Origin of the sequence: Idiomarina fontislapidosi, assembly GCF_003226255.1 — a bacterium.
GTDB lineage: Bacteria > Pseudomonadota > Gammaproteobacteria > Enterobacterales > Alteromonadaceae > Idiomarina > Idiomarina fontislapidosi.
In genome coordinates, this window is sequence record NZ_QJST01000013.1 from 1 (window position 1) to 57,671 (window position 57,671).

General features: G+C 45.8%; 56 protein-coding genes (1 of these 56 running past the window's edge). 27 read left to right on the plus strand and 29 right to left on the minus strand.

The genetic code is table 11. The annotated features are described in order from the left end of the window. Window positions 1-1,405 precede the first annotated feature (1,405 nt). On the plus strand, window positions 1,406-2,161 hold the full coding sequence (locus DFP83_RS11440; RefSeq protein WP_126753158.1) for a hypothetical protein: 756 nt from the start codon (window positions 1,406-1,408) through the stop codon (window positions 2,159-2,161). 5 nt (window positions 2,162-2,166) lie between these two features. On the opposite strand, the gene DFP83_RS11445 is transcribed toward DFP83_RS11440, so the two are convergent. The 4 genes from DFP83_RS11445 to DFP83_RS13555 all read right to left on the minus strand — a co-directional run bounded on the left by DFP83_RS11445 (window position 2,167) and on the right by DFP83_RS13555 (window position 4,858). Continuing rightward, the gene (locus DFP83_RS11445) at window positions 2,167-3,876 is read right to left on the minus strand and encodes a hypothetical protein (protein WP_110575854.1); all 1,710 of its coding nucleotides are present in this window, start codon (window positions 3,874-3,876) and stop codon (window positions 2,167-2,169) included. Window positions 3,877-3,959: 83 nt separating this feature from the next. Continuing rightward, the gene (gene csrA / locus DFP83_RS11450; protein WP_110575856.1) at window positions 3,960-4,157 is read right to left on the minus strand and encodes a carbon storage regulator CsrA; all 198 of its coding nucleotides are present in this window, start codon (window positions 4,155-4,157) and stop codon (window positions 3,960-3,962) included. A 190-nt stretch (window positions 4,158-4,347) separates the two neighbouring features. Next, entirely contained in the window at window positions 4,348-4,686 is a 339-nt protein-coding gene (locus DFP83_RS11455) for a YegP family protein (protein ID WP_110575858.1), read from the minus strand. A 1-nt stretch (window position 4,687) separates the two neighbouring features. After that, window positions 4,688-4,858, minus strand: a complete 171-nt coding sequence (locus DFP83_RS13555) for a hypothetical protein (protein ID WP_006953910.1) — start codon at window positions 4,856-4,858, stop codon at window positions 4,688-4,690. Window positions 4,859-5,107: 249 nt separating this feature from the next. Here DFP83_RS13555 and DFP83_RS11460 point away from each other — a divergent pair, with 249 nt between their 5' ends. After that, entirely contained in the window at window positions 5,108-5,983 is an 876-nt protein-coding gene (locus DFP83_RS11460; RefSeq protein WP_110575860.1) for a WYL domain-containing protein, read from the plus strand. A 108-nt stretch (window positions 5,984-6,091) separates the two neighbouring features. Here the strand turns inward: DFP83_RS11460 and DFP83_RS11465 are convergent, their stop codons facing one another. Together DFP83_RS11465 and DFP83_RS11470 are read right to left on the minus strand one after the other, a co-directional pair. Next, the gene (locus DFP83_RS11465; RefSeq protein ID WP_157981552.1) at window positions 6,092-7,411 is read right to left on the minus strand and encodes a three-Cys-motif partner protein TcmP; all 1,320 of its coding nucleotides are present in this window, start codon (window positions 7,409-7,411) and stop codon (window positions 6,092-6,094) included. 31 nt (window positions 7,412-7,442) lie between these two features. Beyond that, entirely contained in the window at window positions 7,443-8,198 is a 756-nt protein-coding gene (locus DFP83_RS11470) for a DUF5131 family protein (protein ID WP_110575864.1), read from the minus strand. Between the two features lie 114 nt (window positions 8,199-8,312). Here DFP83_RS11470 and DFP83_RS11475 point away from each other — a divergent pair, with 114 nt between their 5' ends. Continuing rightward, on the plus strand, window positions 8,313-8,636 hold the full coding sequence (locus DFP83_RS11475; RefSeq protein ID WP_110575866.1) for a hypothetical protein: 324 nt from the start codon (window positions 8,313-8,315) through the stop codon (window positions 8,634-8,636). An 18-nt stretch (window positions 8,637-8,654) separates the two neighbouring features. On the opposite strand, the gene DFP83_RS11480 is transcribed toward DFP83_RS11475, so the two are convergent. Continuing rightward, window positions 8,655-9,797 (minus strand): three-Cys-motif partner protein TcmP, encoded by a 1,143-nt coding sequence (locus DFP83_RS11480; protein ID WP_157981554.1) that lies wholly within the window; start codon window positions 9,795-9,797, stop codon window positions 8,655-8,657. A gap of 93 nt (window positions 9,798-9,890) precedes the next feature. On the opposite strand from DFP83_RS11480, the gene DFP83_RS11485 reads away from it, so the two are divergent. From DFP83_RS11485 to DFP83_RS11505, 6 genes are all read left to right on the plus strand, one after another. Then, entirely contained in the window at window positions 9,891-11,444 is a 1,554-nt protein-coding gene (locus tag DFP83_RS11485; protein WP_110575870.1) for an anti-phage dCTP deaminase, read from the plus strand. Further along, complete coding sequence (locus tag DFP83_RS11490; RefSeq protein ID WP_110575872.1) at window positions 11,434-11,658, plus strand: hypothetical protein; 225 nt, start codon at window positions 11,434-11,436, stop codon at window positions 11,656-11,658. The genes DFP83_RS11485 and DFP83_RS11490 overlap by 11 nt, the downstream gene beginning before the upstream one ends. A 62-nt stretch (window positions 11,659-11,720) precedes the next feature. After that, window positions 11,721-12,074, plus strand: a complete 354-nt coding sequence (locus DFP83_RS11495) for a hypothetical protein (protein ID WP_110575874.1) — start codon at window positions 11,721-11,723, stop codon at window positions 12,072-12,074. Window positions 12,075-12,186: 112 nt separating this feature from the next. After that, the gene (locus DFP83_RS13510; RefSeq protein WP_126753159.1) at window positions 12,187-12,474 is read left to right on the plus strand and encodes a hypothetical protein; all 288 of its coding nucleotides are present in this window, start codon (window positions 12,187-12,189) and stop codon (window positions 12,472-12,474) included. A gap of 144 nt (window positions 12,475-12,618) precedes the next feature. Continuing rightward, entirely contained in the window at window positions 12,619-13,380 is a 762-nt protein-coding gene (locus DFP83_RS11500; RefSeq protein WP_110575876.1) for an HNH endonuclease family protein, read from the plus strand. 107 nt (window positions 13,381-13,487) lie between these two features. After that, on the plus strand, window positions 13,488-13,751 hold the full coding sequence (locus DFP83_RS11505; protein ID WP_110575878.1) for a hypothetical protein: 264 nt from the start codon (window positions 13,488-13,490) through the stop codon (window positions 13,749-13,751). Here DFP83_RS11505 and DFP83_RS11510 read toward each other — a convergent pair. The 5 genes from DFP83_RS11510 to DFP83_RS11530 all read right to left on the minus strand — a co-directional run bounded on the left by DFP83_RS11510 (window position 13,732) and on the right by DFP83_RS11530 (window position 17,533). Continuing rightward, a complete protein-coding gene (locus tag DFP83_RS11510; protein WP_110575880.1) occupies window positions 13,732-14,709 on the minus strand; it encodes an SH3 domain-containing protein in 978 nt (325 codons plus the stop codon). The genes DFP83_RS11505 and DFP83_RS11510 overlap by 20 nt on opposite strands. A 135-nt stretch (window positions 14,710-14,844) precedes the next feature. Further along, on the minus strand, window positions 14,845-15,435 hold the full coding sequence (locus DFP83_RS11515; protein ID WP_110575881.1) for a hypothetical protein: 591 nt from the start codon (window positions 15,433-15,435) through the stop codon (window positions 14,845-14,847). Between the two features lie 112 nt (window positions 15,436-15,547). Further along, window positions 15,548-16,441, minus strand: a complete 894-nt coding sequence (locus DFP83_RS11520; protein WP_110575883.1) for a magnesium chelatase domain-containing protein — start codon at window positions 16,439-16,441, stop codon at window positions 15,548-15,550. Between the two features lie 85 nt (window positions 16,442-16,526). Next, window positions 16,527-17,267 (minus strand): ferredoxin--NADP reductase, encoded by a 741-nt coding sequence (locus tag DFP83_RS11525; protein ID WP_110575885.1) that lies wholly within the window; start codon window positions 17,265-17,267, stop codon window positions 16,527-16,529. A gap of 14 nt (window positions 17,268-17,281) precedes the next feature. Then, entirely contained in the window at window positions 17,282-17,533 is a 252-nt protein-coding gene (locus DFP83_RS11530) for an accessory factor UbiK family protein (protein ID WP_110575887.1), read from the minus strand. Between the two features lie 95 nt (window positions 17,534-17,628). Here DFP83_RS11530 and rep point away from each other — a divergent pair, with 95 nt between their 5' ends. Continuing rightward, complete coding sequence (gene rep, locus DFP83_RS11535) at window positions 17,629-19,650, plus strand: DNA helicase Rep (RefSeq protein ID WP_181416414.1); 2,022 nt, start codon at window positions 17,629-17,631, stop codon at window positions 19,648-19,650. On the opposite strand, the gene DFP83_RS11540 is transcribed toward rep, so the two are convergent. Further along, window positions 19,647-22,247: a sensor domain-containing phosphodiesterase gene (locus DFP83_RS11540; protein ID WP_110575891.1), complete on the minus strand. Its 2,601-nt coding sequence runs from the start codon at window positions 22,245-22,247 to the stop codon at window positions 19,647-19,649. The genes rep and DFP83_RS11540 overlap by 4 nt on opposite strands. 194 nt (window positions 22,248-22,441) lie before the next feature. After that, window positions 22,442-22,867 (minus strand): c-type cytochrome, encoded by a 426-nt coding sequence (locus DFP83_RS11545; RefSeq protein WP_110575893.1) that lies wholly within the window; start codon window positions 22,865-22,867, stop codon window positions 22,442-22,444. Window positions 22,868-22,956: 89 nt separating this feature from the next. Here DFP83_RS11545 and dinB point away from each other — a divergent pair, with 89 nt between their 5' ends. Further along, window positions 22,957-24,018, plus strand: coding sequence for a DNA polymerase IV (gene dinB, locus DFP83_RS11550; protein ID WP_241971640.1), 1,062 nt, complete (start codon window positions 22,957-22,959; stop codon window positions 24,016-24,018). Here dinB and DFP83_RS11555 read toward each other — a convergent pair. From DFP83_RS11555 to DFP83_RS11580, 6 genes are read right to left on the minus strand one after another with little or no spacing between them, the layout of a single operon-like run. Further along, window positions 24,015-24,452: a DUF4399 domain-containing protein gene (locus DFP83_RS11555; protein ID WP_110575897.1), complete on the minus strand. Its 438-nt coding sequence runs from the start codon at window positions 24,450-24,452 to the stop codon at window positions 24,015-24,017. The genes dinB and DFP83_RS11555 overlap by 4 nt on opposite strands. A 21-nt stretch (window positions 24,453-24,473) precedes the next feature. After that, on the minus strand, window positions 24,474-26,366 hold the full coding sequence (locus DFP83_RS11560; protein ID WP_110575899.1) for a methyl-accepting chemotaxis protein: 1,893 nt from the start codon (window positions 26,364-26,366) through the stop codon (window positions 24,474-24,476). Window positions 26,367-26,394: 28 nt separating this feature from the next. Beyond that, a complete protein-coding gene (locus DFP83_RS11565) occupies window positions 26,395-27,765 on the minus strand; it encodes a TrkH family potassium uptake protein (protein ID WP_110575901.1) in 1,371 nt (456 codons plus the stop codon). A 1-nt stretch (window position 27,766) separates the two neighbouring features. Beyond that, window positions 27,767-28,420, minus strand: coding sequence for a potassium channel family protein (locus DFP83_RS11570; RefSeq protein WP_110575903.1), 654 nt, complete (start codon window positions 28,418-28,420; stop codon window positions 27,767-27,769). Next, a complete protein-coding gene (locus DFP83_RS11575) occupies window positions 28,420-29,451 on the minus strand; it encodes a GGDEF domain-containing protein (RefSeq protein ID WP_110575905.1) in 1,032 nt (343 codons plus the stop codon). The genes DFP83_RS11570 and DFP83_RS11575 overlap by 1 nt, the downstream gene beginning before the upstream one ends. A 17-nt stretch (window positions 29,452-29,468) precedes the next feature. Further along, complete coding sequence (locus tag DFP83_RS11580; RefSeq protein WP_181416412.1) at window positions 29,469-32,159, minus strand: M14 family zinc carboxypeptidase; 2,691 nt, start codon at window positions 32,157-32,159, stop codon at window positions 29,469-29,471. A 90-nt stretch (window positions 32,160-32,249) separates the two neighbouring features. On the opposite strand from DFP83_RS11580, the gene DFP83_RS11585 reads away from it, so the two are divergent. The 5 genes from DFP83_RS11585 to DFP83_RS11605 all read left to right on the plus strand — a co-directional run bounded on the left by DFP83_RS11585 (window position 32,250) and on the right by DFP83_RS11605 (window position 36,680). Continuing rightward, complete coding sequence (locus DFP83_RS11585; protein ID WP_110575984.1) at window positions 32,250-32,732, plus strand: magnetosome magnetite crystal formation protein family; 483 nt, start codon at window positions 32,250-32,252, stop codon at window positions 32,730-32,732. 65 nt (window positions 32,733-32,797) lie between these two features. After that, window positions 32,798-33,184 carry a YbaN family protein gene (locus tag DFP83_RS11590; RefSeq protein WP_110575907.1) on the plus strand — a complete coding sequence of 129 codons (387 nt, stop codon included), beginning with the start codon at window positions 32,798-32,800 and terminating at the stop codon, window positions 33,182-33,184. Window positions 33,185-33,283: 99 nt separating this feature from the next. Beyond that, entirely contained in the window at window positions 33,284-34,639 is a 1,356-nt protein-coding gene (gene hemN / locus DFP83_RS11595; RefSeq protein WP_110575909.1) for an oxygen-independent coproporphyrinogen III oxidase, read from the plus strand. A gap of 161 nt (window positions 34,640-34,800) precedes the next feature. After that, window positions 34,801-35,490, plus strand: coding sequence for a helix-turn-helix domain-containing protein (locus DFP83_RS11600; protein WP_241971638.1), 690 nt, complete (start codon window positions 34,801-34,803; stop codon window positions 35,488-35,490). A 17-nt stretch (window positions 35,491-35,507) separates the two neighbouring features. After that, window positions 35,508-36,680, plus strand: a complete 1,173-nt coding sequence (locus DFP83_RS11605) for an acyl-CoA dehydrogenase (RefSeq protein ID WP_110575911.1) — start codon at window positions 35,508-35,510, stop codon at window positions 36,678-36,680. Window positions 36,681-36,704: 24 nt separating this feature from the next. Here the strand turns inward: DFP83_RS11605 and DFP83_RS11610 are convergent, their stop codons facing one another. The 5 genes from DFP83_RS11610 to DFP83_RS11630 all read right to left on the minus strand — a co-directional run bounded on the left by DFP83_RS11610 (window position 36,705) and on the right by DFP83_RS11630 (window position 43,697). Further along, window positions 36,705-38,405 (minus strand): bacteriohemerythrin, encoded by a 1,701-nt coding sequence (locus tag DFP83_RS11610; protein ID WP_110575913.1) that lies wholly within the window; start codon window positions 38,403-38,405, stop codon window positions 36,705-36,707. 140 nt (window positions 38,406-38,545) lie between these two features. Continuing rightward, window positions 38,546-40,060, minus strand: coding sequence for a Ppx/GppA phosphatase family protein (locus DFP83_RS11615; protein WP_157981556.1), 1,515 nt, complete (start codon window positions 40,058-40,060; stop codon window positions 38,546-38,548). Then, window positions 40,044-42,119, minus strand: a complete 2,076-nt coding sequence (gene ppk1, locus DFP83_RS11620; RefSeq protein WP_110575918.1) for a polyphosphate kinase 1 — start codon at window positions 42,117-42,119, stop codon at window positions 40,044-40,046. The genes DFP83_RS11615 and ppk1 overlap by 17 nt, the downstream gene beginning before the upstream one ends. An 81-nt stretch (window positions 42,120-42,200) precedes the next feature. Further along, the gene (locus DFP83_RS11625) at window positions 42,201-42,899 is read right to left on the minus strand and encodes an OmpW/AlkL family protein (RefSeq protein ID WP_110575920.1); all 699 of its coding nucleotides are present in this window, start codon (window positions 42,897-42,899) and stop codon (window positions 42,201-42,203) included. Between the two features lie 81 nt (window positions 42,900-42,980). Then, window positions 42,981-43,697: a YebC/PmpR family DNA-binding transcriptional regulator gene (locus tag DFP83_RS11630; protein ID WP_110575922.1), complete on the minus strand. Its 717-nt coding sequence runs from the start codon at window positions 43,695-43,697 to the stop codon at window positions 42,981-42,983. A 160-nt stretch (window positions 43,698-43,857) separates the two neighbouring features. Here DFP83_RS11630 and DFP83_RS11635 point away from each other — a divergent pair, with 160 nt between their 5' ends. After that, window positions 43,858-44,667, plus strand: coding sequence for a UDP-2,3-diacylglucosamine diphosphatase (locus DFP83_RS11635; RefSeq protein ID WP_110575924.1), 810 nt, complete (start codon window positions 43,858-43,860; stop codon window positions 44,665-44,667). Here the strand turns inward: DFP83_RS11635 and DFP83_RS11640 are convergent. Next, a complete protein-coding gene (locus DFP83_RS11640; RefSeq protein ID WP_110575926.1) occupies window positions 44,664-46,310 on the minus strand; it encodes a sensor domain-containing diguanylate cyclase in 1,647 nt (548 codons plus the stop codon). The two genes, DFP83_RS11635 and DFP83_RS11640, sit on opposite strands and share 4 nt — an antisense overlap. A gap of 164 nt (window positions 46,311-46,474) precedes the next feature. Here DFP83_RS11640 and DFP83_RS11645 point away from each other — a divergent pair, with 164 nt between their 5' ends. The 9 genes from DFP83_RS11645 to DFP83_RS11685 all read left to right on the plus strand — a co-directional run bounded on the left by DFP83_RS11645 (window position 46,475) and on the right by DFP83_RS11685 (window position 54,405). After that, window positions 46,475-47,524 (plus strand): isopenicillin N synthase family dioxygenase, encoded by a 1,050-nt coding sequence (locus tag DFP83_RS11645; RefSeq protein WP_110575928.1) that lies wholly within the window; start codon window positions 46,475-46,477, stop codon window positions 47,522-47,524. 17 nt (window positions 47,525-47,541) lie between these two features. Then, window positions 47,542-48,174, plus strand: a complete 633-nt coding sequence (locus DFP83_RS11650) for a peroxiredoxin (protein ID WP_006953974.1) — start codon at window positions 47,542-47,544, stop codon at window positions 48,172-48,174. 212 nt (window positions 48,175-48,386) lie between these two features. Next, window positions 48,387-49,823, plus strand: coding sequence for a Fe-S cluster assembly protein SufB (gene sufB / locus DFP83_RS11655; protein WP_110575930.1), 1,437 nt, complete (start codon window positions 48,387-48,389; stop codon window positions 49,821-49,823). Window positions 49,824-49,826: 3 nt separating this feature from the next. Further along, complete coding sequence (sufC, locus tag DFP83_RS11660; RefSeq protein WP_110575932.1) at window positions 49,827-50,588, plus strand: Fe-S cluster assembly ATPase SufC; 762 nt, start codon at window positions 49,827-49,829, stop codon at window positions 50,586-50,588. After that, window positions 50,585-51,832 carry a Fe-S cluster assembly protein SufD gene (gene sufD, locus DFP83_RS11665; protein WP_110575934.1) on the plus strand — a complete coding sequence of 416 codons (1,248 nt, stop codon included), beginning with the start codon at window positions 50,585-50,587 and terminating at the stop codon, window positions 51,830-51,832. Before sufC ends, sufD begins: the two co-directional genes overlap by 4 nt. Beyond that, entirely contained in the window at window positions 51,829-53,046 is a 1,218-nt protein-coding gene (locus tag DFP83_RS11670) for an aminotransferase class V-fold PLP-dependent enzyme (protein ID WP_110575936.1), read from the plus strand. The genes sufD and DFP83_RS11670 overlap by 4 nt, the downstream gene beginning before the upstream one ends. Window positions 53,047-53,062: 16 nt before the next feature. Beyond that, window positions 53,063-53,422 carry a HesB/IscA family protein gene (locus DFP83_RS11675; RefSeq protein WP_110575938.1) on the plus strand — a complete coding sequence of 120 codons (360 nt, stop codon included), beginning with the start codon at window positions 53,063-53,065 and terminating at the stop codon, window positions 53,420-53,422. Window positions 53,423-53,432: 10 nt separating this feature from the next. Continuing rightward, window positions 53,433-53,966 (plus strand): putative Fe-S cluster assembly protein SufT, encoded by a 534-nt coding sequence (gene sufT, locus DFP83_RS11680; RefSeq protein ID WP_110575940.1) that lies wholly within the window; start codon window positions 53,433-53,435, stop codon window positions 53,964-53,966. Window positions 53,967-53,997: 31 nt separating this feature from the next. After that, window positions 53,998-54,405, plus strand: a complete 408-nt coding sequence (locus DFP83_RS11685) for a SufE family protein (protein ID WP_110575942.1) — start codon at window positions 53,998-54,000, stop codon at window positions 54,403-54,405. Here the strand turns inward: DFP83_RS11685 and DFP83_RS11690 are convergent. The 3 genes from DFP83_RS11690 to DFP83_RS11700 are packed head-to-tail and all read right to left on the minus strand — an operon-like array spanning window position 54,402 to window position 57,398. Then, window positions 54,402-54,908 (minus strand): cytochrome b/b6 domain-containing protein, encoded by a 507-nt coding sequence (locus tag DFP83_RS11690; protein ID WP_110575944.1) that lies wholly within the window; start codon window positions 54,906-54,908, stop codon window positions 54,402-54,404. The genes DFP83_RS11685 and DFP83_RS11690 overlap by 4 nt on opposite strands. A 15-nt stretch (window positions 54,909-54,923) precedes the next feature. After that, entirely contained in the window at window positions 54,924-55,211 is a 288-nt protein-coding gene (locus tag DFP83_RS11695; protein WP_110575946.1) for a PepSY domain-containing protein, read from the minus strand. A gap of 9 nt (window positions 55,212-55,220) precedes the next feature. After that, on the minus strand, window positions 55,221-57,398 hold the full coding sequence (locus DFP83_RS11700; RefSeq protein WP_110575948.1) for a prolyl oligopeptidase family serine peptidase: 2,178 nt from the start codon (window positions 57,396-57,398) through the stop codon (window positions 55,221-55,223). Between the two features lie 115 nt (window positions 57,399-57,513). Between DFP83_RS11700 and DFP83_RS11705 the strand changes: the two genes are divergently transcribed. After that, window positions 57,514-57,671, plus strand: partial view of a metallophosphoesterase family protein gene (locus tag DFP83_RS11705; RefSeq protein WP_110575950.1) — the 5' portion only. The gene runs 1,744 nt beyond the window's last position; 158 of the gene's 1,902 nt are visible here — the first part of the coding sequence; it begins with the start codon at window positions 57,514-57,516; its stop codon lies off the right edge, out of view.

Consider the following 57,671-nt stretch of genomic DNA (forward strand, 5'->3'; position numbering starts at 1 on the left):
CCGCACGACTCACTCAATGATATGACACCGTTTGAGTACCGAACTGCGGCATAAATATTCTATGAGATGACTGTGTTATAAATGGGATATTTACAGAGGCTTTCTTTTGTAACGGTTTGCACTCTACATTTCTGCCAACTGCTGGATTGCTGTCCACACTGCAAACAATCAATAGAGCCTCATAGACTCAAAAAGAAAACTTTAACGGAGTGTATGTATTGTCATCAGGACCTTACTACCGCACCATCAAAAAAAGCTAGCAGCAGGCTCCTAAATACAACCAATGAGCTAATTCAATCGATAGCCGCCCCTAATACAAATGCCCGGGATATTTTTCATCAGCTCGAGTTTTGGATAGCAGCCTTGCGGAAGTTATCGATTTCTAAGTCGACAACACACAAAGCGATTTTCTCAGGACTTGTTGACGCCAAAGATCGCAAATTGATCTCATCCTGCCGAGGGGTAAACTTTAATTTTTTAACAGTCGAGAGCCGTTCAGTTATCCTAAAGTACTGTAACATTGGCAATAGCGATTTATTGACTCAAGAGCTCTCCAGGCTCTCGTCACAAGGCCTAAGCTCGTCTTTTATGACCTCGCTGTTAACGATTCCACCATTAACAGTATTGAACTTCTTGGGGTTAACATGGCCTCCTGAGTCGAATACCAAACGAGCCTGTCCACAAAACCCAATAACTATTAAAAAAGCACCTCGTCCGCGCCCCTTGGTAGAAAAAAGCTGGGAGCTCCTACTCAGGAAGCATAGCCTTGGAAAACTCTAACGAAAAACACTGCGATCAATGCGGCCGATTTGTGGACCGTATTACTCGGCATTATCGAGAAGAAAGTTACTGCCTCAACTGCTACTTGCGATGCTTCCCACATTCGGTATGCAGTGAATGCAACAAACAGAAGAGAATTCATTACAGTGATAAAAAGCGTATATGCTGTAACTGCTACACGAAGGTAACACCCTGTGTGCGATGCAGGCGAACCGGGCGCCCGATCGGCAAAGTCGCATCAAGCGGGCCATTCTGCAATAGTTGCTATCGTTACCTACAAGAGCAGAAAAAATGCTCTCTTTGTGGAAAGATGGACGTCGTTTCACAAGGTTTATCTGTTGGGGTGGGCTCACTAATTTGTGACTCGTGTCGTGCAAGACTGCGCCCCAAGTGCCCTAAGTGCGGCATTCGCAGAAAGCTTTATGAAATCGATAGTGGAGCACTCATGTGCTACCGGTGTCGAGATAACATAAAATATTACTGTACCGGTTGTGACGTAGAGTTAACCGGTAAAGAAAAAACGCTCTGTCATCTATGCAGCGCAAAACGCCTTAATAAGATTAGAAAGCATCAAAATGCTTTAAGCCTTAACACGCCGGGTTCAAGGAAACTGTTTATAGAGTTTGTGAACTGGTTAGAAAAAACTCGCAATTCTTTCGATGCTGCCCATAAGCAGAATCGCTACATCCTGTTTTTTCAAACAATTGAACCATTTCCTAATGACTGGTACCTGACGCCCGGTTTCCTTACAAAAGTCGATGGCGGATATTTAAGACGTTCCGCCATGCCGCGACAATTCCTAGAAAGTAAAGGGGTCGTATTTGACGAGAGGTTACTCGTCACCGCGATGGATTTACGAACAATTGATATGAATACGGCAATACTTGGGGAAACACGGCCATCTGTCCTTCAGGACGCTATCCTTGAGTATATTTGCCTTAGAAAAAGTCAGCTTGAGGAAGGAAACATTAAAGCACGGACACTGCGTTTTGAAACATCAGCAATGAAAAACCTGATCGATCACAACCGGTGGGCGAAAAGCCCACAGAAAGCGCTGGAAAGCCTATTAAGGGAAGCACCTGGGCTGCGTGCGTCAATATTTAAATTTGTCAGCTTCGCCCGAACAAACACCAACCTCGGAATGTTCATGCCTAAACTAAACACTGAAAGCGGAGTTGTTGCCGCTCTAAAGCGTTGCTTAAATAAGCCAAGCTCAAAAGCTTTCCGTGTATACACTTTCTTCGCACTTGACTACTTTCATGATTGTTATCTTCCAAGAAATGCAAAAATTCACATAAGGGAGGTGGGCGACGGCCTGGAAGTCACATTTAAAAGTCATACATTCTGGGTGCCATCCCCAACTCGTATTTTAAAAAAGTGATGCGACTAGCTTGTGGTAATCCGTTTCAGTTTTCGATAAATCTGATTTGCAATACCAGTCTCATCGCCTCTATGGGTTATCAAAGAAACACTACTACCAGCGATGCCAGTTGCTCTTTTCCAAACACCCTTAACGTCAACGATGCCAGTTAATACTTGAGGTAACGCATCTAAAAAATCACTTGTCGAGGAAGCTTGGAAGATAGCAGTTCTAAACTTCTCATTATTAAACCTTTCAATACAAACAAAAAAGAAATTAATGTCTCTGAATGAGATCTGGAACACACCAAATCGCCTTTTGGGAAGACCAGTATAGATCTCTTTGTTTAAGCGCCGATGTTCTTTTCTGAAGAGCCAGTCATCATATAGTTCAGGCTCTACTAAAATGAGCTGCCCGGAGGTCAGTACACCGCTATAGAGCCCATTTAACGATGCAGGCTTAGACACTTTTGCGGATTTTTCGGCAGGCAATTGATTTAACGCCGACCATAATAAGTTCAGTGTATTCGGTAACTCTTTTTTCGGCTCATCATCCTCATGGATGAGGTTCAGCTTACCAACGTTCGGATTACCGCCTCTTTGATTACTTGGTAACACCTTACTTTCTGGAGTTGGTACTGGTTTGACTTGAGTGTTCTTTGTTTTATTTTCTTTTGGTACAGCTTTTTGAAGACCTGTTTCGCCCCAGTGCTCCATTTCACCTAATCGGAGATCCTCCCCCATAGAGCTTGATGAAGGTCTCGACTTTGAGGTTCCAATTAGCTTCTTACTCTTAGTCTTAGTCCGTTTTTTGCGCTTCTTTTCAGATTTATTCCCGTTTTCATCAGTGATATTACTATTCTCGCGAATAAGAAAGAAATCAGGACACTCCGGAAGCTTATACCTATGGATCTTTAAGGCCAGGAACCGTTCCCCTTTTACTAGCCAAATGCCAGACACAAGCCATTTGTGAGTTCCAGCGAACCAAGGGCGAACATTCAGATAAGTTGGTTTGTCGCGCTCTCGGTTCAATTGCGTGGATATATAATTTACCGTTCGTTGTGTGTATCGTTGTGACTTTAGACCCCAAACAAGGTAACGATCATCGTCATACACTTCTTTTGAGAGCCCTAGTTTGTATTCACCCTTTTGAGGAGTATTGCTGAAGTCAGTGGTATCAAACTTTTTGAATTCCAACTTTTCCAGCGCCACGTTTGCAAAGCTACCAAGGACCGTTTGCTGAAGAAACTGGGATGCCCCGTACGTATCATCAAAGACAGTTATAGAGTTCGCTAAAAGCTCGATGCCACATTTGGTGGTTACAGTAAAAAATTTTGTCCCTTTAAAGCTACCTGGGATCTGATATATATCCGGATGTAATATATAACGCTTGTGCTGACTTGCCTCAGGGCTACTGCTTTTGTCTTCCAGCTCCCAGGCGCTGACAAAGTTCCCTTTGCCTTGCGGATCAATTGTAAATTCAAATATGGTTTCAATTAAATCCGTGCGTTCACTATAGTACTCGCCATTTTTCCAAATACTGCCCTTTTCCAGCAACTTCGTATAGCTTTTAGCCACCTGAGCAAACTTGTATTCACCGCTTTCCGTGTTTTCCAGCAAAATATCAACCAAGGGTTCGTCAGAAGCTGCCTCATTCCAGGTTAATGCCCCATATTCCTTTACAAGCCACTCCTTGTCATCAACCGGGAGTCCTTCAATCTGTATGCTATCGGCCACAGCCTTACCTTCCACTGCATCGAAAAATAAATGAAAGGCTTGATTGTCTAGGTGTTAAGTACTGAAAACTGTTCGCCTGGTACCTACTTAACCGTAATTACCTTTTTCTTTGAGTCACTTTCAGACTTAATGCGTATAAAAATTTCTTCTCGGTGAACGTCAACATGTTTAGGGGCGTCAACACCAATACGTACTTGGTTCCCTTTAACCTCGAGAACGGTAACGCTGATATCGTCGCCTATTTTTAACGTTTCACCATTGCGGCGAGTAAGAATTAACATATCGACTATCCCTGTTGAAAAATTAAAGCTTAACGAAAGCCTTAAAAAATAAAAAGGCAGGTGCAGAGCTTTAAATAAAAGCCTACAAATCCAAAAGCTATTATCTCACAACAGAGGTTCACCACATTGAGAAAATGAGACAAGCAAGCCGGTTAGATGAAAGGGCTGGACTAAACCAGCCCTCCGGTCCTTACTCTCCAGTTAAATCGTGAGTCGGAGCGTCCGGCCCATTCGCTTTAACCGAAGCAATTCCCGTTTCTCTGGAGTCTCTAGTGGTATACATCTGACTCACACCGATAATTTCCCAGTTACCGCCTTTAAGTACGAAGTAATACTGGTCATTAGTAGAGATTTTTCTCTCGTACTGCTCATCCAGTGGGCTGTTAACTCTTACTGAGCTTATCCCGTTTTGAGCCCCTTGCTTAGAAGCATACCCCTCACTGCGAAGGATTTGTTCACCATTTGCGGCTATAAGACGAAAGTAAAACTGCTTATCGATGCCTTTAAATAATTCATACCGTGCTGCCATGTTACTTCTCCTTTCTCACGCCTTTGAAAGGCGTTCCGTCAGACTTAACATCCATGAAGCGACCGGTAACGGCATCTCGCTTAACCCAATGACCGCTTGGGGTTTCTGTTTGAGAACGTTGGCGCACTGCGCCGCGACGTTGATTATCACCAACAGGGGGATTGGTAGCCATAGCAGGCCTCCTCAATTAGTTCAAAATATAAAAAATTTGACACTAACCGGGAGTTGATAGAAACTTATGTCGTCGAACAGTAGTTCCATTAACTCCGGTTAATGAACTCAGAAAAGAAGCTGCTCTAAAAAGAGTGGCTTTTTTTCTGTATCTACGATAATACTAATCAATCTGAGCACGTCAAGCATTTTGATCTGTTTTTTAGATCTTTTTTGATCGTACTGATCGAGTAATTAGATTGAGGCAGCCATGACTAGCGAACTTTCAGGTTATCAGAAAGAATTATTAGCTCATATTGAGTTTATAGGTCGATTCTACGGAGTGGTATCTCGAGCTGACCTTGTAAAAAGATTCGATATAAGTGAGGCAAGCGCTACCCGTACATTCCAGCTTTACCATTCGATAGCTCCTGATAACCTAATTTACAGACCTAATATCAGACGCTATGAATGGCAAGACAATGCATCACCTGTTATCGAAGTTTCTATCAATAAATGCCTTAGCACGTTAACTGATGGTTTCGGTGATAGCTTCGCACATGCCACGGATAACCCATTTGCAGTTAAAAATAGCTTATTCCATGTTAACTTGGACATCTTGGCCGGCATTACTAGAGCTATAAAACGAAAGTACCCAATAACCATTAACTATCTATCCAAGTCATCCCCGCAAGGCGCTACAAGACAAATTGTACCTCATTCGATTGCAGATAGCGGACTTCGCTGGCACGTCAGGGCATTTGACCGCAAGCGCAATGAGTTTCGTGATTTCGTAATTAACCGAGTTAGCGCATTATCTCCATGTAAGTCTCATGAGATTTTACCTCATGAAGAAAGAGCAGTTGATGACGCATGGAACACAATAGTAGAGCTCGAACTACAACCTCATCCTAGATTGGGGAAGGTCGCAACGATGATTGAGTTCGAATACCAGATGGTGTCTGGCATTCTAAAGAAGCGGATTAGACAAGCGTTAGCTGGGTATTTACTTGATAGCTGGAATATTGACTCATCACCAGATGCATCACTCACAGGACAGCATATATTGCTACACCTAAAGAACAGCCAACAGCTAAACTTTTCTAGTAAACGTTTAGCTCCTGGTATACATGGCTACGGCGTTTAGTGACATCTTTCTAACGTTGGTAACCTTAACTATTTGTTCTTATCTGTAATGATTTTTTCATACCGAAGTCTCTGCTTAACTCACTTCCCAATGGATTTATCATCGACGTCATGTCTCTCTTTTAGGCGGAGAGGTCATTATTTTTAAATCGTCGAACGAAAAAAGGGACTGTTGTTGATAACTTAATATATCATTTGCTTTTACTTGTTTGGCTGTACGTCTTGGAACTTTAGTTTCGTTATTTATTATTTTCACTTCTTTAAAGTTCATAAGGTTTTGCAAAGCCTCTTTTATCGAACCTTCTGTAGCTGCTGTTAAGTCTCCAATTTTAGCGAGAAGAGATTGGTAAGTTAATGGCTGATTGTTGTAGATGAACCTTGATAAGTCTTTGGTTAATGCGTTAACACATCTAAGTTGACCATCCTTATCAAACTCCATTACATCATCAAACTCAAATGTAGCTTGTTTTGGCACCTTTGAAGCCTTAAAGCCTAGTCCGAACAGGCCATCACCTATCACATGGCTAAACTTCCCATTAAACTTATTAGCAGAGTCCCAATGAATGTCCATCATTACCGAGCGAGCCTTATATTGCTTCGATAGGTGCACAAGCCAGTACGACCAACCTTTCTTAGGTTCAATAAAAAATAGTGTCATATGATTAGCGCCAGACGCAGTTTTAATGGCAAGCGATAACTGTTCCTGTATAAGATGGTGCCAGAAGCCATTCCTCTTGAGCTCTTCCAACCTATTCCAGTCAATATAGGGCTCTAAACCAATACGCTTCATAGCGCTCCGGCTTTTTATATTATCAGATAAAAAACTCTGTAAAGATTCAAAACCAAATGTTAACAATACCTCACTATTGTTTAGCTGAGTCATTACTTTTTTAATATACTGAAAAGGTACGTCTTTATACGCGAATTGATCGAGTACAAATAAGCAGCGTTGTGCTTTATTGCGCTCAGATATTTTTTTAATGATTTCATCAGCTACAGCATGGAATGAACTGTTATATAAAAATAAATTTCTATTAAGTTTTTCTATATGTTGAGACTTGGCTATCTCACTAGTGAGAAACTGGAAGTATTCAGTGTTTTTTTCGACAAAGTAGTATTCTGCTTGGACTTCTTTCGAACGCTCAAACTTAGTTTCAAGGTAAGCTTGAGCCTCTTGTACTGAGTTTAATATAAGAAATGGAGAGCCGCTTTCTATACTATCATTCAAAATATTAGTGTATTTTCCACCGCCCGCAAAACCATCTACAATTGATATTTTTAACTTATCCCAAGCATAACCTGCCAGTAGCGTACAAATGTATCGATGGATATATTCAGAAATAATAGAGTGCTTTACAATACTGTGCTCTTCTAATGGCGGAGGCGGGGCACCCTCAAGCCATGCGTACTTATCCTTTTTAGCTACCACTATCTGAACTCTCCCTAGCCTTATAAAAGTGTCAAGAATATGATACCGCTGCGTCTATTCTTGGCATATCGTCCCATGTTTTTCCATTTAAAAGTCTGCCGTTGGCTTTTTTCGAACGTTTTTTACCATCAGCTCCCCAACCACCCCATTGCTTAAAGAAAAAAGCTATATTTTGTTCGTCGCACTGAATTCTTATATTTTCCGCCCATTCCGGCTTCATTTCTCTTGCATTTGGGCCTGACTCACCACCTACGATTACCCAGTGGATATCGCTAAAGTCTACTTCACCTAAATCTTCTAAAAGCGGCTCTACTGATAAGAACCTAATGTTAGCATCAACCGAGCGAAGCTTTGCAATTCTCCGTAACCCCTGCTTTCGATTTTCAACTGTCACACCAAGCCATGCGTTCCGTGGAGCAGACTTATTGAAAAAATATTCAGCCATCCTATCAGCGCGTTTTGTGAGAATTTGATAGATATGCTGGGGAGTCCTCTCCATCACATCGAAGACTTTGTCGATATAAGAAAAAGGAACCTCTTCGTGAAATAGATCACTCATAGAGTTAACAAAATATTTTGTGGGTTTCTTCCTTTTTAAAGGCTGCTCTAATCTTTCTGGCAGTAAATTAAGTTTAAATCCATTTTCATAACCAGGAGTTCCCATAGCCTGTAGTCTTTGAGCCATAACTTCGGCATAACAATATTTGCACCCGGAGGATACTTTTGAACATCCAACCATCGGGTTCCAAGTTTGTTCGGTCCATTCAATTTTGCTTTTAGTACTCATGGGCTCTCCAAAAACATTCCAAGTGTAATTTATCAGCCTAAGTCAATACTTGCACAACTAGATTAAAAAACGATAACATATTATCTCATATTCCACATAAAAATAAAATATGAAATGAAAACTGTAAAAGAACAGTTAAGTAAATTAGTCAAACGAGACTTAGAAGAGGCAGGAAGCTACGATGAGTTATCTCAAAAAACCGGAATTAGCAGGTCTACTTTATTTAGAATAGCCAACCAAGAATGGCAAAGACCGGGAAGAGCTATAGAGGAGGCGGCCAAAAAGTATGATGTGCAACTTAGAAGTCAAAATGACGCAACGCAATGTGAACCGGTCTTAAAAGTGATATCTGAAATATGGGATGGTACAGATAAGCATGCCAAAGCTTTAGCTGACACGTTGAAAAAAGTACATACTTTAGCCCTTTATTCCAGATAGTATCGAGAACCAGTAGCATTAGATCAGAGACATATTTTCAGTTAGAGCTTCGGGGGAAGACGGTTCCTTTTTAGGAAGTATCCTAAACTGAAAATTGTCGGGATATGTGAACTTTTTCTTTCGTTTATCGTTGATAGGCTCGATAAGGTTGTTTTTTTCCATGGGTTTTAAGACGTTCTTTTTTACTCCTCCAGTGGGAAAGCCTGTTCTATCTGAACCTATGTATTCCAAAATATCCGAGACCGTATAAATTAAGCCGTGTAATCTTTCTTGGATTTGATTTATCAGAAGGCTGTAGTCTTTATCATAGCTATTGTTGAGCAACCCCCCATCATCCCCAACATACCTAAAAGAACCGTCTGGTATAGCTTTCCAAATCGCGGCTTTCATTTTGTCCGATCCCTTCCAGTGGTTACTCGCAAAAAATATGGTATAGATCAGTTTATTACCACGATACAGATCAAAGTGAATCACTTGTGATGCACCACTTTTCTTTAATTGTTCCTTATACAATTCCACTAACTTTCTGTGTCTTACAGAGGAATCGTCAATATCTATAATCTCTTGCCAATTGTCGGTGCCAAAAAGAGCGTTTAGGTGGGGCTGAAACTCATTTTGTTTTTTAAAACGATTTAGATGCTCATACATTATCGAAATAAATATTTCGACTTTTGGTCGTCTTATTAAATTTTTAACAAGCTCCATAGGAGTATCAGAGACACCAAAGGGGTCAATCATAATAAAACATGATTTTTTGCCTGAACATGAATCGTAAGTTTGAAGCAGGTTAGTACATAAGTCTTGGTTGAATGACTCATTATGCACTTCGTATTTCAAACGTTTTTGACTACTTTTGTATTTACAGCTAACCAGCTGCTCTAAATGCATAAATCGTTCAGGGTGCTTCTCAACGAAGTGGTATGTGACATTTCCGCGTATAAGGTTTTTATAGCTATGCTCTTGAAATGCATCCAGCATTATCTGTGGAGATCCAGGTTCCCCTTGAGCATATTCCCCTGGTCCGGAAAAGCCATCTATGATGACTAGTTCATCACTCACTGTACCCACAATCGGTAACCATGCATCTAAATATTCTTTTAATACGAGATGCTTACCTTTTGTATGTGGATCTAGAGCCCATAATTTTTTGCTATGTGCCACTAAATTACCTTGAATGAAAAATCAATCAATGCAATAACATATATCCAATCTTATCTTATATCAACCAAATTTAAGTTTATAAAAGAGGCTCATATGCAGCAGCAGCTAGATGTGACTGGTCCAGAAGAGTATGAAAATGCGTTCCCGAGAAATGTCCCGAAATATGAAGATCGGCTATCTGATGAGTTAGTAATAGCTCTTGTGGGGCCAATCGCATCCGGTGTTACAGCTACAGCTAAGCTCCTGGAAGATCTACTTAGCTCAGAGTTTGATTACAAAGTTTTTAAGTATAAGCCAAGTGATATCATTAAAGATGATAGTAAAAATGTAGGTGATGAAATTGGCAAACCGGCAGACTTTGCAACTCGTATAGAGACCTATCAGACTGTTGGAGACAAGTTGAGGCAAAAATACGGAAACGGTTACCTTGCCAGTAAAATAGTATCTAAGATAGCTAAAAATAGAGATAATAATGACGGCTTCCAGGAGCCCGGGGATGGTAGCGAAAAACCAATTCCCAAGCAGAAGCGATGGGTTCATATTATTGATTCAATTAAACATCCTGAAGAGTTAAAAATACTGAAAAGGACTTACGGAGATATTCTTTGGTTATTCGGTGTATTTGCTCCTCTGCAGGTTAGAAAGGAAAGGCTGAAAGATCTGCAAGTATCTGATGTTAGTGCTACGAGCATTATAGATCGCGATTATTCGGAAAGTCAGCGCCATGGACAGAAGGTAAAGGACGTATTTCATCAGTCTGACTTTTTCATTCGTAATGATACTCAAAGTAAAAACAATCTAGAATTAGATGTCCAACGTTTTCTCGAAGTAATGTTTGGCTCTCCAAAAAGAACACCTACAAAGGATGAGTCGTCGATGTACTCAGCATATGCTGAGGCTTGTCGTTCTGCCTGTCTATCTCGACAAGTTGGTGCTGCAGTAGTTGATGAAGTTGGAAATTTAATAGGTTTAGGAAGAAATGATGTTCCAAAAGCAAATGGAGGTCTATATGAATCAGTCGAAACAAAAGCCTCTATTCGCGATTCAAGATGTTATGCGTGGAAAAACGGTGAGTGCCATAATGACGCAAGAAAGAATAAGCTGTATCGAGATATTTACGTGGAATTAGAAAAGCGAAAGGTTTTGCAGAAAGAGACTACTGAAGATGATGTGATCGACGCCGTGAAATCTACAGATGTTAAGTCTCTTATTGAATACTCAAGGGCTGTCCATGCTGAGATGGACGCTATCATTTCGATTGCAAGAACTAACAAGCCAGGGTTAATAGGAGCTACCCTTTACTGCACAACGTATCCATGCCACTCCTGTGCCAGGCACATTGTCGCAAGTGGCATAAAAAAGGTATTTTTTATCGAGCCATACCCAAAAAGTTTAGCTCAAGACTTACATTCAGATGCTATCGATTCGACAGAGTCCTCTGACAAAGTTAACTTTCTTCAATACATGGGAGTAGCTCCCAAGAACATACTCAAATTATTTCGAATTGAGAAAGGTCGTAAAAAGGATGGAAAGGTTGAGCCGTTTGATAAGAAAACTGCAAAACCAGTTGTTAGAGTATCACTCGATGACTATACTATGCATGAACGGTTAGAAGTTGCTCGACTGAGGCAAGGTAATGATGGATAAGAAAGTACAAAAAGAGTCATATTGTCAGCTGACGTTGCCTTTGGAACAGTGTCCAGATCAGACCCTAAAGTGCACTGTTATCGAAAAAAATGAAGCTAGCTCTTCCTCCAATGTGGTGGACTTATTTGCTGCTGTATCTAGTAAGCAGAAGAATGATATGGCAGCTTTTCAAGAGCGAGTTTTTAGAAGCGTTACCGCTTACTTCGATCTTTAGTCTTTGGGTAAACTATTCCTACAACCATTCACAAATAGCCCCATATCAGAATAATATACCCAATGGATAAAAGTTTAGTTGAGAAGCTAGTCACTCAAGAAGCGCATGCAAATCTAGCTGAAACTTGGTTTAAATTTATTGGGTATGTTGGAGCAACTGCTCTTTTTGAAGCTGCAGCGGAGAAGGCCGATTCAACTACTCTAGAAATATTGAAATGGGTGTGTTTTGCGTTACTGTTCAACTGGATTAATTACAAAGTTAACAAATTGACTTGGGCGTTGTTTCCTTCTACTTCTGCTACCAATACCGATCCAAGTGTAAAAGCAGTCTCTATTTCAGTTTTTTCTGTCTCGTTGATAATGTTTGGTGTTTATCATTTAGTCCAGTATTTGGTTTCTGTATTTCTTACCTACTAAAGTTAAAAATTTTCGACTCTATAGCCTTACATGGAGCTGAGGCGTCTCTAAAACTTGCCAAAAACCAAAAGCCCACCAATACTGCTTAAGTTAATAACAAACGAGGCATCTCATGAGAAATTTACTTTTACTGTTAACCCTTTTAATGGCTTTTGGTTTGGCACAGGCGGATAGCAGTAGTGATAAACATGGCGTAGCTCCCAGTATAGAAGCTTCGGCAGCAATTGATAACCAAACAAACTGCGCCTCGCCCGAGGGAATCTCATCTTCTGATAGTTTGCTAGCTGATTCCAAAAAATGCTGCAAAGTTTGCAAGAAAGGCAAAGCTTGCGGCGACTCCTGCATAGCTAAGAGCAAAACTTGCACCAAAGGCCCCGGCTGCGCCTGCAACGGCTATTAAACCATCAAACCTGCCCGTCATAGTGCTGACTGCTGCATTTTCATCGGTAAGCTTGTACCTATCATCAGTTCGTCATCACAAAATAGTCTGAACTGGGCAGTGCTGATATAGCTGCTGTAAAATAATTCAAAGGGATATGAAAAAGTGCAACGCATCACACACTTGATAACAAGAGCCTACAAATCTCTCATTACTGCCGTTATCGTATCGGCTGCCTTACTTCTTTCTATTACACCGGTAACGGCTGACGCTCAAACCCCGGCGGTTAAAATGAGTAGCAGCAAGATATGTCACGACACCTCTAGTCCTTATTATAAACGGACAAAGAACTTCAAAGCGTACGATTCAATTACCGCATGTCTTGATGCCGGAGGCCGGCTTCCTAAAGGACGGAAAGCACCAAGCGCAAGAAGCTCACCTGAGTTAAGCTCATCCAGCGAGTATTCCAGGAGTGCTTTTGCCGGCTGGCTGGATGAAGACGGCGATTGCCTCAATACACGCCACGAACTTTTGTTGGAGCTTTCAACGGGACCAACAACAAAGTCTAGTGACGGTTGTCGCGTTATAAGAGGCAGATGGAACGACCCATATTCAGGTACTGTCTTTTTTGATTCTTCTAAAATGGACATCGACCACCTGGTACCTTTAGCCTGGGCCTGGCGACATGGTGCTTCCTCATGGTCTGACTCAGAAAGAGACAGATTCGCCAATGATCCAATCAACCTTTTTGCGGTAAGCGCAAGTTTAAACCGCAGTAAAGGAGCCCAAGGTCCCGATAGCTGGCTGCCCCCTAATGAAAAATTCCACTGCCAGTACGGGACAAGATTTTACCGTGTGCTATTGAAGTACGAGTTTCCTGAAGCTGTCCGTAGCCGTGTTAAGGTGATTGTTAACTCAAAATGCTAATTAGGTGCCGTAGTTTGTCTTAGCTTAAGGAAGGCTACTATCCATGAAAGCCTGTATCCAATTGATAGGCTATATTGGGTTTGAACACTGTTATTGAGGGATCTGCGATGAAAAAAACAGCAAATCAGTCAGTAGAGGTTGTTACTGATATTCTTTGTGATGCCTGCGGTACTAGCGTTGTTCCTGACTCCCAAAAAAAGCATCGCGACAACCTTAACGATTTTAGTGACTATGGAATGCTGAATGCGTCATATGGCTATGGCTCAAATCAGGACGGTGATTCATTCCACTTTGACTTGTGCGAAGTGTGTTTCAAAGAGTTAGTAAATAAGGTAAAAAGCATTCAGGCCTCTAGCGCTCCAAGCGCTTAAGGTACTTCTTATAAACCCACCCGGTGCGAGGGATGCCCTCGATGTTATCTCTGTACCCCACATATATCCATTTTTTGTTTGGGTGTTCCGCCTGCTTTAGCAGTTCAACTTTTTGGTTAGGCATTAAAGTGGTTATAACATGGGAGCCTTTTCCGGTGTGATATTCAGTTCTCAAGTTTACTGCTCTTACGACGACATATTCTGTCATGTCACTTTGCGCTTCCGGTTCTGCAGGCAGGGCTAACGCAATATGGCTACTTAGCTCATACATTTGTCCAAGAATTTCTGTTTGAGAGCTTAACAGCTGCTCTTGGAACTTCTTGTTACCATAATGATCTGTCATGTCATAATAAAGAGCAATAATTGATATCAAAAGGCTTAATGCCGCAATAGCATGGACTAGGCTAAAGTTCTCGGAACTGGACTTTGGGTATACCAACTCTAAAGCTTCCGCGGCCCCCTTAATATCTCCAGCTTCTACTGGATAATCTGATTCTATATCACAGTAGAAATTCTTTATTAGATTTGAGACCCGCTCTGAAATAAAGTGAGCTTGAGGGAGCTCTATTTCTGATAAATATTGCGTATCAAACTGTGACGTCAAAGCTGCCGCACGAAGCGCTATAACAGAATCGTTTTTTGATATTCGAGTAGCCTGGCTAACCATCGTAATATGTTCAAGCAGCTCAGCTGGATACGCAAGGTTCAGTTTTTCAGTAAGCGAGCTTTGTATGCCTAAAAAAGCCCCAACCCCACTACGAATAGTTCTTAAATTTTCTGACTGCGGCACAAGCTGTGCTGATGCTCTCGCTAACGCAGTGCTTTCTCCAAGGGCCCCATCAATAAGCGCATTAGCCTTTAAGAGCTGCTTACTGGAAGCTGTGATTGCTTGAGCCTGTCTAATTTGCTTTTCAAGCCTTAAAATATACTCATTGTTTTTACCGGAAGCTGTTGTCATAGGCGATGACTCCGCTAAATAAAGAATAGAGTTAGCTTACCAAACTTGAATGCCTTTAGTGGCTTGTTTTGGAAGGCCCTCAACAGCCTTCTCCTATAATAATTCGGTATTTGGACAAAGCACAGTTTAAACAAACTATCTGAACTTATCTTTTATGCGTTCTAGTCTGGTAAAAACAGGCGTGAAAGCGACTTCAACATGTTTAAATCTTCTACTGCTCCCCGGAGCCCAATCCATTCCATCAAAAGAGCGATGGATTTGATTAGCGGTCAAAAGGGCTTCTTCGCTAGGCGCATAGAACAATAGCTGCTTTCTTAGTTTTTCATATTCATCTTCACGTTGCAGGGCTACTTTCACTAATGCTTGATGCTCAATATCCTTTCGCTTCTTTGCCTCGCCGGTAGGCTCGGTCTCTTTGATTCCTCGAATCAAGTGAAATTCTAAATTCTCCAAAGCATTTTTAAAGTTGTCAGCTGCATTCTCAAATACAAGAATTGACTCTACCGCTCCCTTATGAAGGTTTCCTTGTTTCCAATTATCAACCGCCCGCAAACCGACATAAGCAGCAAAACCGGTTGCCGCTGCCGCAATTGCAGTAGCTACGGCACTAATAGCCTGCCAATTAATTTGAGAAGATAAATCCCAACGAAAAAAAGTGGCTATTGCCACCCCTAAAACAAGTCCTGTTAAAATAGATATTAAGCTTAGTTTCCATTGCTCTTTCATAAGTACTCTTATATTGCCTTTATTATTAAGCATAAGCCGCATGCAAAAAACACTATACGTCCTAATCTTAAGGCATTCTATAACTCATTCATTCGAATAAATTGAGTAGCGTCTATTTTGCGAATTTAGAATTTATTGTGCGAATTGACAAACCACCACCGACCAATGCCGCCGCCGAGCAGGTATGGTGCGGCATGCGCAAATTGCGTTGCGTGAGTTGTTGCGGCGTAAGGTGTGTCTCGACCAATGACTTAATACATGCGATCTGCATGCCCTCATTATGAGTCGGGGTGGGGAGAATAGTTAGAAAGCGTTGCGCGAGCATTGTTTTACCGGTCCCAGGCGGCCCGACAAAGAGCAGGTGGTGACGACCTGCCGCGGCAATAAGTAGCGCCCGTTTCGCCTGTGTTTGTCCGATAATATCCGCGAGATCACCCACATCGTTGTCTTGCGACGAATGCGGCTTATCGTTTTCTGCGCCGCTGAGTTGATTGTGTCCCTGTAAATGCTCGAACAGTGCAGCCAAATCGGGCACTAAAAAGTGGTTCCCCTGCGCTGCATACCCTGCCTCGGCGGCATTAGTAGAGGGCACAAAAGCAGCACGGCCGGCACGCTTGCCGGCAATTAATGCGGGTATAAGACCAGACACCGCCTGCGTATTTCCGGCTAAAGCGAGCTCTCCGTAAAACTCGAATTGCGCCAGTTGACTCGCATCAAGCTGATCGGAAGCGGCAAGAATACCTACTGCAATAGCCAAGTCGAAACGAGCGCCCTGCTTGGGTATTTCAGCCGGAGCCAAGTTGACGATAATGCGCGTTGCCGCGGGAAACTCGAGACCGACATTCAGAATCGCTGATTTTACACGATCTCTCGCTTCTCTCACCGATGTCGCGGGCATTCCTACAATAGTGAAGGTCGGTAATCCGCGGGCGAGGTCAACTTCCACACGTACTTCGGGGGCTTCAATACCAATACTGGCGCGGGTAAAAACAGTTGCAGTAGCCATGCTCTCTCTCGCAAATAAGGAGAGCATAGCGATACACGGATAACTTTGATGTCAGCTCAAGCAGACTTCGTTGTCGACAGAGCGATTACCAATAGTTTTCTGAGGTCACTTGGCCGGGCTTACGACGCGTATTCTTTTCCAAGCCGCGCGCTTTGAGTTGCTCACGCGATGATTGAATCATGTCGGGATTACCGCATAGCATGACCTGACTACGCTCGGTAAAGTTGATGCCACAGGCATCTTGTAATTCGCTACTCGCGATTAAATCGGGAATCCGACCTGAAAGCGCTTCGGGCAGCGACTCGCGGGATACGATCGGCTGATAAACTAACTGTCCTGGATAACGTTGCTGGCACTCGTTGATAAACTCGCGATAGGTCAGGTCTTGTGCTTCACGGACGCCGTGCACGAGCACAATGCGTTTGAACCGACGCCATGGCTGTTCGGTGCGCAGCATAGAAATAAAAGGACCAATGCCCGTGCCAGTTGAGAGCATCCAAAGGTCATCGCCATCGGGTACCTCATCCAGCGTAAAAAAGCCGCCTGCCGGCTGAGTGATATTGACTTCATCGCCCGGCTTTAGCTCCGCTAGTAAAGGACTCAGCAATCCACCCTCGACTTTTGCAATCACAAAATCGAGAATAGACTCATTCGGTGCACTGGCGACCGAATAAGCCCGCAAAACCTGCTCGCCGCCTACATTTAATCCTAATCGCACAAACTGCCCGGCCTTAAAGTCAAATGATTCAGTGATTACGCGTAGGCTAAAAACACTGTCACTCCATTGAAAATTCTCAACGACTTTACCGCTAATCCATTGAATCATCGTACTCGCTACCCTTACTCTTGCGTATCGTCTTGCTTATTCTGCTCAGCAACCTGCTGCTCTAATAGTTCGACGCGTTCGCGCAAACGCAGTAACAACTGTTGTTGCACGTCCATCTCTTCGCGTGTAACCAAGTCCAGCTTAGATAACTGCGACTGCAAGGTTTGTTTCACACGTTGTTCGACATTGCCGGCTAATTCTTTTACGCCCGCTGGCATGCTCTCGCTAATTTGTTTAGCAATGTTTTCAATGGTCTTGTTGTCCATAAGGGATCCTTAATCAATTTAACCGTTTGGGCTCAGACAAAAGTACGCTAAAATCGCCGCTCTTGATTTATTGTACCACTCCTAACCGAGCCTTAATAATGTTAAACGATCGTCAGCGACAAGCCGTTCACTATGTGCAGGGTCCTTTACTCGTTTTAGCGGGCGCAGGAAGTGGGAAAACCCGCGTAATTACTGAGAAAATTGCCTATCTCATACGCGAGAATATTTACACAGCTCGACAAATTGCTGCGGTGACGTTCACCAACAAAGCCGCACGCGAAATGCGCGAACGGGTAAACCAAACCATGGGACCCGGCGGCGCACGCGGTTTAACAGTGTCGACCTTTCATACACTCGGTCTTAATATCATTCGACGAGAGCTCAGCGCGTTAGGACTCAAACCCGGCTTTTCACTGTTTGACGATCAGGACACTTACGCGCTGCTCAATGGCTTAACCGAGGACGCCTGGGCAGGCGATAAAGCAGTCATTCAGAAGTGCCAACATCGCATTGGCCAATGGAAAAATGCCATGACCTCGCCCGAGCAAGCATTACAAGAGGCAGCAACCGAAGATGATCGTCAGTTTGCTACGGTATTTGCACAATACGAAAAGCACCTGCTCGCCTGTAACGCAGTCGATTTTGATGATTTAATTCGCTTACCGAGCCAATTATTAAAACGCAACGAACATGTTCGTGCGCGTTGGCAAAAGAAATTTCGTTACCTGCTCGTCGATGAGTATCAAGACACAAATACCAGCCAGTATCTGTTGGTCAAACTCCTTGTCGGCGAACGCGCACGCTTTACCGTCGTTGGCGATGACGATCAATCAATTTACTCATGGCGCGGCGCACAACCACAAAACCTCGCGCTTTTGCAGCAAGACTTCCCAGCTTTGAAAGTGGTGAAGTTGGAGCAGAACTACCGCTCTCATGGCCGTATCCTAAAAGCAGCTAATATTCTTATAGAAAATAATCCCCACGTGTTTGAAAAGAAGCTGTTCTCGGACAAGCAGTACGGCGAATCGCTGCGCGTTATCTTTGGTCGTAATGAAGAGCACGAGGCAGAGCGTGTTGTCGCCGAAATCGTAAAGCAGCGATTTTTAAGCAAGACGCCTTACCATCACTTTGCGATTTTATATCGCGGCAATCATCAGTCTCGGTTGTTTGAAAAAGCGTTGATGAGCAACCGGATTCCCTACAAAATCACGGGTGGGCAGTCGTTTTTTGCACGCGCGGAAGTAAAAGACATTATGGCGTACCTGCGCCTGTTGGTTAACCCTGCTGATGATACAGCGTTCCTACGTATTATAAACGTGCCACGCCGCGGTATCGGTCCACAAACCGTGCAACGCATCGGTGAGCTGTCTAAACAGCTCGGTTGTAGCCTTTTAGAAGCGTGCGACTCGATTCACTTAAAAACCTTATTGAATACGCAGACCTTTAACGCAGTTGATACCTTTGCTCAGATGATTAAAAACGCTGCGCGAGAAGCCGACCATAACGACAGTGCTGCCGTGGCTGTACGCACTTTGCTGGCAGACATTGGTTATGACGACTGGCTATTTGAAACAAGTCCGAGTGCTAAAGCTGCCGAAATGCGTGTAAAAAACGTCTATGAGCTCCATAAATGGGTCTCTGATATGCTCGCGGGTAATGAAGAGTACGAACCCATCACGCTGGAGCAGGCCGTCGCTAAGCTGTGTCTGCGCGATATGATGTCGCGCAACGAGGATGACGAACAGTTTGATCAAGTGCAGCTTATGACTCTGCACGCATCAAAGGGGCTCGAGTTTCCTTTTGTTTTTCTGGTAGGCATGGAAGAAGGTTTACTGCCTCATCAAAGCAGTATTGATGGCAATGACATTGAAGAGGAACGCCGCCTTGCCTACGTTGGTATCACTCGTGCTCAGGAGCGTTTAGTGTTTACGTTGGCAAAAGAACGCCGTCAATTTGGTGAAGTATTTCAACCGCAGCCGAGCCGCTTCTTGCTTGAACTCCCACAAGACGATATCGCGTGGGAGCACGACAAACGTAAACCGAGTGAAGAAGAACGTGAGACATCTCGCCAACGAGGCTTAGAGATGTTGAAAAACGCACTGAATAAGCCGTCTTAATTTAACGTGCCGTCCGCCGTTGTTTTAGTGCGAACCTGACTAGATTTGAGACGTTGGGTTATGTGGGTCCCCTGCCCGAACTCAACGCCTAGCTCACTTAAAATATTCGCCAAGGACTCATTATTAACGCCCGCAGCATAGAGTTCTATTTCTAACTCGTCACATAAGGTAGCGACATGGCGGAGCATTGCACGGGCACGCCCACTCGTTTCTAATCGCTGAACATAATCCTGATCTAACTTAAGTTTAGAGAACGGGTAGTTATATAAAAATTGCAATGGACCAGCACCTCGCCCAAAGTGATCAATCACTAGCTTAAAGCCCGCTTGTGATAACCGCCTTAAACTGGCTACCGAGCGCTTATCATTTTGCGTCAACGCGGTTTCAGAAAACTCCAACACCAACCGTGAAGGATTCACTCTGTAACGCTCGACAATATTCAGTAGCTGGCGAATATAACCTGACTTGAGTAAGTGACGAACCGAGAGATTAAGGTGAATACACTCGTGTTCTTGACCTGAAGTCAATAAGTGCTCACAACAACGTTTGAGTAAGTATTGATCGAGTTTAACGATTAAACCGGTTTTCTCGGCGAGCGCGAGATAATCAGACGTTTTCACTCGATTACTCTCGATATTCCACTGCAAGAATGCTTCTGATGCATGTTTTTTACGGCCGGCAATATCGGCGATGACTTCAAACTCGACAAAGAAGTCTTGATCGATTCGCGCGTGACGCAACGCACGTTCGCGCTTAACCGACTCCACTAAAGTACGATGCATCGTGTTGTCGAACACAACATAACGCCCACGACCTTGAGACTTTGCCTCATACATCGCTGCATCGGCGTCACGCAGTAAACGTTCAACTGAGTCTTGGGCATCGTCGCACATCGCGATACCAATACTCGCTCCCGAATAGTGCTCGTGTCCATTTAATAAAAACGGCTCATTTAAACTAGAAATAATCCGTTTGGCGATCTCGCGCGCATCATCCACCGAGGACATCGTATCTAATAAAATAACAAACTCATCGCCGCCTAGTCGCGCGACTAAGTCGTTCTCGCGCACGCAGAGTTGAATACGTTTGCTTACATCGAGCAGAAACTCATCTCCTGCCGAGTGGCCCAACGTATCGTTGATGGTTTTAAAGCGATCCAAATCCAGAAAGAGCACTGCAAAAAAGTGTTCCGGATGACGGCGTTGATGAGCCAACGCCTGTTGCAAGCTTTCGGTAAATAAAGCGCGGTTCGGCAACCCAGTTAAGCTATCATGATGCGCATCATGGAATAATCGGGCTTCAATTTTTTTACGTCGCTCGATCTCAGACACCAATTCTTCAGTGCGCTCTTCGACCTTTTTCTCCAAGAATTGGTTTACCCGCTGGATCTCTTCATTTGCACGTCGGCGCTCAATCGCGACCGCAACATGCTGAGAAACAAAGTTCAGCAATTCTAAGTCTTCATGCTTATATAAAAACTCGTCATCATATGTTTGTACGGCAATCACACCAAACGCTTTGCCATCCAATACCAGTGGGCTACCAAGCCATTGCTTGGCGACAATACCCGTGTCTTCGGTGAGATTGATTTCTTTTTCTTGAGTCAGTTGGGCGCGTTTTTCAGCATCAATAAAGGCAGGTTCTGCTTTGCGCATGACATATTCGGTAAGTCCTTTACCTATCCGTCGTCGTTCGGCTTTATTATCGCGTTCATCTTTATGGTAAGGAAAGCGGATATATTTTTTATCCGATGAGACCAAGGCAACATAAAAGTTATCGGCGTGGATGAGTGTGCCGATTTGCTTATGCAATGCTTCGTAAAAGGTCCCCATGTCTTCTGATGTATTCGTCAGTTCAGAAATCGCAAAAAGCACAGAGGTTTGCTGTTCGACTTTCTCTCGAACCGTGATTTCCTTCATCAAACTCTCATTCGCATGGCGCAGTTCAGCGGTTTGATGAGCAATTTCATTTTGTAAGATTTCTTTTTGTTTTAACCGCTCTAACGCATTAACCACATGCTGAGATACGAAAGTCAGTAGATCTTTGTCATTATCTTCATAACGATGGTTTTGATGGTAACTTTGCACCACCATGGCACCGATAACGTTGTTACCGGAAACTAACGGTACGCCAAGCCAATCGATAGGTGCCGAACCCATCTCTTCGATTTCACCCTGCTTTAATAATTGCTGGAATGTCTCGGGCGGACATAGCAACGACTGTCCCGTGCGCATGACGTAGCCCGTAAGCCCACGCGCTAGAGAAGTCATCGGCATTTGTTCAATCGCATGTTTCTCATCACGCTCATCAACAAAATAGGCAAAGTTAACGACTTTCTTTTCAGGCTCATAAAGACATACGTAGAAGTTGCGAGCATACATCAACTCGCCGATGATGGCGTGCACTGATTGGTAAAAGTTATCCATGCTGCGCGCAGAAGCTGCAAGCTCTGAAATACGAAACAGTGCCTTCTGCACAACTTCCGCTGATCGATAACTGTATGTAAGCCGTTTTAGGCGTTCAATAACCTTAGTGAGCTTTTTGTTTTCTCGAACAAGCGCAGTTTGATTATTGTCCGGCCCACTAGATGCCGCCATGATGCGGGGACTCCCTAACCATCACTTTTAATTATAGTTATTTATTGTTTTACTTATTGGGTTGTTACAATTATTAACAAACGTAAAGTATAAACTATAACCAGTGGGTTGCAAGAAATTGCCGCTTATATAAACAAAAAAGCCACCGCAAATTGCGATGGCTCATATTATTCGCTTACTGATGAAGCAGTTAGTTAGATTTCTGCAGTCATGTAATCAATTGCTGCTTGAATCTCTTCGTCAGAACAATCAGAGCAGGTGCCTTTCGGTGGCATTGCATTGAAGCCATTGATCGCATGCTTCAACACAGTCTCCATGCCTTGTGCAAGGCGCGGTTCCCAGTCTTCTGCATTATTGATCTTTGGTGCGCCCATGACGCCCGAAGTGTGACACGCAGTACAGTATTGGCCGTAGACTGCCTCACCCGAGCGAGGACCACTGGCGGCAGCTTCATTGCCTGCACTTTCGCCTGCAACATAAACCTTGCCAATCGGTTCAATACGTTTTGCAATAGCGTCCTTTGACATGTCATCTTGAACAGCAGCAGAGGCACCAAAACTAATTAAGGCGGCCAAGCCGAATGAAAGGCTTTTAAGTGCAAGTGTCGTCAATCGTTTCACGAGTGTCTCCTAAGAATCTGGCTGGTACACTATACCCAGTACCCAGTGATTATACCCACAAAAGCTCAAAGGATAAACACTTGAACGACGTGACTCGCAAAATAGCGTTATTGGATCTTGACGCTTTCTTCGCAGCAGTTGAAGTACTGCGCGATCCGAGCCTTAAGAATAAGCCGTTTGCAGTTGGCGGCGGCGGTGAGCGCGGCGTAGTGGCGACGGCTAATTACATGGCCCGTCGCTTTGGCATTCATAGTGCGATGTCTGGACATCGGGCTCGCCAGCTGTGCCCGCAACTTATTTTCGTCAAACCCAACTTTGCCGAATACAAAGCAATTTCTTATCAGGTTCGCGAGATCCTCAGTCGTTATACGCCATCGGTTGAACCCGCATCGATCGATGAGTTTTATCTCGATTTAACTGAAAATGATGCATTCAAAGGCAGTGCAAGCTTGACCGTTGAGGCGATCAGAAAAGAGATCAGCCAGCTCGGTATCACGGGATCAGCCGGCATATCCAATCAAAAAATGGTCGCTAAAATCGCCAGTGATGACAATAAACCGAATGGTCAAAAAGTGGTGCCACCTGAACAGGTATTTGAGTATCTCGCCGCACTCCCACTCAAGCGAATTCCCGGTGTGGGTCCGAAAAGTCAACAAACACTGGGACGCTATGGCTTCACGCACGGTCATCATATTCAAGCAGCGAGCACTGAGCAGCTACAACATGTGCTGGGCGAAAAAGCCGGATGGTTGCTATACCAGCGTTGCCAGGGCATCGACCCACGTCCGGTGACCATTGACCGAATCCGCAAAAGCGTAGGCGTTGAGCAGACGCTTCCTGCTGATATACAGCAACTCAATACGGTGCAGGATTACATTCAGCAGCAGCTGCTGCCACAGTTAAAAAAGCGACTGCAGGTCGATCACTGGCGGGAAAGAACGATAAAGACACAAACGTTAAAACTTAAATTTTCTGACTTTAACCAGACAACTGTCTCTAAAGCCAACACATTTGTGTCGCCGAGCTTATTCTATCAGCTTGCCGAGGAGGCTTGGCAAAGAGGTGCTGGTAAACATGTCAGATTGGTGGGGATCAGTGTGATGCTACCTGATCCCAACCAACAAACTCAGCTCGAGCTGGAGCTGGATTAATCACCTTTAACAGTGATGGTAATTTTCTCAGACACGACCGCAGGGTTGTGAGGTACGTGGTTTTTGTCACCCAGAATGATTTGCAAGGTGTGTTCACCCGGCTCCAATGTTAAGGTCGTCTCAGTTTGACCGCCACCAAAGTGGATAATGTCGCCACCCATCGGCTGATCCATCGGTGGTAGTGATTCCATATCAACAAGCAGGTGGTGGTGACCGGTATTTTTTACATCAACACCAGCAGGCGCTACACCCATGCCTGACAAGCCAAACTTCACTTTAAAAGTTGAACTCACCACTTCACCATCCTGCGGTGAAATAATATAGGCTTGTGCATCTTGTGGAGCTTCACTCTGGGCCATTTCTTGTGCTTGAGCAGTAGCCACGACTGAGCCACCGAACATAGCAAGGGCGCCAATTAACCATGCGCGCTTCATAATTTTTCTCCTAAAATTGAGTTACGACAATTTAAACTTACTCACCAAGGACTCTAAACGATCAAACTCACCCTGTAATGCTTGGCAAGCCTGATGTGTCTTTTTCAAATTGTGTTGACTGCGTTCATTCATTTCGTTGATGTCTGTCACGTCGCGGTCGAGGGTACGAATCACTTGGCTTTGCTGCTGTGTCGCAGAAGCAACAGAATGATTCATATCATCAATTTGTGCAATCACTTCGTCAATTTCTGTCATATGACGTGTCGACTCATCCGCACTCGCGACACAGGCTTCGCTGGTTTCCTGACTGTCATTGATAATTTCTACCACTGTGCGTGTCCCTTCTCGCACTTGGGAAATCATCGTTTCAATCTCACCCGCCGATTGCGAGGTACGTTGCGCTAAACTGCGTACTTCATCTGCAACAACCGCAAAGCCTCTGCCCGCCTCGCCGGCACGTGCAGCTTCTATCGCCGCATTCAGCGCCAGCAAGTTGGTCTGCTCGGTAATTCCCATAATCACTTCAACAATCTTACCAATGTTTTGGGTGTTCTCATCTAAGCTATGAATGGCCTCTACAGAGTCCTTCATGCGCTTTGAAAGATCGGTAATTTGTTGCATATTAAATTTAAGCGCCTCGCGCGCGGAAACGGAAATTTCCGTTGCACGGGTTGCCTGCTCGGAGGCATTACCGGCACTCGATGAAATTTCACTCGAGCTGGCTCCCAATTCATTAATAGCTGTAACAACGGTACTGGTCCGAGAGGCTTGCTCATCGCCCAAGGAAACTGATTCATTGTTTGCAGCAACCATTTCGGTTACATTCACTTCGAGTTGCTTAGACGCTTTACGTACATCAAGAATGGCTGCCTGAATTTTTTCAATAAATTCATTCATGCGTGAAGCGACCACGCCAAACTCATCTTCACTTTTGACCTTGATGCGCTGGGTTAAATCTCCCTCACCATGTGCCAGGTCTGTAACCGCGTAGTTGAGCTGACGTAACGGCTTGAGTAGCACAGATAGTAATGCATTCAGAAGCAGGATCACGGCTGCAATACCGACAACTAAATAAATCGCCGCCGACCATGCGAATGAAGAGACATCCGCATAGGCCTTTTCGGTATCGATCGCCACCGCTAAGTACCAGTTCACACCATCAATGCCCTCAACAGGCTGAAACGTCAACATGAACTCACGGTCGTTAATCGGGTAATCTGTAAATTGTTTTACGATTCGTGCCTCGTTGCCAAGGTACTGGGATATCGTCTTATCGACGTTGTCAGTTTCCGGGTGACTTAGGATTTTACCGTCCTCGTTAACCAAAAATGCAAAGCCTAACCCCATAAAATCGGTGTTATTCACGATAGCTGAGACGGTATCAAGCATCATGTCGCCACCCGCAACCCCGAGTAACCGACCATTTTCTTTCATAGGTACCACAGCCGAAATAGTCAGTTCGTTGGTGGTCACATCGATGTAGGGCTGTGTATATGTCGGCTGCTGCTGTTCGATAGCCAACTGATACCAAGGGCGCTGGCGCGCATCGTAGTCGTCTGGTAAGTTGATGCTGGTATCATCAAGAATGAATTGACCATCCGTAAGACCATAATAAACATTTTTAAAGTCGCCCGAACGTTTAGCTTGCTGAACTTTGCGCAGGGCTTCTGGGGTACTATCAGACGCATTGTAAGACTCAGCAGTTGCTTGCACGATACGCATACGATCATTGAGCCATTGCGAAATATTATTCGACACCGAATCCGACATCGCATTAATTTGAGCACGTAAGTCGGTGCGAATTTGATCAGACATTTGCCAAAAGTTAGTCGCCGTGAAAATACCTAAAACCAGCACCAATATTGTTGATGCTGCAATAATCACTTTTTGAGTGAACTTTAATGATTTCAACATGTTTATGATCTCTTAGTACAACGGACAGTCAGCCAACCTGTATGTTGGTCTGGGGATAGCGTATCCTACGTTTATTAGGCGTCGTTAAGAAATAAACCAAAGTGAGCGGTCCCACACGCCCAGCAAACATTAACAACATAACGATGCATTGACTGAGAGGCGTAAGATCTTCCGTAATCCCCCTCGACAATCCGACCGTTGCCGAAGCTGATAAAACTTCGAACGCTATATCTATAAACGGCAGATTATTGAGAATCATTAGAACAAATATCCCAATAAATAACATGGCGATCGTAATCATCGTGATCGATAGCGCTTTCATAACAGCATCCTGGGACACAGAGCGTTCCATTAGCGTTACGTGTTCGCGGCGACGGATGAAGGTATAAGTCGCCAACATCAAGATGATGAACGTACCGAGTTTAATACCGCCTGCCGTACTCATCGAACCACCACCGATAAACATGAGCAGCAACATATATACAGCACTGGCGTCCGTCAGCGCACCAATATCAACGCTATTGAAACCTGCGGTACGTGGTGTCACTGCCTGAAACCATGCCGCTGTCCACTGACCTACATCCGACAGCCCGCCCAGTGTTCTTGGGTTATTATGCTCTAAGCCATAAATAACAAACATCGACACCAGATTAATCACCAACGTAGTAATAAGAATGCTCTTTGTATAAACAGAAAAGTTACGCCAGCGGCGTCCTTCGTACATGTTGGTGATCACAGAGAAGCCGAGCCCGCCGATAATGAACAAAAACGAAATAATTAAATTAACGGGTACGTTGCTCGCATAGGCGCTCAAGCTGTCTGGCGAGAGACCAAATCCCGCATTGTTAAATGCCGATATCGCGTAGAATATGCCGTGTCCGAAGGCTTTGATAAGTGGCATTTCGGGCCACCACAATAACGTCAGCGCTAATGCTGCGACCAGTTCGCAGATAACGGCAAGGATAAGCACTGCCTTGGCGGTTTTAACGATATTCATTAGGCTGGTTTGATTCATCGCCTCCTTTGCCAGCAAACGTTGTTGAATCGAGATTTTACCGCCCAGTGACGACACTGCGAGAATCGCAAAGGTCATAAAACCAATGCCACCTAGCTGTATAAGGACCGCTATCACGCTGATACCGAATAGGGTGAAGTCGCCGCCCGTATCGGCGACCACCAAACCAGTGACTGTTACCGCAGATGTCGCGGTGAACACGGCTTGAAGCCAAGTAATGGGTTCGAGTGTCGCAAAGGGTAACTTAAGTGCGAGCGTACCCAATATAATCAGCACCGCAAAGCCCGAAGCCAAGACAATAGGCGGACTTGCTTTAAATGCCTTACTTTGCGTTCGGGCAGAAGTTTTGTATAAGAATGCGAGGGACGGCTTCCACAGTTTCATATTATTTCAACTTTGGAGCCATTGATTTCAGCGCCTTTAAACTGCCCGCAATAACCATGGTCTCATTGCCTTGCAACTCACTTGAAAAACTTGGGCTTGCAACGACTTCATCCCTGCGCTTTAACAGCAACACATGAAAGTTATCGACATCATCGGGTAAGATATCGTTAATCGTTTTACCCTCTAAGTTCTCACTCACAGCAATTTCAACACAGAACCAATTATGTCCTAGCGACATATATTCATTGACCATGGGATAGTTCAGTGACTGCGCGACACGAATACCCATTTCTTCTTCGGGGTGAACAATGCGAGAGACGCCCAGCTTTGAAAGTATCTGATGATGCTCTTTTGATGTGGCTTTTGCCCAAATGGTCTCGACGCCAATACTTTTTAGGTGTAATACGGTCAAAAGGCTTGCCTGCAAGTCCTCGCCAATCGCGACCAGTACAGTGTCACAACTTTCTAAATTTAACTCACGCAGTGCTTGTTCATCCGTCACATCAGCAATCGCAGCATGGGTCAGCTGATCCGCCAATGCATCAACACGTTTCTCATCTGAGTCAACACCGATGACCTCGTGTCCTAAATTCAGTAACTCGAGCGAAGTTCTCGCACCAAACCGACCTAAGCCGACTACACCAAACTGTGCCATTACGCTATCTCCTGCACTGTATTACGGACTTGGTTTCGTCCCATATCTTTTGCGTGGTAAAGCAACTTGTCAGCACGCTCTAACCACTCGAGCCAACTCTCATCACTGCCTAGTTCACTTACACCGATGGAAATGGTCATATTGACCGGTTCTTGCTTGAGTTCAAAATCGTTCTCGGCAAAAGCTTCACGTAGTTTTTCTGCAGCTTTCGTTGCACCTTCGAGGTTGGTATCTGGCATTAGAATAACAAATTCCTCTCCCCCTACCCTAAATACCTTATCAGATGTTCTAAAACTCGCCTTGATTAACTGCGCCGCCTGAATAAGCAGCCGGTCACCATCAAAATGACCGTATCGATCATTTACATCTTTAAAGTAATCAATGTCACACAGCGCAGCTGAAATTGAACGCCCGTGTCGCGCTTTGAGTGCGACCAGTTGCTCGAGATCAGTCTGCAATTGTTTGCGATTGTAAACACCCGTCAAGGTATCTGTAGTCGCGAGTTCCGTAAAATGCAGTTGCATACGTGTCAACAATCGAACCAGTGTTAAGGTCAATATCATGATAACTAGCAAGGACACTAGCGAACGCCAGGCAACATCCGGCTCAATCGTATAGAGGCTAACGACCGCAAGCACAGTGACAAAGGTCACAGTAACAATAATAGCCAGCCGCCAAGAGAGTAAAAAAGCAATAGACGCCATAACAGGATACGCCCACAGCAGGCCATGTATGCCATTAACCAATGTCGAATACATAACTGCTGCGCACAACAAGGTGACAAAAATAAGATGACGCCCTCTGCGCCGACTGAGTCGTTTTACGCGTAACGCTGTGACCGATGTGTAGCAAATAAACGCGCACAGCCAAGCGAGCATCAGCCACTGATGCTCAAATGCCTGAATAAAAGCCAGCGGCAATGTCACAAGTACCGCACCCCAATATATTCGGTGCGCTACCTTCCCTGTAAACTGACTCACAACATCTTCAGCTGAGTCGTTAGGCGTATCACTGACCTTTCTCAAATCCATGCTAGTCGATGTCCCCGTTATTTCGTTTTTGCAGGTGCTAAAAACAAACTATTCGCCAGTAAAGGAAGCCAACCATCCATGTAAGCGCGATAGGTCGGTGACTGGGTATAAGCAATCAGCATACCCTCACCTAAAGGTTCAACCATTAATTGTGGCTTAAACGGTAGTTGTTGCTTAATCTCTGGCCACAAAAGCCCACTGGCTAACACCTCGTCGCCAGCGGCAAACCAAGCCAGATTACGCCCTTTATCAATACTCAGTGGTGCGAATACCTGATTACCCGTAAATGTAGCAACGAGTTCGCTCTGTATGCCCGCAGTAAGCCAATGATTCTGATCTACATTCACGTTGACCAACGCGCCAGGCACATAGTCTGGCATTTTTTCAGACGCCTTAATGTGTTCCTTAAGTGCGTCTTCCGATTCGATCTGCTGCGCCGGCTTCAGCACCGTCTCACTCGCATCATCCGCCACACCCGAGTGAGTCGCATACTCCATATGAGTCGATAGTAAACCAGCCTCAACCGCCCAGCCTGTGGCATTACCGAGAGTGATTAGTACGCCGCCACGCTCAACCCAGTCACGTAAATTCTTCAGGCTCGAAGCCGAAAAATACGTCGTATAACTTGCCTGACTCTCCGGCATAAGCAACACATCAATGCCTTCCAAGCTTGAGCTTACCAACTGTGTGGTGCGAATAGCCGTCACCGGATACCCCAGTTGTCGCTCAATCACAAAGCGCGTGTGACCTGCACTGAGTGAAGACACCGGCTCGTCCCACGCCACTGCAATCCTTGGTGCAGTGAGTGACTGAACGTTTTCCGAGCCAAAGTTAGGTCCATCAAGCACCCAACTACTGTCCACTCCTACCACATCGGCGCCTGTATCATAAGCTAAACGTTCTAATGTCTTAGCGAGATCGCTATCGTTATTCTCTGCTCGCGTAAGAATCAGAGTTCCGGCGGGGAAAGTTCCTGCTTTTTCGTGAGTAAAAGGTAATTCACTTTGCTTCACAGCTAAACCCGCGCGTAAAGCGGCAGCAATAAATCGACTTCCGTTCGCATCGTCTGCCTGAACGATAAAGCCAACCTGGGCTGCTGGGTTAATCACACGACCTGGCGCTATCGGCTCAATGGTCCCGTCAACGATTGGCAAAGTCACAGTGTCATCACAGTAAGTCACGTCCACATCAAACATGAGTGGTAATGACCAGCCCGTTACATCGTAAATTTGGTCATTCAACAAGTTCGCTTTACGCTGTTTTTGTTGCTCAACAAAATCAGTCGCCATATCAATTTGTTCATCTAGCAACACGCGGATAAGCCGATAATTGGGCTGCGCCAGATCAACGAAATAACTGCCTTTAGGATAACGTGTATCGCACACTTCAACTGCGCTCGAGTTACTCATGACCTCAATGCCGTGTTCCTGCATGAGCGAAGCCAGCCGCTGTTGTCCTGCCTTATTGTTTGCGTCGGCAAGGATTACGGTGCGTTTGTCACTATCACGCCCTTGTTCAACGGCGCTAACGCGATACTCACGGTAACGAGAAAGTAGTTCCTCACGTCGAATACTAGCCGTCTCAATGGTTGCTAAGCTACTGGTAAAATGCCGTTCAACGCCATCAAGGTAGGTCAGCGTTGAGCCGTCCTTACGCTCAAATTGATGACCGCGCGCTGATGCCATTTCGTAAGTCATTGCTACCGAACCGGAATACAATGGCCAGCTGGCACCATAGCCAGGGTAAAACGCATCAAATATCTCGCGAGTATAATAGTCATAACCCGCACCATCGAACCACTCCGCGTTATTGCGCCCCACCCAATGCAGAATCTCGCGCTGCGACTCAGTGATATAAGGGTTGTAGGGCCGTGCTTCGGGCGTAAAGTAATAGCTTGAGTCACCGCCCATTTCATGCAAATCAACAAACAATAACGGTGGAAAATCCCTAAGTGCTGCCACATGACCCTTGATCTCTGGTTGCGTAAGCGCAATCCAATCGCGATTTAAATCAAAAAGGTAATGATTAGAGCGCCCCTGCGGCCATGGCTCATTATGCTCAGCACTGCGTCGGTCAGCATCATGCATCAAACCGACCGTCGCATAATAACGGCTTACAAAACGGGCCCGTCCATCGGGGTTTTGCAACGGATCAATAAACACTACCGTATTATCCAGCCAGCTTTTCGTATCTTCAGAGGTATCTGCTAACAGATGATACAGCGTCATCATGGCTGCTTCAGGCGATGAAATCTCGTTTCCATGTACGCCATAAGATAACCACACGCTGCTTGGAACCGTCCTCATCAACTGTTCAGCTTCGCGCTTTGACGTTTCGCGGGGGTCGCCTAAAGCACGCATGTTGGCACCATAATCAGGAAGCTGAGCAATATTATGAGGCGCCGATACGGCGACAAAAAAAAGCGGGCGCCCCTCCCAAGAACGTCCATACTCTATAAGCTTAACGCGCTCGCTTTGGCTCTCACTTAATGCTAAAAAGTAATGGTAGATTGCGTCAGGAGAGGAAATCTTTGTACCGATTTCATACCCCAGCACTGGCTCGACACTAGGCACATCGGCTTGGTACGTGTACGGTTGTTCTGATTGACTTTGAGCGCTTGCAACGAGTGGAGTAAAGATTAGAGCAGCAAGCGCGAGCACGCCGGTTGGCTGCCATTTCATACGAGATAATCGGGTAAGTTTAAGCATTTTCCGTACCTTTTTTAATCATTAAGCTTACCGACTTTTTTGGAACTTGGATAGATATTTAATGACCGCATTAAACTTAGGAATAATCATATGAATTATGAAAAACTTCGTGTGCTGAATGAATTAAAGGATGAAGGCGCTATCTCAGAAGATGAGTATAACCGCCAGCGAGAAAAACTTGCTAACGAGAGCGAGTTATCATCAAAATCTGAATTTGATGATTTGCGTAAGTTGACTGATGATGAAAAGACTTATGCTTTTTTTATGCATCTCTCGCAATTTACCACATTCATTCTGCCAATCATTGGCTTGTTTGCCCCCATACTCATGTGGATTATGAAGCGTGAAGATGCTTATATTGATGCGCACGGTAAAATTATCTTTAATTGGCTCGTCAGTATTACGATATATACCAGTGTGTTACTGGTGCTCGCCGTGTTTACATTGGGACTCACCTTTATTCCGATTGTCATTTTGGGGTTGCTGTCGATTATTTTCGTTATCCTCGGAGCTAAGAACGCAAAAGAGGGCAAAATAAAAGAGTACCCGCTTTCTATTCGCTTCATGAGTTAGCAAAACTGGTGTAGCGCTTCTCTTTTACGTACACTCAAGTCAGTTTGAGCATTGAGTCGTATCGCATGAAGTGGATGTACATCACCATTTGGCGTTGCATCGCCATCCTATTTGTAATGCTTAGCATTATCGGACTTGCCTTACCCGTAATGCCGACTGTTCCTTTTTTGATAGTCGCGCTTTGGGCGGCGAGTAAAGGGTGGCCGCAACTCGAAACATGGTTACTCAATCACCCGAAATACGGTCCTGATCTGCGGGCATGGCGCGACCATCGTCAGATTCGTCGTCGGAACAAAATTATCGCCATTATTATGATGGCGAGTGGCTATATTATTTCTTGGTTTATTCCTTTGCCGCTTTGGTTGCGACTCACTGTTGGCGGCATTCTGCTGGTTGTGGCGATTTGGCTGTCATTGTTAGATGAGTATGACGAATCAGAAAAGCGACCCTAAGCGTTTTTGAGCTCGCTTTGATGCAAGTCAAAGGCAAATCCAACCCCCCATTGTTGAACTGCTACACTGCTGCCGTATCAGGCGAATAAGAGGTGCAGAATGCAACATTGGGATTGGAAATGGCTGAAAAAGTACAATATTCACGGACCACGATATACCTCATATCCAACCGCGTTAAGCTTCCATGAACAGATCGACCCAGCGACCTGCCAAACCGTTGTGGCAGACTATGAACAACCTATTTCGCTTTATATTCACCTACCCTTTTGCGCATCCCTTTGTTACTACTGTGGCTGCAATAAAATTATCACGCGGCATCAATACAAAGCTGATGAGTACCTTGACGCGTTAGGCACGGAACTCGAGCTTTACCGCAACGTGCTGCAACAAAAACGTATTGCCAGTGTGCATTTAGGTGGGGGGACGCCAACCTTCTTAAACACGGCGCAATTACGCCGCCTAATGGCTTTAATTAATGATGTCAGTTCAACTCAAGCGATTGCCGAGCTGAGTATCGAGGTGGACCCACGCCAATGCGATAATGAAAAACTCAGTGTATTACGCGCCCTAGGCTTTAATCGCCTCAGCTTTGGTATTCAGGATTTTGATAACGACGTCCAAGTAGCGATTCATCGCACACAATCATTTGCCTTAGTCGCCGATCAGGTGAATCATGCTCGTTCCCTCGGCTTTGAATCCATTAGTTTTGATCTTATCTATGGCTTGCCGCTGCAAACCGAGCGCCGATTCGCGCACACACTCGCGCTCGTCGAGCGTTTAAGCCCTGATCGTGTATCTCTATTTAATTACGCTCACTTACCCGATCGCTTTGCCGCGCAGCGAAAAATAAAAGAATCTTGGTTACCGTCACCAGAACAAAAGCTAAACCTATTCAAACAAGCAACTGAGCACCTTACTGGGCTGGGTTACCAATTCATCGGTATGGACCACTTTGCTAAACCAACAGACTCACTGGCAAAAGCGCAGCGCGAAGGCAAGTTGACACGGAATTTTCAGGGCTACGTAACACAAGAGCAAAGGGCTGTTCTGGGGTTGGGTGTCTCTTCTATTTCTCACATTGACGGGCACTACTGGCAAAATGAAAAAGGCTTAAAGGGCTATTATGATAGATTAGTCACTCGTCAGTTGCCGATTATTAAAGGTTATCACTCAACCACCGACGACAAAATTCGCGCCGATCTTATCAAGCGATTACTCTGCGAGTTTCGAGTCGACATCACTGCCTTCTCCGCTCAATGGTCCATTGCTCGTTTTTCAGACTATTTTCGAGACGAGATTGAAAGGCTGCAACCGTTCATAGATGATAATCTAGTAAAGCTTACACCCGAGCAGCTCGTTATTTCATCGCCAGGTCAATTACTCGTCCGCACCATCGCCAGTAGTTTTGATGCGTATTTAACGATTCACCAAACGCGGTATTCTCGTGTAATATGACACCCGCGAGCAATTTATAACCACCTTGATATAGATCAAGTTTTATAGTCCGTGTATTTGCTACGCTCTGCATCATGATTAATACTGATCTATATCAACACCATCCGGTGTAAAGGGGAAGTCAGATGTGTCGCATGAACCAACGTCGAAGCGAGTCAGCTATGAGAAATCCAATTCAATGCAATCAGTGCAGTATGCAATCCATTTGCGTACCTGCGGGCTTGGTATCAAGCGAAATCGATAAATTGGATAAAAGTAGCCGCGAACCCCATGTCTACAGTAAACGCGATATGGTTTATAGCCCCGACCAACCCTTACACTCGTTATTTGCAGTAAAGAGCGGTTCTGTGAAGTGCTACACCATTGATAGTGATGGTAAGCAACAGATTACAAGCTTCCACTTAACTGGCGATATCATCGGTATGGAGTCAATTTCTAATGGCGCCGCGGTCACCTACTGTGAGGCAATGGAAACCTCAATGCTGTGTGAAATTAAGCTGAACCGACTGTTCGCACAAAACTTTACAGGGGTTGATAAAAATTTACTCAGATTGTTGAGCCACCGTATTGGACAACGCAACACGCACTATCTTAACGTCGTTAATACGACTGCCGAGCAACGTGTTGCATCTTTTATTATGGGGTTATCCGATCACCTCTATGAGCACGGTTTCTCGCGCAACGAGTTTAAACTCCCAATGACCCGTACTGACATTGCCAACTACCTTGGACTCGCCGTAGAAACTGTGAGCCGCGTGTTTTCCTCCCTTAAACAAAAGGATATCATCGACACGAAGCAGTCGATTTTATTTATCCAAGCGCCAGCTGAACTCAAACAGATGGCGAGCTAAAACTTAAGAGAGGTATCATGCCGCAACCTGCATTCGATTGGTCAGATCCACTGAATTTACGCCATCAACTGACTGAAGAAGAGCTGTTAATACAAAAAACAGCCCATCAATATGCACAAGCCAAGCTGATGCCTCGCGTCCAATCCGCGTTTCGTGAAGAGCGATTTGACCGAGATATCATGCGGGAGTTGGGACAGCTTGGGTTACTCGGGGCAACGATTCCTGAGACTTACGGAGGCGCGGGTGTTAACCATGTCAGCTATGGTTTGATCGCGCGCGAAATCGAGCGCGTCGACAGCGGTTATCGTAGTGCGATGAGCGTACAGTCGTCGCTTGTCATGCACCCTATTTACGCCTTCGGCAGTGAACAACAACGCGAAAAATATCTACCGAAATTAGCAACGGGTGAATGGGTGGGCAGTTTCGGTTTGACGGAGCCTGACGCGGGATCCGACCCTGCGAGCATGCGCACAAAGGCGGTTAAAACGGCAAACGGCTACCGAATTAATGGTTCAAAGATGTGGATTACCAACGCCCCCATCGCCGACGTATTTGTCGTTTGGGCAAAACTCGAAGATGATATTGTTGGCTTTATCCTTGATCGCGATATGCCTGGCTTATCCACCCCCGAGATTGAGGGTAAGTTTTCACTACGTGCGTCGATTACTGGTGAGATCGTTATGGATGACGTTGAGGTCAGTGAGGCGCAGTTACTTCCTAACGTAAGCGGACTCAAGGGTCCCTTCAGTTGCCTCAACAAGGCTCGCTACGGTATCGCTTGGGGCGCCATGGGCGCCGCGGAATTTTGCTGGCACGCGGCCCGTCAGTATACCCTTGACCGTGAACAATTTGGTCGCCCGCTTGCCGCCAACCAACTGATTCAAAAAAAATTAGCGGATATGCAAACCGAGATCAGCTTAGGCTTGTTGGCTGCGCTACAAGCAGGTCGTCAACTCGATTTAGATGCACTTAATCCAACCGCTATTTCGCTTATTAAGCGCAACAACTGTGGTAAGGCACTCGATATCGCGCGCCAATCGCGTGATATGCATGGCGGCAACGGTATCTCCGATGAATATCATGTGATACGCCATGTCATGAACCTCGAATCCGTTAATACCTACGAAGGCACCCACGATGTCCATGCGCTCATACTGGGTCGTGGCCAAACTGGCATAAGTGCGTTTTAAGCTGTTCAATCTGATACTGAGGGGTTAATGAACCCCTCGGTCATTAAGGTGAGCTTGATACGCTTTGTCACTATGCTGAATATGTTGAAGTAACCAACGCTTCACAAACTCGAGTAGTTCGCCCACTACCTGATCGCCTCGCTCTATACGGTTTCGAAACTCAACCACCTGCTGCACTAACTGTTGATGCTTGTGCTTATGCGCGGCTAAATCGGGGTAGTCATGCCGCTCCATCAACAGCTCTTCGTAGCTAAAATGGGTTGCTGTATAGTTAATCAACGAGCTTAGCAAACGCTCTACGGCTTGCTGATCGCCACCACGTTGTTGTATCCGATAAAGCTCATTGGCAATGTAAATCAACCGCTGATGCTGCCGGTTAATTTCTTCAATGCCGACATCAAACTGAGGTGACCATTCGATAAGCTTTTCTTGTTGTGCTAATCGCGACTCAATGGTTTGCGCGTCCACAGAATAACGATCCCCTAAAGACTGTATTTCGCCACCCAACGTCGTTAACTGTGCGGCACTTTCCAGCGCGTGTTGTGAGTAACTATCCACTTCTTTAGCCGCATCAGTTGCCGTAGTAATCGCCTCTTTTATCGTCGTCGTGGTCATCGCCTGCTGCTCCGTTGCAGAGGCTACCTGGGTATTTAAATCAGTAATTTGATGGGTAAAGGTCACGATCGTATCGAGCGCCGCTTCTGCCTCCTCCGCCGATAGTTTGGCACGCTCAGCCTGTTGGGCATTGTTATTTAAACTACTGACCGCCTGCTGGGTATTCTGCTCCAAACGTTCTACCACGTTTTGGATTTCACCTGTCGAGGTTTGCACTCGGTGAGCGAGCTTGCGTACTTCATCTGCGACGACTGCAAATCCACGTCCTGTTTCCCCGGCCCTTGCTGCCTCAATAGCGGCATTAAGTGCAAGTAAGTTAGTTTGTTCAGCGATATCATTAATGGTAGTTAAAATCGTACCAATGGCTTTGCTGTCCTCGGACAAACTTTTGATAACCGATTGTGAATGCAGAATATCTTCGCTCAGCGTCACGTTGTGCTTTGCTAGTTGCTGCACACGCTCACGCCCACTACTTGCAGCATTGAGGCTTTCTTGCGCGCTGGTCGCAGCCCGTTGAGTTGATTCCGACACCTCATTGATAGCAGCGGTCATTTGCTCTGCTGCCGATGACACCTGGTACATGGTGTCAGCTTGCTGCTTGGTTTTTTCTGCCAATGCTTTATTGGCATCATAATTCGCCGTGCCCAAGCGATTCAGGCCGTCACTGGCAGTACGAATCGCATGCACCGAGTAACTGGTTTCGATAGAAATGGTGTTAAGCCGCTCTGTTAAACGCGCCAGTTCGTCACTGCCTTTAAGGTGTGCGGTATTATTCAAATCGCCGTTGGCCAACGCATTCGATATTCGGTTAGCTTCGCCTAATGAACGCTTGATTCCCGTATACATCGCGGTAAATATCAACAGCTGAGCTAACACCATGCCAGCAAGCATGACTGCATTCCAAAGAATCACTTGCTTAGGGTCGCTGATATCAACCGCGTGGCCATTAAGCGCGGCTTGTTGGCGCTGGTAAGAGTCCCACATCATCAACAAGCTAAGCACGATGACGGGCAAAAACAATAGACTTCCCGTCACAATAAATTTATTTCTGAATCGTAGATTATTAAAAAACAGTTGAATGGGTTTGGTGATTGAAATAAGTACGTGCACAAGCCCTCCGAAATTGGCTCACATGACTACCCAAGCGGTAACCTTGATGAACGCACGTTATCCAATTTCAGGGTATAGTGAGTTGATCAAGATCAAGTCTTCACTAAAGACTTGATCTGACCCAACAGAAGACATTTAACTTAGGCAATAACCAACTGGTACCCAAGAACACTTAGATGTTTGTTCTCGCGTTCAATATCGGCGGCTAAGATGGCGCTGTTAGCTAAGGGTCCTTGTAGCTTTAACATCAAAGTCGAGCCCTTTAGACTGACGGACCGCAGTGCATCATGGGTTTGTCGGCTCGCATTTAAAAGCACACCTAAACGAATCACCACTATCATTCTAGCCACCGTCAGATGATCGAACTGCGCGAAATCGGATAGGTCTTCGGCGCTGATTTTCTTACGAAAATAGCGGCATAGTAAGGCAAGGACACGTTGCTCATCGGAGCTAAAGCCGGGCATATAGGCGTTTGAGAGAATATAGCCCGAATGTTTTTGAATTCCGCTCGAACTGATGTTCATACCCACTTCATGTAAACCACTCGCGCCTGTGAGCAACAGTTTGATATCAGGCGTGTTGAGTTTCCACGCTTTCCCCACGCCTTCCAACACACGTTCGACGGAAGCTAATACCCGCTCAGCTTGCGCATCATCGACTTGATAACGCACCGCCATACTTTGGATTGTTTTATAACGGATATCCTTATGAAAAACCGCTTGTTCGGCAAGCTCAAACAGCACGCCTTCACGCAATGCGGCATCCACAGAATTCAAACGATCGATATTGAGTTCTTCACATACTGCGATCAGTACAGCTAATCCACCCACAATTGACGGTATACGAGCTGGCTCAACCTCAGCGGGATCGATCTGTGCTAAGTCTTTTAATGCGAGCAGCTTGTCTCGCAGTTGATGTAGCTGCTGAAGTTCAATGCTGAGGTCGCCCTCGGTGTTAGGATGAATCCACTTAGCCAGGGCTTTGATGGTACCCGAGGTGCCCAATACTTGCTCCGCCCGCGCGCGCTTCAATTGCTTACTAAATGGCTCAAGCTCTTGTTTGACGCTTAAAACCGCTTTATTAAAGCGCTTTTCGGTAATTTTGCCTTTAGCAAAAAAGCGTTCTGACACCACCAAGCTACCAAAACTCTTGGATAATAGCAGTTCGGGAACCTCATCCTTGCCCACAGCAAACTCAGTACTGCCACCGCCAATATCAATAATTAACCGGGGACCTCTAAATGGCACCGCTTGCGCCACACCAAGATAGATAAGACGCGCTTCCTCTCGACCGGAGATAACCTCAATTGGAAAGGGCAGGAGCTGTCGAGCAGCCTGGATGAACTCTTTGCGATTATTAGCTTCACGTAAGGTGTGGGTGGCAACGACACGCACCCGTTCTGGTGCGAAGTCTCTCAGGTGCATCGCAAATTGCGATAAAGCATCCAATCCGCGTTCGAACGCCTCGACACTGATTCCTTTACTTAACAGCCCCTCAGCAAGTGAGACACGCTGTTTGAACTTATGGATGGGCTGGATTTGCCCTTCAATCACGCGACCAATGATCAGGTGAAAGCTATTCGAACCTAAATCAAGCGCAGCTAAATGTTCACGGCTATCGGACTTTAGCCACTCTGAATCATTTGTTTGAGTCATAGACTCTTCGTTTGAAGTATTCATGTATTTTTAATTGTGACCTCAACCGCTTTCGACGCGTCAGCTGACTGCGCTCAGACACTGGCGTGACATACTCATTCACTTGTTCAGCATCAATACGTCTGGCTTTGATATTATCGTTCCACTGCATATCCATAACAGCCAGTATATCTTGTTGAGCAGCGTGATCGTAGATTGGGCATGCAACCTCAACCCGATGATCGACATTTCGCGTCATCAAATCAGCCGACGAAATAAATACCTTTGTATCACCATCATTACCAAAGATATACACGCGCGCATGCTCTAAAAAGCGATCGACGATACTGATGATCTCTATATTTTCACTTAGTTTAGGTATATTGGGGCGCAATGTGCACATTCCGCGGACAATACACCGAATCCGAACACCTGCCCTACTCGCGCGATATAGCTGCACGATGAGTGCATTATCGACGAGGTTATTCACTTTTAGAAAAATTTCAGCCGGCTTACCATTTTTCGCATGATTAATTTCTCGCTCAATGAGCTCATTAATACGCGTGCGTAGATTATTCGGCGCCACCAACAACTGATGCCAAGGATAAAAGCGATAGGGTTGCTCAAGATAATTAAACACGTTCTCAATATCTGAGCAGATTTCTGGATGACAGGTAAACAAGCTAAAGTCAGTATAGAGTTTCGCTGTTTTCTCATGGAAGTTACCGGTACCAATGACTCCGTAGCGACGAATCGCCTGCTCCTCTTGTCGATGTATCAGCAGGAGTTTGGAGTGTACCTTGAGGCCTTGCAGACCAAAAATAACCTTAACACCCGACTCGGTCAGTTCCTTTGCCCACTCTATATTGGCCTCTTCATCAAAGCGTGCCTGCAATTCGACCATTACAGTAACTTTTTTACCGTTTTGCACGGCATCCATCAATGAATGAATGATGCGAGAGTTAGGGGCAACTCGATAAATACACATGTGAATTTTTATCACATGGGGGTCGTAACACGACTGTCGAATCACTTCGGTGAAGTGAGCAAATCGATGGTATGGGTAATACAGTAAAATATCATTGCGCTTAATTGCGTCGAATACGTTATCTGCTTGCTCAAAACGTGGGTGTTTGAGCGTTGGAACCGAGGGATGCTCAAGCTTTTTGCCACCTAAATTCGAAAAGGTTAAAAAGTCTTTGGTATTTCGGTATCGCCCACCTGCCACCATCGCATCATATTGATTAAGGTGCAGCTTTTTACTCAACAGATTGAGCATGTGAATAGGCATCGCTCGGTCGTAGACGAGCCGCACAGGATCCGCTTTTTCGCGTTGCTTTAATCCCTCTTCCATACGTTCTAGCAGGCTTTGTTCAATATCATCAGAGGGACGGTATTCTGCATCGCGAGTCATTTTAAACGAAAACGCGATAATCGACTGAAACGGTACAATGCCTTTAAATAAACTGGCTAAATTAAGTAGTACAACGTCATCTAAAAATAAGACTTTGCGCAGTTTACTATCACGTTTTTTCGGCAAAATCACGAATCGAGAGAGTTCATGAGACGGTATCTGAACGGCAGCGTATTTTCGTTGTCCAGCTTGTTGTAGCTGCGCCAGCAGGTAGGTTTTATCTTCATTAATGACTTTTACCAAATCCGTGGAGTCATTAATTAATATCGGGACGATTTGTGGTTTTATCTTACTATCAAAATATTCACGAAGGCCTATCTTTTCGTCCTCGGTAACCTGCTCGCCCGAGGCCCAAATAATATTCTCCGCCCGCAAAGCTTTAATGACTTTACGGTGAATCATTTCAAACTGCTCTTGTAACTGAACAACTTTTTGTTGAATCAGATTTAGCAGCCGCTCACTTTCCTTTCGTTGCGCATCGTTTTGAGCAAAGAAAATTCGACGACGTACGTCAGCGACACGGACTTGAAAGAACTCATCCATGTTTGATGAAAAGATACCGAGGAACCGCACCCGTTCAATAACAGGTACTTCTTCATCGTTTGCTTCTTGAAGCACACGCTCGTTAAAAGAAAGCCAACTTAATTCTTTAAAATAGAACTTCATACCGAAAACGCCCAGCCGCTTATCTATCTACTATATAGGATAACGCGGCCAAGCGATTACAGTATGACAATAAAATGACAACTAAAATGTGTAACGCAATGCAATCATCGCGACATACGGGTCAATCGCGACATCTGTTTGCTCGATCGTAGCGCCGTTTAATCTCACTGAGGCGGTGGTATCAATGTCGATATGGCTTACCATCAACTGTGCGCCCCATCGGTCTGAGATGGTCCAGTTGACCCCCGCCTGTACCGCGGCACCCCACGAGTTGGACAATGCCAAATCAACGGTGTCATCACTACCGGCAACACCCAATGCTTGTAGCGTTTGGGTTAATTCGGAAGACGCTTGGTCATCAAAGAACGTGGTGTAGTTAACGCCGACCCCGATAAAAGGCTTGAGTCCTTCGATGCTGGTGTCCCAGTGATATTGAGCAAATAGCGTTGGTGGCAAGTGTTTGGTTTTACCAATGGAAAGCCCACTTAATGCGCCAGAGCCATAAATATCATGGGCGAATGGAGTAGCAGCCACCAACTCAAGCCCCCAGCCGTTTTCCCACTGGTAGTCAAAGGTCAAGCCCAGCTGAGTGTTGGTGTTAACGGCGACACCGGTTGAGTTGGGCGATAAGCCAGCGACTTGCTCAACTGTGTTTAAAGGGCTACTGCTGTCGTCTGGGATAACTGAGATAGCACCGACATTGATTGAAAAATCTTGCGCATGAGCAAAAGATGCGGCAAATAGCGTTGCGAATGCAACGGCGGAAGTTAAACGCTTCATGGGTCACTCCTACATTTAAATGACCCACGAAGCATAACCAGAATGCGGTTATTGAGGCTTGACCTGCATCAACAGAGCTTTTTAAAGCTCTGCATTGTGATAGATGTTTTGCACGTCATCACAATCATTCAGCATATCCATCAAACGTTCGAACATCGGCATGTCGTCTTCGGCAATTGCTGTTGTCACGTGCGGCACAAATTGAATTTCGTCCGTGTCAAAGTCAATCTCAGCAAACGCCGCTGTCAATGCTTGACGCGCAGCCGCATACTCGGTGTGCGGCGCAAACACAGTAACAACACCGTCATCAAACTCGACATCGCCGACATCCACATCTGCGTCCATTAATGCTTCAAGCACGTCATCTTCATTATCATGCTTGAACGCAAAGATCGCGCAATGCTCAAACGAATGCATGACGCTGCCTTGCTCACCAATCTTACATTTGCTTTTAGTGAAACAGTTGCGCACTTCGCCAAACGTACGATTAGGATTATCGGTTAGGCACTCAACGATGACCATACAGTTACTCGGACCGTATCCCTCATAACGCGCGGGAGAAAAGTCTTCACCTGCGCCACCTTGAGCTTTATCGAGTGCTTTATCAATAACGTGTGACGGCACTTGTTCTTTTTTAGCTCGATCAATCAAGCTCCGTAATGCCAAGTTGGCATCGGGATCAGCCCCACCTTGTTTCGCACAGACATAAATTTCACGACCAAAGCGGCTATATACTCGGCTTTTTGCGGTCGCTGTTTTTGCAATGGATTCTTTTCGGTTTTGATAGGCGCGGCCCATAATAGTCTCTCTTACCTTACAAATCAGTTCATAAAACGCACCAGATTTTACACAGCCAGAGCTAAACGGTCTATTTTATTCACAGATTTGTCATCGACTATTAAACCCACTGTCATGTTTAGCGACTATTTTTACAGCGTTCATCATCGGGAGGCTGAACATGAGCAAATATAAGCCATCAGTAAACACGCTGTTTCTTTCGGATATTCACCTCGGTTCATCAACCAGCCATTGCGAGCTGCTTCTCGAGTTTTTAAAGCATATTCGCTTTAAAAAGTTAGTATTAGTTGGCGATATTATCGATTTATGGGCAATTCGTAGCAAAGGCCAAGGTCTCGACGAATCCCATATTAAAGTGATTCGCAAATTGCTTAAGCAAGCACAAGAAGGCGTGCAAGTCGTTTATATTACCGGTAATCATGATGGCGGCTTACGCCAGTTACTCGACGACTACCCTTTTGATAAGGGCATCGTGAATATTCAATTGACCAACACTTATGATTACCACGCGCTTAACGGCGATCGGTACATTGTGCTTCATGGTGATCAATTTGATAACCAGGTGCGAGGTCATCGTCTACTTAACTGGCTCGGTGATAACATCTACGAGGGCTTGTTGAAGATAAACCGCATTTTTAATCGTTGGCGCTCGCAAAAAGGTTACGCTTACTGGAGTTTGGCTAAAGCGGTTAAATCACGCTCCTCGCAAGCACTCAAGTATGTCCATCGATATCAGCTTGCCGCGACCGCCTATGCCGAGCGTAAAGGTTATGATGGCGTCATCTGTGGTCACATCCACGTTGCTGCCGACCGCCACTTTAATAACACTCATTATTTAAACACCGGTGATTGGCAAGACTCGTGTAGTGCCGTTGTTGAACATGAAAATGGTGAATGGGAGTTGCTCGATGTGCCTTCTTGGCTGAATAGCCAAGCCAGTATCAAACAACTGAAGCCGCGTGTTGCTTAACAATTAACGCAATTGCGGCCTCGGTTTTTGGCAACGTATAGTGCGCTATCAGCTTGGCGCAACAGATCACTATGCATACCACCATTACAATGCTCTGCCACACCAAATGAGGCGGTTATTCGAATCGCTTGATGATGGGTGCGGATAACCAACTTTTCTAACGCTGCCCGAAACCGCTCCGCTGTTTTGGTAGCTTGCTTGACGTTTTGATTCGGGAGTAGAAGCGAGAATTCCTCGCCGCCGGTGCGTGCGAAGATATCGCTGGTGCGCACAAGTTCATCGAGTGTACGCACGAGTTCGATTAATACGCGGTCACCCGCTTCGTGACCAAAGGTATCATTGATTTGTTTGAAGTGGTCGATATCAAAAGTCACCAACGCCAACGGTTCTTGATAACGTTCGCTGCGATGCACTAAATTCTCAAGCGCCTCGGTAAAATAACGACGATTGTAAGCGCCCGTTAACGGATCCCGCTCTGCTTGCTCTTTCAGCTTTAATTCAAGTTCTTTCTCTTCGGTGATATCTCTGAGTGTGCCCAACACCAACTCACCACTCGCTTCCATCTCTACTATCTGTCGCACCCACAGGTAGTGACCATCGGTGTGTTTAATCCGATGCTGGATATCAACCGTGTGTCCTGGCTTTAGCTCATTTTCCGCGGCTAGAACGCGCTCAAGATCGTCGGGGTGTGTACTGGCTCTAAAAAAATGAAAGTCGCCATTCTCAGGTTTTTCCTGCCAACCTAGAATGGTGTAAATCATCTCTGACCATTCGATCGATTTATCCTTTAAATTGGCTTCCCAATGACCCAACTTGGTAAGCGTCTGTGCTTGCTTGAGGTTACGGCGGTGTCTTTCTAGCTCAAGCTCCATGGCTTTGCGCTCAGAAATATCAACAATCATACCGTACCAACTCATTGAATCATGGGTCTTGTATATGGGGCGTGCATGACCGAACACCCACCGTTCTTTGTCATCTACAACGACCCGATACTCACATATCCAGTCGCTCATGGTCGCTTTTGCGTCCGCAATGGTTGCCATGATGTGCGGAATATCATCAGGGTGCAGCGCTTTAAAAATTGCCGAGGCATCATCGACGACTTGTTCGGGCGTCACCCCGTATATTTCTTTAATACCTGCGCTGGCAAACGGAAACCGCGTGCGTCCGTCACTAAACTGTTGAAACTCATACACAACGCCCGGGATCAATGCGGCAATGGTAGAAAAACGATGACGCAACTCAACCAAGTGAGTAATTTCAATATGACTACCAATTACCCATTCAGGTTTGCCATCTGCAGTCCAAGTCTCACAACGACCTGAGTCACGCACCCATACCCAGTGGCCATCTTTATGGCGCATGCGCGCTTCGCATTCGTAGAAAGGCGAACGCCCCGAAAAATGGTCTTCGAGGCGTTGGTTGGATAGGATTAAATCGTCAGGATGCGAGTGTTGAACCCAACTTTCGATACTCGGCGATAGCTCATCCAGTTGATACCCAATAATATTGGCCCAACGTGCGTTAAACCGGCACTCGCCCGTTTGAACATTCCATTCCCAAGTACCCGCTTGTGTCGCCTCGATCATCGACAACAATTTTTTCACGTACAAGGATTCAGGCAACGACGACGAGTTATACATCTGAACGCATGTTCCTTATTGCTTAAGGGTTTTTGATTTAATATTCATCAAAGCAGAGTATAGCAGTGAATATAGCGTTTCAATCTAATATAGAAACATTCGTTCGTTTATAAAGTATACCGTGCGTCATATATTGAGCGTCATCAAGTTATCAGGAGGCGCTTATGAACGCAGCCACTTTACCTATCATCTCAATGGATTCGCTCGACTCAGCTGAAGGTCTCGCCAAGCTTCGCCATGCCGCAAGTGATGTCGGGTTCTTTTATTTGGTGGATCACGGTATTAGCTATGATAGCCAACAGGACTATCTGCGCCTGAGCCGCGAGTTCTTCCAGCTTACATCTCAGCAAAAGCAGCGTGTTGATATGATCCGCTCCCCACACTTTCGCGGTTACAACGGAATGGGTAGCGAGATGACGGCTGGGCGGTTAGATGCCCGCGAGCAGTTTGATTGGATGAACGAAGAGCAAGCCATACCCGAAGTTAAGTTAACGCAGCCTTGGCAAAAACTAATAGGTCCCAACTTATGGCCGTCGGCCATGCCGCAACTTAAACCTGCACTCACCTCGTTGCAGCAGCGCTTAAGCGGTATCACGGTTAATCTTTTGCAAAAGCTGTGCATGTCACTCGGTGTCGACGCAAATGCGTTAGACCATACCATCGGTGAACAGCCTTACACTCATGCCAAACTCATTCGCTACCCAGGCCAAGAAAGCCCGCAACAAGGCGTCGGGGCGCATAAGGATCCAGGCTACCTTACGCTCGTCATGCAGGATACACAAAGTGGGCTCAAGGTTGAACGTGATGGTGATTGGGTTGATGTTGCACCTATTCCAGGCGCTTTTGTTGTCAATATTGGTGAACTTTTAGAACTGGCATCCAATGGGTTTTTAAAGGCAACTAATCACAAAGTTGAGAGTCCAAAGCAAGGTGTCGAGCGTTATTCGATCGCTTTTTTTATGGCCGCCCAGCTTTCAGCAACCGTCCCCGTGTTGCCATTACCAGACGAGCTGAGGGCGCGTGCATCGGGTCCATCAACGGATCCGAATAATCCGTTACTGACCGATGTCGGTAATAATGTACTTAAAGGTCGATTGCGTTCACACACACATGTAACACGCCGCCATTATTGTCAGCAGACGGCGCGTACATTATTGGCCAACAGTTTTGCACAAATGCCGATAACGGATATTTGTAACGAATGCACCATTTAAAGGAAGGAGAGCATAATATGGGTTTACGAATTGGCGATAAAGCACCCAACTTTGAAATCGAAACCACGCAAGGCAAAATTGACTTCCATGACTGGGCGAAAGGCTCGTGGGTTTTCTTCTTTAGCCATCCAGCCGATTATACCCCGGTATGCACAACCGAGATGGGCCGTACCGCTCAGCTTGCCCCTGAATTTGAAAAGCGCAACGTTAAACCGCTGGGCTTATCAACAGATACCGTTGATGCACATAAAGGTTGGATCAACGATGTCAATGACACTCAAAATACGTTGCTAGAGTTCCCTATTGTGGCTGACCAAGAGCGCAAAGTTGCAGAACTTTACGATATGATTCACCCAGGTGAGAGCCAAACTGCAACAGTGCGCTCGGTATTTATTATCGACCCAGATCAAAAAATTCGGTTAACCATGACGTATCCGATGACCGTCGGCCGTAACTTTGCTGAAATTCTGCGTGTGATTGACGCTCTGCAAACGACCGATTCACAAGAAGTTGCCTGCCCTGCCGACTGGGTGCCGGGTGACCGCGTCATTATTCGTCCAACCGTGTCAGAAGAAGACGCTCAGAAGAAGTTCCCACAAGGTTACGAGACGCTACGCCCTTATTTGCGTTTAACGGATATTAATAAATAACCTGCTTAAACCTGTTATAAGAGCCGGCGATGACGCCGGCTTTTTTGTTTGTTCGCTTACCTCAATCGATCCTTTCACGATCATCCGATGATCCCAGCAAAGACTTGTGCATTAAAAAAGCATATAATACGCGCCGATCGGCGGTTTAAAGTTGAGTGTTTTACTCGGGTATTTTATAATGAAGGTATCTTAAGTTCAGCAAGGTGGTAAGCATGAGCGAACAAATTGATCAGGCACTCGCACGTAAATACGATGCGGGCTTTGTCTCAGAAATCGAATCAGAAACCTTTCCCGTAGGGTTGGACGAAGACGTCATCCGCCGTCTATCAGCCATTAAAGGCGAACCTGAGTGGATGCTCGAGTGGCGATTAAAGGCCTACCGCACTTGGCTCAAACAAACTGAGCCCGAGTGGGCGCACGTCGATTATCCTAAGATTAACTATCAGGATATCTCTTATTACTCAGCACCTAAGTCTATGAAAGACAAACCTAAGTCTTTGGATGAGGTGGACCCTGAATTGCTGCGTACCTACGAAAAACTGGGTATTCCTTTGCACGAGCAAGAAATGCTGGCTGGCGTGGCCGTCGATGCTGTGTTTGATTCTGTTTCCGTGGTCACCACCTTCCGCGAGAAACTCGAGGAAGCGGGCGTTATTTTCTGCCCGATCTCAGAAGCGCTGCAGAAATATCCCGATCTGGTTAAAAAATATTTGGGCACCGTGGTGCCGCGTGGCGATAACTACTTCGCTGCACTCAACAGCGCCGTATTTACGGACGGTTCGTTCGTATACATTCCGAAGGGCGTGCGCTGTCCAATGGAATTATCCACTTACTTCCGTATCAACGAACAAAATACTGGTCAGTTCGAACGCACACTGATTGTTGCCGATGAAGGTAGTTATGTCAGTTATCTTGAGGGCTGTACCGCACCACAACGTGATGAAAATCAGTTACATGCTGCCGTTGTAGAATTGGTTGCGCTAGAAGGCGCCGAAATCAAATACTCAACCGTACAGAACTGGTACCCCGGCGATGAGAACGGTAAAGGTGGTATTTACAACTTCGTTACCAAGCGTGGTTTGTGTGAGAAAAACGCCAAGATCTCGTGGACGCAGGTCGAAACCGGTTCTGCGGTTACGTGGAAGTATCCAAGCTGTATTCTTAAAGGTGATAACAGTGTGGGCGAGTTTTACTCAGTGGCACTCACCCGTGGCAAGCAGCAAGCGGATACGGGTACTAAAATGATTCACTTAGGTAAGAATACCAAGTCGACCATTATTTCTAAGGGTATTTCTGCAGGCTACAGTAACAATGCCTACCGCGGTCTGGTTCGAATGGGACCGGGTGCTGAAGGTGCGCGTAACTTCACAGAATGCGACTCGCTGTTGATTGGCGATAAATGTGGCGCGCACACATTCCCTTATATTGAAAGCAGCAATCCAAGCGCGATTGTTGAGCACGAAGCAACAACATCTAAGGTCAGCGATGACCAGCTCTTTTTATGTCAGCAACGAGGCCTTGACCCTGAGAAAGCAGTCTCAATGATTGTGAATGGCTTCTGTAAAGAAGTATTCCGCGAATTGCCAATGGAGTTCGCCGTGGAAGCCGGTAAGTTGCTTGAAATCAGTCTTGAAGGTTCAGTGGGGTAATAAATGCTTACGATCAAAGATCTACATGCACGCGTTGAAGAGAAAACCATCATCAAAGGTCTTAATCTAGAGATCAAACCTGGTGAAGTGCACGCAATCATGGGCCCCAACGGTGCTGGTAAAAGTACCCTAGGCTATGTGCTATCGGGTCGCGAAGGCTATGAAGTTGAACAAGGTGAAGTGACCTTCAATGGCGCTAATTTGCTTGAGATGGAAGTTGAAGAACGCGCTCAGGCAGGCCTTTTCTTGGCATTCCAGTACCCTGTCGAAATTCCAGGCGTGAGCAACATGGAGTTTATGAAAGAGTCCGTCAACGCAATGCGTAAAGCGCGTGGAGAGGACGAGCTAAGTTCTGCCGAATTTTTGAAAAAAGCAAAAGCAGCCTGTAAACAAGTGAATTTACCACTCGACTTCTTAAAACGGGGTGTTAACGAGGGCTTCTCAGGCGGTGAGAAGAAACGTAACGAGATCATGCAGTTGATCATGCTTGAGCCTAAATTAGCGATTCTCGACGAATCTGACTCAGGTCTTGACGTTGACGCACTGCAAGTGGTTGCCAATGGCGTAAACAGTCAACGCGATGGTAAGCGCAGCTTCATCGTCGTTACGCACTATCAGCGCCTGCTTGATTTCATCGAGCCAGACTACGTTCATATCTTGGCGCAAGGTAAAATCGTTAAGAGCGGTGGCCCAGAGCTTGCCAAAGAAGTTGAAGCATCAGGTTACGCTTGGCTTGGTCAAGCACAAGAGGGAGAAGAAGCATGAGTCAATGGTTAGCTCACGTGATTGAACGTGCCGCCGCCGTTGATGATTGGTTATCACCAGTACGTGCGGAGGCACTGGCTAAGCTGAAAGAACAAACTTGGCCTGGACGTCGCACTGAAGCGTGGCGATACACGTCGCTGCATGCTGTCGAAGATCTGTCGCTCGCCACCGAGAGCTCAGTACAGGCAGAAGCGCCAGCCATTGCTGGGCTTGATGCACTCGATTTAGTGTTTGTCGATGGTCGTTTAACCACCCCATTGGCGGATCTTGATCTGCCTGAGGGTTTAACCATTCGTGCATTGACCGACAAATCTGAAGCAGCAGAGCACGTCTTCACTAAAGTAAAACCGAGCCATCATTTATTTGGATTGGTGAACGACGTATTAGCAACTCAAGGTGTCGTCATTGACGTGGCACAGGATGCTGTTATCGAGCGCCCAATCCGTGTGGTGAATTTCGCTTCGGATAACGTCGAATCGCACACGCGCGTGTTGGTGAGCTTAGGCAAAAACGCCAAAGCAACCGTGATTGAACATGGCAGTGGCACGGGTCATAGCTTAAACACCGCGTTCGCTGAATACGATATCGCAAATGAAGCACGTTTAGAGCATTACCGCTTTGCACTGCATCAAGGCGATGCCATCCATGTTGGCGGTAGCCACTTTAAGCTCGCGAACAAAAGCCGTTTAAACAGCACGCTGATTGGCTATGGTTCGCAACTTACGCGCTTAGACGTGGATATTATTCACGCGGGTGAACATGCGCACGCTAAGTTTAACAACGCATACCTGTTAGCGCCTAAAGAACATTTCGACCTGCATAGCACCATTGAGCACGCGATGCCGAATGGTACGACAGAAGAAAATGCACGTGGAATCATCGGTGACAAAGCGAAAGCCGTATTTAACGGCCGCATTCATATTCATCGTGATGCACAAAAAACCTTAGCGGAACTGAATAACCGCAATCTGCTGTTGTCTCGCGGTGCGCAGATTAATACTAAGCCCGAGCTCGAAATATACGCCGACGACGTGCAATGTGCGCACGGCGCGACTGTTGCCGAGATCGATGAAGAGGCGTTGTATTACTTGCTGACGCGCGGTATTAACAAACAAATGGCATTGGTCATGCTGAACTTTGGCTTTGTGCAAGAACTGGTATTTGATATGCCGAACAAAGCCTTAGCAGATTGGTTACAACCTATTCTGAAGCAGCGCTTTGAAGACATGATGGAGCGTTCATGAGCCTTAATGTGGAGCAAATTCGTGCTCAGTTTCCTGTGCTGCAAGAGCAAGTTAACGGTCAGCCGTTAGTTTATCTCGATAATGCAGCCACAACGCAAAAACCGCAGGCGGTGATTGATGCGTTGGTTGAGTACTATTCGACATATAACTCGAATGTGCACCGTGGCGCGCACTTTTTATCCGATAAAGCAACTCGTCGGTATGAAGAAGCGCGTCAGGTCGTTGCGAACTATCTCAATGCTTCACGCACAGAAGAAGTCATTTGGACCTCAGGCACCACCGAAGGCATTAACTTAATTGCTCAAGGTGTTGCTCAACGCCTACAGCCAGGCGATGAGGTGGTGGTGACTGAAATGGAACACCACGCGAACTTAGTGACGTGGCAACAAGCGTGCAAACGCGCAGGTGCCAAGCTCAAAGTGGCACCGATAAGCGACGCGGGTGAACTGGATGTAAGCGCCTTTAAAGCGCTGATAAACGAACACACGGCATTTGTCGCATTCCCGCACATCTCGAACGCATTGGGCACGATTAACCCAGTTAAAGAGCTCACCGCGATCGCGAAATCCGTCAATGCGCTGGTGCTTATTGATGGTGCTCAAGGTGTCGCCCATGGTGCTGTCGATGTGCAAACCATTGGCTGTGATTTTTACGTATTTTCAGGCCATAAAGTGTTTGGTCCAACCGGCGTTGGCGCACTTTGGGGACGTTACGAGATACTCAAAGACTGGCCCGTATGGTTAGTGGGTGGGGAGATGATTGCCACGGTAACTTACCAAGACGCAACCTGGGGTGAACTGCCTAACCGTTTGGAAGCGGGGACTCCGAATATTGCGGGTGTCATTGGCTTGGCTGCAGCCATTAATTGGTTACAGCAGTTTGATGCCAACGAGATCCTCGCTCACGAACAGGATCTCCTAGCTTATGCCACCGAATTGGCAGAGCGTATCGAAGGTATGCGCTTAGTCGGAACCGCGCCGCAAAAGATCGGTGTGATGAGCTTTGTACTCGAAGGCACCCACCCCGCGGACGTTGGCTTCATCTTGGATAAACAAGGCGTTGCCATCCGTACTGGTGACCACTGCGCTCAGCCGTTAATGAAACGCTTGGGTGTACCGGGCACTGCACGGGCATCGTTTTCAATATACAATACGCGAGCTGACATCGACCGTTTGTTTAGTGCGATCAAAAAAGCACAAATGATGTTAGCGTAACGACAGGAGGTAAATTATGTCTGTCGAATCTTTTGTACCGAATAAACAACTCATCAGTATGACGCCCAGTGCAATTAAGCACTTTGAAACAAAATTAGCGGATCAGCCGGGTGCGTTGCTACGCCTCTCGACCAAGATGAGCGGTTGTACGGGTTATGCATACGTATTGAATGCCGTAACTGAAACTCAGGCGGACGACGAGTTAGTCGAAGTGAACGAGTCGCTCACTGTCGCAGTTGCCAAAGATGCTGTTGATGTCCTGCGTAATACGGAAATTGATTACGTGAAAGAAGGCATTAACGGTGTGGTTAAATTCAATAACCCGAACGTTGTCAACGAGTGCGGCTGTGGCGAAAGCTTCAGTGTACAGGCGTAGGTACTGATTCATGCAACAAAAAATGGTCACCACTCAACGCGAAGTTAAGTGCCGCAAAGTGCCTTCGGGTGAGGTTAAAGTCATTCCCAAAGGCGAGTTTGTTAACATTACCCAGGATTTGGGTGGTAACTATACTGTGACATGGATGGGCAACATGCTGCGCATCGACGGTACTGATGCCGATGCCATTGGTCGTAAGCCTCAGCAACTTAACTTTGAAGCGCCCGCCGACGGCCAGATTAGTGAATCGCAGGTGTGGGAAGCATTAGAGACCATCTTTGATCCAGAGATACCCATCAACTTAGTTTCGTTAGGGCTTATTTATGCCGTTAATATCGATCAAGACGCACAGCGTATTGATATTGATATGACCCTGACGGCACCCGGCTGTGGCATGGGACCGGTACTCGTCGGAGATGTCGAGTATCGACTCAGCTTAGTGCCACACGTAAATAGCGTTAACGTAAACTTAGTATTTGATCCACCTTGGTCTCGGGACATGATGTCCGAAGAGGCACAGCTTGAAGCAGGCGTATTCTTTTAATTATTAGCAGTCTATAAGGGTCGACCTAAAGATGAATCTACCAAGCACTGATGAAATTATCGAAGATCTTGAGTTTTTAGATGACTGGGAGCAACGCTATCAGTATATCATCGACCTCGGTAAGGGATTGCCTGGTCTATCAGAGGAGCTTCGTAGAGACGAGTTTATTGTACGTGGTTGCCAAAGTAATGTATGGCTGATTGCGGAACAAAAAGACGACCGATTGTTATTTCAAGTCGACAGTGATGCAGTCATCGTCCAAGGGTTACTTACACTCGTGTTGGCTGCATTCCATAACAAAACGCCTGAACAAATTCTCGCGTTTGATATTGATGGCTACTTCAAAGCGTTGGATCTAGAAAATCATATCACGCCAACCCGTGGTAACGGCCTAAAAGCCATTGTTGCTAAGATCCAGTCAATAGCGCAAAACGCTTAATCGCGTCGACCAGTGATCATTGGGCGTATCAGTTGTATGCGCCCCCACCACTGTACCCATACCACAGCAGCAATATGTAAACACACCAAAGCAAACAACGCGTGAGCACCCCACTCATGCCATTGCTCTAATACCGAACTGCCGTAAAAAGCGTCGATCTCCTCAAGCATAAATCCCGTGGTGGCTTGATAGGCAAACAATCCCATCATCAATAAGATAACGAGCCCACCTAAGGGGTTATGTCCCGCATCTTTTGGTAATTGACGTTGTTTTAAATGCTGGAGGTGCGCTTTGACACGCGAAGGTGTTGGTAGAAAGTCCGCGAAACGCGCACGCTGCGGGCCGATAAAGCCCCACACGGTGCGAAAAATAAGCCAAGCGAACGCATAATAACCTGCAATTTGATGCGCGGTTTCGCCTGGCTCGAGTAAAAAATAGTTGAGCACAAAAACAAGCGCTATGCTCCAGTGAAACAGTCGAATACCGATGTCCCAAATGTGCATAGCGCTATCCGTACCCTATTCCATTTCTTGTTTAACGATACTGCCGTCCACCGGGTTAAAGTAGATTTCTACTTTTTGGTCATCAGCATTGAAACCATAAATTTCATAGCACTGACCTTCGGTGACTTTAAATTCGTTAATTTTATAGCCCTGATCTTTCAGATTTTGCTGAAACTGAGCCTGATCCATCCATTCGCTCTGCGGCGCAGACGTACACTGGGTGTGCGACTCCTCTGCACTACAGGCGCTCAATAATAGCGCGCCTGATGCCAAAGCGACGGAAGCTAACAATGTTGCTCTCATTACGCTCTCCTATTCGTTCGGTAACGACTGATAACCCATATGGTAAAGGGTAAAGCCAAAGATATCCGAATACTGTTCAATAGTTTTTGATACTGGCGTACCCGCACCGTGTCCTGCGTTGGTCTCAATACGAATAAGCTGCGGTGCATTTCCACCCGCTTTATCTTGCAGCTCAGCTGCAAACTTAAATGAGTGCGCAGGTACAACACGGTCATCGTGATCGCCTGTAGTCACCAACGTTGCTGGATACTCAACACCCTCTTCTACGTTGTGCACAGGTGAGTAGTTCAACAAGTACTCGAACATCTCTTTATTGTCTTCGGCTGTACCGTAGTCGTATGCCCAGCCCGCACCGGCAGTGAAAGTGTGGTAACGTAACATGTCCAACACGCCGACGGCAGGTAAGGCAACCGCAAATAAGTCAGGACGTTGTGTCATGGTTGCACCCACTAATAACCCGCCGTTTGAACCACCACGGATCGCTAGTTTATCTTTTGAAGTATAGTCTTCATCAATCAGGTACTCAGCGGCCGCGATAAAGTCATCAAAGACGTTTTGTTTCTGCATCTTGGTGCCGGCATCGTGCCATGCTTTACCATACTCACCACCACCACGCAGGTTGGCAACCGCATACACACCGCCCATTTCTAACCAGGCTGCATTGGCGATACTGAACGAAGGCGTCAAGCTGATATTAAATCCGCCATAGCCATACAGGATCGTTGGGTTGCTACCATCTAGCTCAGTACCCTTCTTATAGGTGATGATCATAGGTACTTTAGTACCGTCTTTAGACGTGTAGAAAACCTGCTTCGATTCGTAGTTATTGGGATCGAAATCAGCGCCCGACTCTTCGTAAACCGTCGATTCACCCGTATCTGGATTTAACGCATAAATGGTTTGTGGCGTGCTGTAGTTAGTAAATGAGTAATACAGCGTCTCCGCATCATCTTTTCCACCAAAACCACCAGCGCTACCGACGCCTGGCAATTCGATTTGACGAATCTCGTTACCCTCGTAGTCGAACTGCTTCACTTGCGATACTGCATCGACCATATACTCAGCAAATATATAACCTGCGCCTGTGGTCGGATTAAGCACGTTGTCCGTCTCTGCGATTAAATCGCTCCAGTTACCCTCTTGCGGATCCGCGGCATCAACCACGACAACGCGACCGTTTGGTGCTTGACGATTGGTTTGGATATAGAGCTTGCCGTTTTCGCTGTCTAATACAGACACGTCTGAATCATAGTCATCGACGACCGTCAGAAGAGGCGCATCATCCTTGCTCAGATCTTTAATAAACAGTTTATTGCCAGACGTTGAATTCGCGGCCGAGATGACCAAGAATTGATTATCATCTGTAACATAGCCGCCTACATAACGATGTTTCTGCGCATCCGTACCACCAAATACCAGTTCATCATCGCTCTGTGGTGTACCTAGCTCATGGTAATACAGTTTGTGTTGGTCGGTTTTTGCCGAAAGCTCGCTGCCCTCAGGTTTATCGTAGCTTGAGTAATAGAACCCTTCGTTACCTTTCCACGAGATACCACTGAACTTCACATCAACCAGTGGATCTTCCAGACGCTCTTTCGTTTCGGCGTCAATCACAATAATTTTACGCCAGTCACTGCCACCTTCCGAAATCGAGTACGCGGCAATTTTGCCATCTTCGCTAAAGGTCAACTGTGCCAATGAGGTCGTTCCATCTTCACTGAAGGTATTGGGATCAAGAAATACTTCCTCTTGATCGCTACCCTCTTTTTTACGATACACCACGTACTGATTTTGCAAGCCATCGTTTTTGTAATAGTAGGTGTAGTCACCCTCTTTGAATGGTGCGCTGACTTTTTCATAGTTCCATAATTCGGTCAGACGCTTCTCAATTTTGTCGCGGAAAGGAATTTTCTCAAGATGACTAAACGTAACGTCGTTCTGTGCTTTTACCCATGCTTCAGTTTCGGCACTACGATCGTCTTCTAGCCAACGATACGGGTCTTTTATTTCGGTATCAAAATAGGTATCGACCGTATCCCCTTTACGCGTCTCTGGGTACTTCACTTGCACCGACTCCGATTGTTGTTGATCGACTTGCTGTGTTTCAGCTGTTTGTGACGTTTCGTTTTGCGCCGGTGAGCACGCAACAAGTACGCTAACAGCGACAGCGCTGAGTACGTATTTCATAGATATTTCCTTTGTTGTTATTTTGTAACTATTAAGTTAACAGACTGTCCTGAATTACGAAACTTTGGTAGAACAGTAATTCGACCGAATATGCCTAACTTGAGATAAAGCCAACATGAATCATAAATCTACATTAAAAGACCTTCCTCAGCTACTTTGTGGTCCCTTGGTTAGGCATGTTGCAGCAGACCATTTTTATCTGTGGCTGGTCACTCAAACACCCGATGTACCCCAAGTCGTTTGTTGGATTGATGGCAGTTCGTGTGAGGTCTC

Excerpts from the sequence above, each read along its gene's own strand:
- DFP83_RS11510 (WP_110575880.1), bottom strand. The coding sequence starts at position 14,709 with ATGACAACAGCTTCCGGTAAAAACAATGAGTATATTTTAAGGCTTGAA.
- DFP83_RS11600 (WP_241971638.1), top strand. The coding sequence starts at position 34,801 with ATGAGAAATCCAATTCAATGCAATCAGTGCAGTATGCAATCCATTTGC.
- sufC (WP_110575932.1), top strand. The coding sequence starts at position 49,827 with ATGCTTACGATCAAAGATCTACATGCACGCGTTGAAGAGAAAACCATC.
- DFP83_RS11670 (WP_110575936.1), top strand. The coding sequence starts at position 51,829 with ATGAGCCTTAATGTGGAGCAAATTCGTGCTCAGTTTCCTGTGCTGCAA.
- DFP83_RS11485 (WP_110575870.1), top strand. The coding sequence starts at position 9,891 with ATGCAGCAGCAGCTAGATGTGACTGGTCCAGAAGAGTATGAAAATGCG.
- DFP83_RS11460 (WP_110575860.1), top strand. The coding sequence starts at position 5,108 with ATGACTAGCGAACTTTCAGGTTATCAGAAAGAATTATTAGCTCATATT.
- DFP83_RS11685 (WP_110575942.1), top strand. The coding sequence starts at position 53,998 with ATGAATCTACCAAGCACTGATGAAATTATCGAAGATCTTGAGTTTTTA.
- DFP83_RS11570 (WP_110575903.1), bottom strand. The coding sequence starts at position 28,420 with ATGGCACAGTTTGGTGTAGTCGGCTTAGGTCGGTTTGGTGCGAGAACT.
- DFP83_RS11525 (WP_110575885.1), bottom strand. The coding sequence starts at position 17,267 with ATGATTCAATGGATTAGCGGTAAAGTCGTTGAGAATTTTCAATGGAGT.
- DFP83_RS11515 (WP_110575881.1), bottom strand. The coding sequence starts at position 15,435 with ATGAAAGAGCAATGGAAACTAAGCTTAATATCTATTTTAACAGGACTT.
- DFP83_RS11490 (WP_110575872.1), top strand. The coding sequence starts at position 11,434 with ATGATGGATAAGAAAGTACAAAAAGAGTCATATTGTCAGCTGACGTTG.
- DFP83_RS11555 (WP_110575897.1), bottom strand. The coding sequence starts at position 24,452 with ATGAAGCGCGCATGGTTAATTGGCGCCCTTGCTATGTTCGGTGGCTCA.
- sufD (WP_110575934.1), top strand. The coding sequence starts at position 50,585 with ATGAGTCAATGGTTAGCTCACGTGATTGAACGTGCCGCCGCCGTTGAT.
- DFP83_RS11695 (WP_110575946.1), bottom strand. The coding sequence starts at position 55,211 with ATGAGAGCAACATTGTTAGCTTCCGTCGCTTTGGCATCAGGCGCGCTA.
- sufT (WP_110575940.1), top strand. The coding sequence starts at position 53,433 with ATGCAACAAAAAATGGTCACCACTCAACGCGAAGTTAAGTGCCGCAAA.
- DFP83_RS11560 (WP_110575899.1), bottom strand. The coding sequence starts at position 26,366 with ATGTTGAAATCATTAAAGTTCACTCAAAAAGTGATTATTGCAGCATCA.
- DFP83_RS11585 (WP_110575984.1), top strand. The coding sequence starts at position 32,250 with ATGAATTATGAAAAACTTCGTGTGCTGAATGAATTAAAGGATGAAGGC.
- DFP83_RS11700 (WP_110575948.1), bottom strand. The coding sequence starts at position 57,398 with ATGAAATACGTACTCAGCGCTGTCGCTGTTAGCGTACTTGTTGCGTGC.
- csrA (WP_110575856.1), bottom strand. The coding sequence starts at position 4,157 with ATGTTAATTCTTACTCGCCGCAATGGTGAAACGTTAAAAATAGGCGAC.
- DFP83_RS11640 (WP_110575926.1), bottom strand. The coding sequence starts at position 46,310 with ATGTATAACTCGTCGTCGTTGCCTGAATCCTTGTACGTGAAAAAATTG.
- DFP83_RS11605 (WP_110575911.1), top strand. The coding sequence starts at position 35,508 with ATGCCGCAACCTGCATTCGATTGGTCAGATCCACTGAATTTACGCCAT.
- hemN (WP_110575909.1), top strand. The coding sequence starts at position 33,284 with ATGCAACATTGGGATTGGAAATGGCTGAAAAAGTACAATATTCACGGA.
- DFP83_RS11635 (WP_110575924.1), top strand. The coding sequence starts at position 43,858 with ATGAGCAAATATAAGCCATCAGTAAACACGCTGTTTCTTTCGGATATT.
- DFP83_RS11475 (WP_110575866.1), top strand. The coding sequence starts at position 8,313 with ATGAAAACTGTAAAAGAACAGTTAAGTAAATTAGTCAAACGAGACTTA.
- DFP83_RS11630 (WP_110575922.1), bottom strand. The coding sequence starts at position 43,697 with ATGGGCCGCGCCTATCAAAACCGAAAAGAATCCATTGCAAAAACAGCG.
- DFP83_RS11520 (WP_110575883.1), bottom strand. The coding sequence starts at position 16,441 with ATGGCTACTGCAACTGTTTTTACCCGCGCCAGTATTGGTATTGAAGCC.
- DFP83_RS11455 (WP_110575858.1), bottom strand. The coding sequence starts at position 4,686 with ATGGCAGCACGGTATGAATTATTTAAAGGCATCGATAAGCAGTTTTAC.
- DFP83_RS11495 (WP_110575874.1), top strand. The coding sequence starts at position 11,721 with ATGGATAAAAGTTTAGTTGAGAAGCTAGTCACTCAAGAAGCGCATGCA.
- DFP83_RS11650 (WP_006953974.1), top strand. The coding sequence starts at position 47,542 with ATGGGTTTACGAATTGGCGATAAAGCACCCAACTTTGAAATCGAAACC.
- DFP83_RS11505 (WP_110575878.1), top strand. The coding sequence starts at position 13,488 with ATGAAAAAAACAGCAAATCAGTCAGTAGAGGTTGTTACTGATATTCTT.
- DFP83_RS11690 (WP_110575944.1), bottom strand. The coding sequence starts at position 54,908 with ATGCACATTTGGGACATCGGTATTCGACTGTTTCACTGGAGCATAGCG.
- DFP83_RS11625 (WP_110575920.1), bottom strand. The coding sequence starts at position 42,899 with ATGAAGCGTTTAACTTCCGCCGTTGCATTCGCAACGCTATTTGCCGCA.
- DFP83_RS11470 (WP_110575864.1), bottom strand. The coding sequence starts at position 8,198 with ATGAGTACTAAAAGCAAAATTGAATGGACCGAACAAACTTGGAACCCG.
- DFP83_RS11580 (WP_181416412.1), bottom strand. The coding sequence starts at position 32,159 with ATGCTTAAACTTACCCGATTATCTCGTATGAAATGGCAGCCAACCGGC.
- DFP83_RS11615 (WP_157981556.1), bottom strand. The coding sequence starts at position 40,060 with ATGACTCAAACAAATGATTCAGAGTGGCTAAAGTCCGATAGCCGTGAA.
- DFP83_RS11540 (WP_110575891.1), bottom strand. The coding sequence starts at position 22,247 with ATGGCGGCATCTAGTGGGCCGGACAATAATCAAACTGCGCTTGTTCGA.
- DFP83_RS11565 (WP_110575901.1), bottom strand. The coding sequence starts at position 27,765 with ATGAAACTGTGGAAGCCGTCCCTCGCATTCTTATACAAAACTTCTGCC.
- sufB (WP_110575930.1), top strand. The coding sequence starts at position 48,387 with ATGAGCGAACAAATTGATCAGGCACTCGCACGTAAATACGATGCGGGC.
- DFP83_RS11645 (WP_110575928.1), top strand. The coding sequence starts at position 46,475 with ATGAACGCAGCCACTTTACCTATCATCTCAATGGATTCGCTCGACTCA.
- DFP83_RS13510 (WP_126753159.1), top strand. The coding sequence starts at position 12,187 with ATGAGAAATTTACTTTTACTGTTAACCCTTTTAATGGCTTTTGGTTTG.
- DFP83_RS13555 (WP_006953910.1), bottom strand. The coding sequence starts at position 4,858 with ATGGCTACCAATCCCCCTGTTGGTGATAATCAACGTCGCGGCGCAGTG.
- DFP83_RS11575 (WP_110575905.1), bottom strand. The coding sequence starts at position 29,451 with ATGGATTTGAGAAAGGTCAGTGATACGCCTAACGACTCAGCTGAAGAT.
- DFP83_RS11590 (WP_110575907.1), top strand. The coding sequence starts at position 32,798 with ATGAAGTGGATGTACATCACCATTTGGCGTTGCATCGCCATCCTATTT.
- DFP83_RS11675 (WP_110575938.1), top strand. The coding sequence starts at position 53,063 with ATGTCTGTCGAATCTTTTGTACCGAATAAACAACTCATCAGTATGACG.
- DFP83_RS11530 (WP_110575887.1), bottom strand. The coding sequence starts at position 17,533 with ATGGACAACAAGACCATTGAAAACATTGCTAAACAAATTAGCGAGAGC.
- ppk1 (WP_110575918.1), bottom strand. The coding sequence starts at position 42,119 with ATGAAGTTCTATTTTAAAGAATTAAGTTGGCTTTCTTTTAACGAGCGT.